At 66.7% G+C, this 57,671-nt stretch carries 42 protein-coding genes (2 of these 42 only partly in view); 20 read left to right on the forward strand and 22 right to left on the reverse strand.

Going from position 1 to position 57,671, the window contains the following annotated elements:
* The 4 genes from AC6LJW_RS10015 to AC6LJW_RS10030 all read right to left on the reverse strand — a co-directional run.
* A protein-coding gene (locus AC6LJW_RS10015) for an aconitase family protein (protein WP_056559241.1) crosses the window boundary here: on the reverse strand, nt 1-1,653 show its 5' portion. The gene continues 339 nt to the left of window position 1, outside the view; only the first 1,653 of its 1,992 coding nucleotides appear in the window; its start codon is at nt 1,651-1,653; its stop codon lies beyond the left edge, outside the window.
* A 10-nt stretch (nt 1,654-1,663) separates the two neighbouring features.
* Nucleotides 1,664-2,638, reverse strand: a complete 975-nt coding sequence (locus AC6LJW_RS10020) for a tripartite tricarboxylate transporter substrate binding protein (protein ID WP_056559243.1) — start codon at nt 2,636-2,638, stop codon at nt 1,664-1,666.
* Nucleotides 2,639-2,803: 165 nt separating this feature from the next.
* On the reverse strand, nt 2,804-3,706 hold the full coding sequence (locus AC6LJW_RS10025) for a LysR substrate-binding domain-containing protein (RefSeq protein WP_427984921.1): 903 nt from the start codon (nt 3,704-3,706) through the stop codon (nt 2,804-2,806).
* Nucleotides 3,707-3,775: 69 nt separating this feature from the next.
* Nucleotides 3,776-7,315 carry an indolepyruvate ferredoxin oxidoreductase family protein gene (locus AC6LJW_RS10030; protein WP_498087174.1) on the reverse strand — a complete coding sequence of 1,180 codons (3,540 nt, stop codon included), beginning with the start codon at nt 7,313-7,315 and terminating at the stop codon, nt 3,776-3,778.
* A gap of 113 nt (nt 7,316-7,428) precedes the next feature.
* On the opposite strand from AC6LJW_RS10030, the gene AC6LJW_RS10035 reads away from it, so the two are divergent.
* A complete protein-coding gene (locus tag AC6LJW_RS10035) occupies nt 7,429-8,334 on the forward strand; it encodes a LysR family transcriptional regulator (protein WP_056559252.1) in 906 nt (301 codons plus the stop codon).
* A 33-nt stretch (nt 8,335-8,367) separates the two neighbouring features.
* Here AC6LJW_RS10035 and AC6LJW_RS10040 read toward each other — a convergent pair whose 3' ends face one another.
* Nucleotides 8,368-9,276: a LysR family transcriptional regulator gene (locus AC6LJW_RS10040; RefSeq protein WP_056559255.1), complete on the reverse strand. Its 909-nt coding sequence runs from the start codon at nt 9,274-9,276 to the stop codon at nt 8,368-8,370.
* A gap of 124 nt (nt 9,277-9,400) precedes the next feature.
* Between AC6LJW_RS10040 and AC6LJW_RS10045 the strand changes: the two genes are divergently transcribed.
* The 7 genes from AC6LJW_RS10045 to prpF all read left to right on the forward strand — a co-directional run bounded on the left by AC6LJW_RS10045 (nt 9,401) and on the right by prpF (nt 17,439).
* Entirely contained in the window at nt 9,401-10,003 is a 603-nt protein-coding gene (locus tag AC6LJW_RS10045) for an amino acid synthesis family protein (RefSeq protein ID WP_427984917.1), read from the forward strand.
* Entirely contained in the window at nt 10,000-10,809 is an 810-nt protein-coding gene (locus tag AC6LJW_RS10050) for an alpha/beta fold hydrolase (protein ID WP_498087175.1), read from the forward strand. Before AC6LJW_RS10045 ends, AC6LJW_RS10050 begins: the two co-directional genes overlap by 4 nt.
* Before the next feature lie 104 nt (nt 10,810-10,913).
* A complete protein-coding gene (locus AC6LJW_RS10055; RefSeq protein WP_427984914.1) occupies nt 10,914-11,885 on the forward strand; it encodes a Bug family tripartite tricarboxylate transporter substrate binding protein in 972 nt (323 codons plus the stop codon).
* A 40-nt stretch (nt 11,886-11,925) separates the two neighbouring features.
* Entirely contained in the window at nt 11,926-12,414 is a 489-nt protein-coding gene (locus AC6LJW_RS10060) for a PA3715 family protein (protein ID WP_498087176.1), read from the forward strand.
* A 407-nt stretch (nt 12,415-12,821) separates the two neighbouring features.
* The gene (locus AC6LJW_RS10065; protein WP_056559270.1) at nt 12,822-13,556 is read left to right on the forward strand and encodes a GntR family transcriptional regulator; all 735 of its coding nucleotides are present in this window, start codon (nt 12,822-12,824) and stop codon (nt 13,554-13,556) included.
* Complete coding sequence (gene acnD / locus AC6LJW_RS10070; protein WP_056559273.1) at nt 13,556-16,171, forward strand: Fe/S-dependent 2-methylisocitrate dehydratase AcnD; 2,616 nt, start codon at nt 13,556-13,558, stop codon at nt 16,169-16,171. The genes AC6LJW_RS10065 and acnD overlap by 1 nt, the downstream gene beginning before the upstream one ends.
* A gap of 83 nt (nt 16,172-16,254) precedes the next feature.
* Complete coding sequence (gene prpF / locus AC6LJW_RS10075; protein WP_427984909.1) at nt 16,255-17,439, forward strand: 2-methylaconitate cis-trans isomerase PrpF; 1,185 nt, start codon at nt 16,255-16,257, stop codon at nt 17,437-17,439.
* A gap of 54 nt (nt 17,440-17,493) precedes the next feature.
* Here prpF and AC6LJW_RS10080 read toward each other — a convergent pair whose 3' ends face one another.
* Together AC6LJW_RS10080 and AC6LJW_RS10085 are read right to left on the reverse strand one after the other, a co-directional pair.
* A complete protein-coding gene (locus AC6LJW_RS10080; RefSeq protein ID WP_498087177.1) occupies nt 17,494-19,158 on the reverse strand; it encodes a type VI lipase adapter Tla3 domain-containing protein in 1,665 nt (554 codons plus the stop codon).
* Nucleotides 19,155-21,461 (reverse strand): T6SS effector phospholipase Tle3 domain-containing protein, encoded by a 2,307-nt coding sequence (locus AC6LJW_RS10085; protein WP_498087178.1) that lies wholly within the window; start codon nt 21,459-21,461, stop codon nt 19,155-19,157. The genes AC6LJW_RS10080 and AC6LJW_RS10085 overlap by 4 nt, the downstream gene beginning before the upstream one ends.
* Nucleotides 21,462-21,815: 354 nt before the next feature.
* Between AC6LJW_RS10085 and AC6LJW_RS10090 the strand changes: the two genes are divergently transcribed.
* A complete protein-coding gene (locus AC6LJW_RS10090) occupies nt 21,816-23,663 on the forward strand; it encodes a methyl-accepting chemotaxis protein (protein ID WP_498087179.1) in 1,848 nt (615 codons plus the stop codon).
* 21 nt (nt 23,664-23,684) lie between these two features.
* Here AC6LJW_RS10090 and AC6LJW_RS10095 read toward each other — a convergent pair whose 3' ends face one another.
* Both AC6LJW_RS10095 and AC6LJW_RS10100 read right to left on the reverse strand, forming a co-directional pair.
* Nucleotides 23,685-24,116, reverse strand: a complete 432-nt coding sequence (locus AC6LJW_RS10095; protein WP_056559285.1) for a PaaI family thioesterase — start codon at nt 24,114-24,116, stop codon at nt 23,685-23,687.
* A 4-nt stretch (nt 24,117-24,120) separates the two neighbouring features.
* On the reverse strand, nt 24,121-24,918 hold the full coding sequence (locus AC6LJW_RS10100) for an IclR family transcriptional regulator (RefSeq protein ID WP_082578751.1): 798 nt from the start codon (nt 24,916-24,918) through the stop codon (nt 24,121-24,123).
* Nucleotides 24,919-25,086: 168 nt separating this feature from the next.
* Between AC6LJW_RS10100 and AC6LJW_RS10105 the strand changes: the two genes are divergently transcribed.
* The 4 genes from AC6LJW_RS10105 to AC6LJW_RS10120 are packed head-to-tail and all read left to right on the forward strand — an operon-like array spanning nt 25,087 to nt 30,132.
* Entirely contained in the window at nt 25,087-26,664 is a 1,578-nt protein-coding gene (locus tag AC6LJW_RS10105; RefSeq protein ID WP_498087180.1) for an acetate--CoA ligase, read from the forward strand.
* A gap of 41 nt (nt 26,665-26,705) precedes the next feature.
* Nucleotides 26,706-27,851: an FAS1-like dehydratase domain-containing protein gene (locus AC6LJW_RS10110; RefSeq protein WP_056559293.1), complete on the forward strand. Its 1,146-nt coding sequence runs from the start codon at nt 26,706-26,708 to the stop codon at nt 27,849-27,851.
* Nucleotides 27,852-27,880: 29 nt separating this feature from the next.
* The gene (locus AC6LJW_RS10115; protein ID WP_056559296.1) at nt 27,881-29,125 is read left to right on the forward strand and encodes a CaiB/BaiF CoA transferase family protein; all 1,245 of its coding nucleotides are present in this window, start codon (nt 27,881-27,883) and stop codon (nt 29,123-29,125) included.
* Between the two features lie 41 nt (nt 29,126-29,166).
* Entirely contained in the window at nt 29,167-30,132 is a 966-nt protein-coding gene (locus AC6LJW_RS10120; RefSeq protein ID WP_498087181.1) for a Bug family tripartite tricarboxylate transporter substrate binding protein, read from the forward strand.
* An 84-nt stretch (nt 30,133-30,216) separates the two neighbouring features.
* Here AC6LJW_RS10120 and AC6LJW_RS10125 read toward each other — a convergent pair whose 3' ends face one another.
* Nucleotides 30,217-31,635, reverse strand: coding sequence for an MFS transporter (locus AC6LJW_RS10125; RefSeq protein WP_498087182.1), 1,419 nt, complete (start codon nt 31,633-31,635; stop codon nt 30,217-30,219).
* A 143-nt stretch (nt 31,636-31,778) separates the two neighbouring features.
* On the opposite strand from AC6LJW_RS10125, the gene AC6LJW_RS10130 reads away from it, so the two are divergent.
* Nucleotides 31,779-32,681, forward strand: coding sequence for a LysR family transcriptional regulator (locus tag AC6LJW_RS10130; protein WP_498087183.1), 903 nt, complete (start codon nt 31,779-31,781; stop codon nt 32,679-32,681).
* Between the two features lie 16 nt (nt 32,682-32,697).
* Here the strand turns inward: AC6LJW_RS10130 and AC6LJW_RS10135 are convergent, their stop codons facing one another.
* From AC6LJW_RS10135 to AC6LJW_RS10150, 4 genes are all read right to left on the reverse strand, one after another.
* Nucleotides 32,698-34,212: an argininosuccinate lyase gene (locus AC6LJW_RS10135; RefSeq protein WP_498087184.1), complete on the reverse strand. Its 1,515-nt coding sequence runs from the start codon at nt 34,210-34,212 to the stop codon at nt 32,698-32,700.
* A 470-nt stretch (nt 34,213-34,682) separates the two neighbouring features.
* Nucleotides 34,683-37,322, reverse strand: coding sequence for an autotransporter family protein (locus tag AC6LJW_RS10140; RefSeq protein ID WP_498087185.1), 2,640 nt, complete (start codon nt 37,320-37,322; stop codon nt 34,683-34,685).
* Between the two features lie 80 nt (nt 37,323-37,402).
* Nucleotides 37,403-39,781 carry an autotransporter family protein gene (locus tag AC6LJW_RS10145; protein WP_498087186.1) on the reverse strand — a complete coding sequence of 793 codons (2,379 nt, stop codon included), beginning with the start codon at nt 39,779-39,781 and terminating at the stop codon, nt 37,403-37,405.
* Between the two features lie 343 nt (nt 39,782-40,124).
* Nucleotides 40,125-42,164: a sensor histidine kinase gene (locus tag AC6LJW_RS10150; RefSeq protein ID WP_498087187.1), complete on the reverse strand. Its 2,040-nt coding sequence runs from the start codon at nt 42,162-42,164 to the stop codon at nt 40,125-40,127.
* Nucleotides 42,165-42,242: 78 nt separating this feature from the next.
* Between AC6LJW_RS10150 and AC6LJW_RS10155 the strand changes: the two genes are divergently transcribed.
* Complete coding sequence (locus AC6LJW_RS10155; RefSeq protein ID WP_498087188.1) at nt 42,243-42,941, forward strand: response regulator transcription factor; 699 nt, start codon at nt 42,243-42,245, stop codon at nt 42,939-42,941.
* A 75-nt stretch (nt 42,942-43,016) separates the two neighbouring features.
* Here AC6LJW_RS10155 and AC6LJW_RS10160 read toward each other — a convergent pair whose 3' ends face one another.
* From AC6LJW_RS10160 to AC6LJW_RS10170, 3 genes are all read right to left on the reverse strand, one after another.
* On the reverse strand, nt 43,017-45,485 hold the full coding sequence (locus tag AC6LJW_RS10160; protein ID WP_427985156.1) for a TonB-dependent siderophore receptor: 2,469 nt from the start codon (nt 45,483-45,485) through the stop codon (nt 43,017-43,019).
* A gap of 141 nt (nt 45,486-45,626) precedes the next feature.
* Nucleotides 45,627-46,619, reverse strand: coding sequence for a FecR family protein (locus AC6LJW_RS10165; RefSeq protein ID WP_056559323.1), 993 nt, complete (start codon nt 46,617-46,619; stop codon nt 45,627-45,629).
* Nucleotides 46,616-47,179 carry a sigma-70 family RNA polymerase sigma factor gene (locus AC6LJW_RS10170; RefSeq protein ID WP_427985154.1) on the reverse strand — a complete coding sequence of 188 codons (564 nt, stop codon included), beginning with the start codon at nt 47,177-47,179 and terminating at the stop codon, nt 46,616-46,618. The genes AC6LJW_RS10165 and AC6LJW_RS10170 overlap by 4 nt, the downstream gene beginning before the upstream one ends.
* 165 nt (nt 47,180-47,344) lie before the next feature.
* Here AC6LJW_RS10170 and AC6LJW_RS10175 point away from each other — a divergent pair, with 165 nt between their 5' ends.
* Nucleotides 47,345-48,220, forward strand: a complete 876-nt coding sequence (locus tag AC6LJW_RS10175) for a LysR family transcriptional regulator (RefSeq protein ID WP_498087189.1) — start codon at nt 47,345-47,347, stop codon at nt 48,218-48,220.
* Nucleotides 48,221-48,444: 224 nt separating this feature from the next.
* Nucleotides 48,445-49,689 (forward strand): YbfB/YjiJ family MFS transporter, encoded by a 1,245-nt coding sequence (locus AC6LJW_RS10180; protein WP_498087190.1) that lies wholly within the window; start codon nt 48,445-48,447, stop codon nt 49,687-49,689.
* Here the strand turns inward: AC6LJW_RS10180 and AC6LJW_RS10185 are convergent.
* The 3 genes from AC6LJW_RS10185 to AC6LJW_RS10195 all read right to left on the reverse strand — a co-directional run bounded on the left by AC6LJW_RS10185 (nt 49,640) and on the right by AC6LJW_RS10195 (nt 52,621).
* A complete protein-coding gene (locus AC6LJW_RS10185; RefSeq protein WP_498087191.1) occupies nt 49,640-50,416 on the reverse strand; it encodes an SDR family oxidoreductase in 777 nt (258 codons plus the stop codon). The two genes, AC6LJW_RS10180 and AC6LJW_RS10185, sit on opposite strands and share 50 nt — an antisense overlap.
* Before the next feature lie 63 nt (nt 50,417-50,479).
* The gene (locus AC6LJW_RS10190; RefSeq protein WP_056559337.1) at nt 50,480-51,394 is read right to left on the reverse strand and encodes a beta-keto acid cleavage family enzyme; all 915 of its coding nucleotides are present in this window, start codon (nt 51,392-51,394) and stop codon (nt 50,480-50,482) included.
* A 9-nt stretch (nt 51,395-51,403) separates the two neighbouring features.
* Nucleotides 51,404-52,621 carry an ABC transporter substrate-binding protein gene (locus tag AC6LJW_RS10195; RefSeq protein ID WP_498087199.1) on the reverse strand — a complete coding sequence of 406 codons (1,218 nt, stop codon included), beginning with the start codon at nt 52,619-52,621 and terminating at the stop codon, nt 51,404-51,406.
* A 147-nt stretch (nt 52,622-52,768) separates the two neighbouring features.
* On the opposite strand from AC6LJW_RS10195, the gene AC6LJW_RS10200 reads away from it, so the two are divergent.
* Complete coding sequence (locus AC6LJW_RS10200; protein WP_427985147.1) at nt 52,769-53,542, forward strand: Crp/Fnr family transcriptional regulator; 774 nt, start codon at nt 52,769-52,771, stop codon at nt 53,540-53,542.
* 13 nt (nt 53,543-53,555) lie between these two features.
* Here the strand turns inward: AC6LJW_RS10200 and AC6LJW_RS10205 are convergent, their stop codons facing one another.
* Both AC6LJW_RS10205 and AC6LJW_RS10210 read right to left on the reverse strand, forming a co-directional pair.
* Nucleotides 53,556-54,965 (reverse strand): amidase family protein, encoded by a 1,410-nt coding sequence (locus AC6LJW_RS10205; RefSeq protein WP_498087192.1) that lies wholly within the window; start codon nt 54,963-54,965, stop codon nt 53,556-53,558.
* 56 nt (nt 54,966-55,021) lie between these two features.
* A complete protein-coding gene (locus AC6LJW_RS10210; protein WP_498087193.1) occupies nt 55,022-55,999 on the reverse strand; it encodes a Bug family tripartite tricarboxylate transporter substrate binding protein in 978 nt (325 codons plus the stop codon).
* A 145-nt stretch (nt 56,000-56,144) separates the two neighbouring features.
* On the opposite strand from AC6LJW_RS10210, the gene AC6LJW_RS10215 reads away from it, so the two are divergent.
* Together AC6LJW_RS10215 and AC6LJW_RS10220 are read left to right on the forward strand one after the other, a co-directional pair.
* A complete protein-coding gene (locus AC6LJW_RS10215) occupies nt 56,145-57,044 on the forward strand; it encodes a LysR substrate-binding domain-containing protein (protein ID WP_056559348.1) in 900 nt (299 codons plus the stop codon).
* Between the two features lie 119 nt (nt 57,045-57,163).
* On the forward strand, nt 57,164-57,671 hold the 5' portion of the coding sequence (locus AC6LJW_RS10220; protein ID WP_235512006.1) for a GntR family transcriptional regulator. Its footprint extends 125 nt past the window's final position; the window shows 508 of its 633 coding nt (coding positions 1-508); its start codon is at nt 57,164-57,166; its stop codon lies beyond the right edge, outside the window.

The following is a 57,671-nucleotide window of genomic DNA, read 5'->3' on the forward strand; positions in this document are numbered from 1 at the left end:
CAGCACCTGGTGGTAGTAGTCGAAATCCTCGCGCTTGCCGGCGGTACAGGAGCCGCCATACGCAATGTCGATGCGCGGCCGCGCGGTCAGGCTGGACAACGGCACGCCGTTGCCGGGGTCTCCGGGCGATGCCACCAGCGGCGACAGCGTGGCGCAGTCCACGCGCAGGACGGCGGCGTAGCCGGCGTCCGGATCGCTGCGCATCCACGGTTCAATGCCGGCGTCCACCCCGCGGCGTTCACGCAGGAAGCGGGCGGTCTCGGCGTCTGGCGCGACGATGCCTGTCAGTCCGCCCAGTTCGGCGGTCATGTTGGTCAGCGTGGCGCGCTCGTCGATGGACAGACTGGCGATGGCCTCGCCCGCAAACTCGAACACCTTGCCCACGCCGGCGCCCGCGCGGATTTCGGGCAACGCCAGCAGGTGCAGCACGATGTCCTTGGCCGTCACCCCTTGCGCCGGCGCACCGTCCAGTTCGATGCGCAGCGAGGCCGGCAGCGTCAGCCGCACCGCGCCCGTGACGAACGCGTTCGCCATATCGGTGGTGCCCACGCCAAAGGCCACGCAACCCAGCGCTCCGCTGTGCGGGGTGTGCGAGTCGGTGCCGACCACGACCTGTCCCGGCAGCGCGTAGTGTTCGGCCATCATGGCGTGCGAGATGCCAGCCACGTTGGCGCCGGTGTCGCGCGCCGCCTCGGCCTCAGTCAGCGTGCGATGTTGGCGCAGCCCGTAAGCGTCGGCGAAGTCGCGCTGCGCCTGGCACATGGCGCGCACATTGGGCACGATGCCCGCGCGCACGTGGTTGGGGCTTTCCTCGACGTAGGAGGTGTGGTCCTCGAACACCACGATGCGATCCGGGTCCGCCAATCGCAGGGGCCGGCCGAACCGCGCATGCAGCATATGGGCGGCCATGCCGGAGTAGTACTCATGGATGAAGCGCCAGTCCGCGCGCAGGAAGACGCCGTCGCCTTGCTGCGGGTCCGCCGCGGTCGCGGGCGTTTGCAGGAGATGCCGCCGGACGATTTTTTCGAAGAGCGTGCGCGGCGGCGCGCCAGCCATGTCGGAAGATTCAGCGGCGGATTCGGCGGCGGGCGTCACATCGCGCAACTGCGCCTGCCCAAACGCCAGCAGACCGCCCGCCTTGACGATCGCCGCCGCCAACGCGTCGCGCCCAGCCACGATCTCATCAACCGTGATGCGCTCGCCCCCTTGCAGCCGCGCCACCAGTCCCATGTCGGTGCTGGTGTACAGCCCGATGTTGTCGGCGTTCTGGCGGTAGATGCGCTCGAAGCTTTCGGCGATCACCAGCCGCACGCCGGCGGACTTCTCGGCCATCGGGCTGTGCTCGCGCGACGAGCCCTTGCCGTACCGCTTGCCCGCGACGACGACGTTGATGCCCGACTGCCGGATGGCGTCGATGCCGATGGGCTGGGTGTCGCCCGCCCGAAAGCCCGTGTACGGATACCGGCCCAGTTTCTCGTCGAAGTGAGTCAGGATCGGCACCGGCGTGATCTCGTCGGTGGAGATGTCGTCGCGCAGTGGCGCGGCGTCAAGCAGAGTCAGCGCCGCGCCGCCCAGTTGCGCGGCCACGCGGGCCGGGTCCTGCGCCAGAAACAGCAGGCGGGCCGGGGCGTCGAGTAAAGATGCGGAAGTCATGGCAATCCGGTCATTCGATGGTGACGCCCGCCGCCTTGACGAGCGTCTGGCTCTTGGTGATCTCGGCGGCCAGCGTCTGCGCCGCCTGTTCCGCCGTGGTGCCCTGCGCCACAAAGCCCTGAGGCGACAGCGCCTTGAGCACCGCCGGCTCCTGCATGGTCTTGCGCGTGGCGGCCTGCAGCTTCTGCACGACATCGGCGGGCAGCCCGGCCGGCCCGATCAGCGAGATCCAGGCGTCGTACGAATAGCCCTTCACCCCGGCCTCGTCCAGCGTGGGCACGTTGGGCAGGATGGGCAGGCGCTCGGGCGTGCTGACGGCAAGCGCGCGCAGCTTGCCCGCCTGCACTTGCGCCAGCACGGACGGGGAGGCCAGGAAGGCGACCTGGATCTGTCCCGACATCACGTCGGTGATCAGCGCGTTGCCGCCCTTGTACGGGATGTGCATCATGTCCACGCCCGCCTTGGACTTGAGCAGCTCGCCGGCCAGGTGCAGCACGCTGCCCGTCCCGGACGAGCCGTAGTTGATCTTGCCCGGCTGCGCGCGGGCGGCCTTCAGCAGGTCGTCCATCGTCCTGTACGGCGAGTTCTCCGCCACCACGACCACGAGCGGCGTCGTGCCGATGACGGAAATCGGCGTGATGTCCTTGACCGTGTCGTAGGGCAAGCTCTTGTACAGGCTGGGATTGATGGCATGGTTGGACGACACGATGGCCAGCGTATAGCCGTCGGGCTTGGCGGACACCAGTTGGCGCGTGCCCGGAATGCCCGCCGCGCCGGCCAGGTTTTCCACGATCATGGGCTGGGCCAGCGTCTTGCCCAGGTTCTCGGCCACGACGCGCGCGACCACGTCGGCGGTCGAGCCGGGCGAGGTCGGCACGATCAGGCGGATGGGGCGGTCCGGGTAGCCTGCGGCCGACGCGGCGGCAGCCGCACACACGGCGCCAAGCGCGAGAGCACAGCTCGCGAGCAATCTGGTGGGGGTCATGATGTCTCCGTATAGGACGCAGCGGGGTCTGGATGCCCCGTACCGGCGATGAACGCGCTTTGACTATACGAAGACGGCCGTCAATGGCGAAGTGTCATATCGGCAGCCCCGCCATCGCGAATGGCGACGACGGGTTGCGACGGCGGGTCCCGACGGAGCCGGCCGTCAGCCCTGCTGCGCCAAAAACCGGACCAGCTTGCTAGCGGTCGCCGACAACTGCGCCTGGTTCGGAAACACGATGCAAAGCTGGCGCCGGGCCCACTCATCGGAAAGGGGACGCACCACTACGTCCAGCGCCTGCAGATACAGCTCGGCGACCTGCTGCGGCATCACGGCGATGCCCAGGCCGGCGTGCGTCATGCGGCACAGCGCGTCCAGGCTGGCCACACGGATCTTCACGGACAGCGTCTTGCCGAGCGCCGCGGCCCGCGCCGCCAGCAGCTGCGTCAACGCGCTGTTCTCGCGCAGGCCCACGAATGTTTCGTCGGCGATGTCCTGCAGGCTGAGCTGGCGCGCCGAGGCCTTGGGGTGCGTGGAGGGCAGCATGACCGCCAGCCGGTCGCGGCGGTAGGGCAATTGTTCCAGCTCGTCGGCGCCCGCGATCTGGTTGCAGATGCCGAAGTCTGCCGCCCGCTCGCGCACCAGGCGCAGGACGTCGGGACTGTGCTGCTCTTCCAGGTCGATATCCACGTCGGGAAACAGGCGCTGAAACGCCGCCACGTCCTCGGGCAGGAACTGCACGATGGCCGACAGGTTGGCCACCACCCGCACGTGCCCTTTCACGCCCTCATAGAAGCGCGACAGCTCCGCCCCCATCGCCTCGACGTCGCCGATGATCTGGCGCGCGTGGCGCAGGACGGTCTGCCCGGCGGGCGTCACCGAGACGCCGCGGGTGTGCCGGGCGATCAGCGGCAGGCCGATCAGCGCTTCCATGTCGGCGATGCGCCGGCTGACGGCGGAGGGCGCGATGAACTCGCGCTCCGCCGCCCGCGCGATGCTGTTCTCCTGACAGACCGCCACAAAGAGGCGCAGCGAGGTCAGGTCGAGTTTGCGGAGGATGCTTTCCATGGCGGATCCAACGGGCGGCGGGGACCGGCCCCCGCATTGACGGGGGATCGTACACCACGCCTCCCGCGATCAGGCCGCCAGCCGCGCCGCGTTACCGCTGCGATACCGCTCCCACAGCGCCGCCTGTTTGCCGCGCGCCTGTTCCACGCTCTTTTCTTTTACATGCCCATAGCCGCGGATCGCATCCGGCACGTTGGCCAACTCCAGCGCCGCGTCGCGGTTGCCGGCGTCCAGCGAGCGGGCGAACTCCTCGGCCAGCGCCAGATAATCGGCCGCAAGCTGGCGTTCCATGCGGCGCTCGGCCGTCCTGCCGAATACGTCCAGCCAGGAGCCGCGCACGCGCTTCATCGGCGCGAGCAGCCGGAACGCCGATTCCATCCACGCCCCGTACGCACGCTTTTGCGGCCGGCCCCGCGCGTCGCGGCGCGCAAACGCCGGCGGCGCCAGGTAATAGCGCAGCGCGTAGTCGCGGCCCGGCTCGCCCTCGAATTGCGCGCGCAGCCGGTCCTTGAACGCCGGGTCGGCATGCAGCCGCGCCACCTCGTACTCGTCCTTGTAGGTCATGAGCTTGGCCAGATTGCGGGCCACGGCGCGCGTGACGTCGTGACGCTTGTCGCCCAGCGCGGCCTCACGCGAGCGCACCGCCGCCACGGCCGCCAGATAGCGCTGCGCGTACGCGTCGTCCTGGTAATCGCGCACGTGCGCCGCCAGCCGGTTGACGAGCGCGTCCAGGGTTTCCGGTAAAGCCACCACGCGCTCGGCCGCCGCCGGGCGCAGCGCGTCGGCGCCGCGGTGCGCGGCCTGGCGGCCCAGTTCGAAGGCGGCCAGGTTCTTGTCCACCGACACGCCGTTGATCTCGATCGCGCGGCGCAGGCTGTCCAGCGACAGCGGCAGGCCGCCCTTTTGCCACGCATAGCCCAACAGCAGGGGATTGGCGTAGATGCTGTCGCCCAGCAGCGCCTCGGCAAGCGGTCCGGCCTCCAGGAAATCGCAATGGCCGCCGGTGCTCTGCGTCAGCGCGGCCTGCGCCTGCGCCCCCGGAAAGCGCCAGGCCGGCTGCGACAGGAACGCGGCGGTCGGCGCGGCGCTGCTGTTGACGACCGCGCGGCCATGGTCGGGCCGCAGGCGCGACAGCACCTCGGGCGACGCCGACACCAGCGCGTCGCAGCCGATGACCAGATCCGCCTCGCCCAGCGCGACGCGCGTGGCGTGCAGGTCCTCGGGCCGGTTGGCCAGCTGCACGTGGCTGAGCACCGCGCCGCCCTTTTGCGCCAGCCCGGCCATGTCCAGCACGGTCACGCCCTTGCCCTCGATGTGCGCGGCCGCGCCGATCAGCGCGCCGACCGTCACCACACCCGTGCCGCCCACGCCGGCCACCACCACGCGATACGCGGCGCCCGGCGCGATATCGGCGGGCTCGGGCAGCGGAGCCTCGGGCAGCGCGGGCGCGCCGCCCTGCTTGCCGGGCTTGCGTGGCACCGCGCCTTCGGCCGTCACGAAGCTGGGGCAGAAACCCTCAACGCAGGAAAAGTCCTTGTTGCAAGACGACTGGTTGATGCGCCGCTTCGTGCCCAGCGGCGTATCCAGCGGTTCCACCGACAGGCAGTTCGACTGCACCGAGCAATCGCCGCAGCCTTCGCAGACCGCTTCGTTGATGAAAGCGCGCTTGGCCGGGTCGGGATACTCGCCGCGCTTGCGGCGGCGGCGCTTCTCGGTGGCGCAGGTCTGGTCGTAGATCAGCACGGTAGCGCCGTCGATGTCGCGCAGCGCGCGCTGCACGTCGTCCAGCGCCTTGCGGTGGTGGACCTCCACGCCCGCCGGCAACGTCTGCGCGCCCGTGTACTTGTCGGGTTCGTCAGTCACGACCACGGTCTTGACGATGCCTTCAGCCAGCATCTGTGCCGCGATCTGCGGCACGGTCAGCACGCCGTCCACGGGCTGCCCGCCCGTCATGGCGACGGCGTCGTTATAGAGGATCTTGTAGGTGATGCGGGCGCGCGCCGCGATGGCCGCGCGGATGGCAAGCAGGCCCGAATGAAAATAAGTGCCGTCGCCCAGGTTCGCGAAGATGTGGCGCTCGGACGTGAAGTCTTTCTGGCCCAGCCACGCCACGCCCTCCCCGCCCATCTGGCTGAAGGTGTCGGTATTGCGGTCCATCCACATCGCCATATAGTGGCAGCCGATGCCGGCGACCGCGCGCGACCCCTCCGGCACGCGTGTCGACGTATTGTGCGGACAGCCGGAACAGAACCAGGGCTTGCGCTCTTCGACCAGCGTGGGTCGGCTGGCCTCGCGTTCTTTGGCGTCGATCACGGCCAGGCGCGCCGCGATGCGGGCACGCAGTGCGTCGGACAGGTGCGCCTTCTCCAGCCGCGCGGCAATGGCGCGGGCGATCAGCGCGGGCGACAGCTCATAGCGCGCCGGCAGCAGCCACCCGCCGCGCGGCGTGGACCATTCGCCGCCGCCGTTCTCGCGTTCGTCGAACTTGCCGTACACGCGCGGCCGCACGTCGTCGCGCCAGTTGTAGAGTTCTTCCTTGAGCGCGTACTCCAGGATCTGGCGCTTTTCCTCGACGACCAGAATTTCCTTGAGCCCGGTGGCGAACTCACGCGCGTCCTGCGCATCCAGCGGCCAGATGCAGCCCACCTTCAGCACGCGGATGCCGGCCTGCGCACAGGCCGCCTCGTCCAGCCCCAGGTCGTTCAGCGCCTGTCGCACGTCCAGATAGGCCTTGCCGGCCGTCATGATGCCGAAGTGTGCGTTGGGCGAATCCAGCACCACGCGGTTCAGCTTGTTGGCGCGCACGTAAGCCAGAGCCGCGTACCATTTGTGGTCCAGCAGCCGCGCCTCCTGCGCCAGCGGAGAATCCGGCCAGCGGATGTTCAGGCCCCCCTGCGGCATGCCGTCTTCGGGCAGCACAATTTGCACGCGCGACGGGTCGACGTCGACCGACGCGCTGGACTCCACCACATCCGTCACGCATTTCATCGCCACCCACAGGCCCGTGTGACGGCTCATGGCCCACCCGTGCAGGCCGTAGTCCAGGTATTCCTGCACGTTGGACGGGTACAGCACCGGAATGCCGCTGGCGATCAGCACGTGTTCCGACTGGTGCGCCACCGACGAAGACTTGGCGGCGTGGTCGTCGCCCGCCAGCATCAGCACCCCTCCGTGCGCGGACGTGCCAGCCGAATTGGCGTGCTTGAGCACGTCCACCGACCTGTCCACACCCGGCCCCTTGCCGTACCACATGCCAAAGACGCCATCGCGCTGCGCGCCGGGGAACAGATTGAGCTGCTGCGAGCCCCAGACGGCGGTTGCCGCCAGATCCTCGTTCAGGCCGGGCTGGAACACCACATCGTTCGCTTTCAAGTGGCGCTTGGCCTTCCACAGCGCCTGATCCAGCCCGCCCAGCGGAGAACCCCGATAGCCGGACACATAGCCCGCGGTGTTCAGGCCGGCCTGCGCGTCGCGCTGCTTCTGCATGAGGGGCAGGCGCACCAGCGCCTGCGTGCCGCTGAGGTACACGCGGCCGGTGGGCTGCGCATATTTGTCGTCGAGCGACAGGCCATGGGTGTCGGCCACGCCGGTGGGTAGAGGGGCGTTCATGGGGGTTGTCTCCTGCAATCTGCGGTGCGGGCATTTACGTGTTTTCCGCAGTGTAGGAAGGCGCGAAGCCATCGTATATTCATATATTCGACTAGCTGGTATGTGAAAAACACATGGCTAATGAAGTCACGCTCCGGCAACTCCGGTACTTCGCCGCGGCCGCCCGCACCGGGCGGTTTTCCATGGCGGCAGCCGACGAACACGTGTCGCAATCGGCCGTCACCAATGCCGTCCTGGCGCTGGAAGCGCAACTGGGCGTGCGCCTGTTCGACCGCCACGCGCACGGGGTGACGCTGACGCCCGAGGGACACAACTTCCACCAGCGCGCGCGCGACGTCCTCGATTCGCTGGATGACGCGCTGCGCGAGCCGGGGTTTCAGCGCTATGCGCTGCGCGGGTCGGTGCGGATCGCGGCGTCGTATACGGTGCTGGGGTACTTCCTGCCCGATCTGCTGGCGCGCTTTCGGCGGCGCTATCCGGACGTCGTGCTGGACCTCGTCGACCTGGACCGCCCCGAGATCGAACAGGCGGTGGCCAGCGGCGACGTGGAGCTGGGCGTGGCCCTGCTGTCCAACGTGGACAAACGCGAGCGCTTCGGCCATCACGTGCTGGTGCGCTCGCGGCGCCAGTTGTGGACAGCCGCCGGGCATCCGTTGACGCAGGCGGCCGCGCCGTCGCTGGCCGACATTGCGCGCTATCCGTACATCCTGCTGGAAATGGATGAGGGCGAACGGTCCACCCTGGGCTACTGGCGCAGCCACGGCCTGCAGCCGGACATTGCCTTCAGGACGCGGTCGATGGAGGCGCTGCGGGGACTGGTCGCGCACGGGTTTGGCGTCACGATGCTGTCGGACATGGTCTACCGGCCGTGGTCGCTCGAAGGCCGCAAGATCGAAGCCGTGCCCATCACCGATGCCGTGCCGCCCATGGAAGCGGGCCTGCTGTGGCATCCGCGCGCGGCCATGGCCAAGCCGGCCGAAGCCTTCCGGCAATTCATGATCTACGCGTGCGGAGGGTGAGGCCGCACTACAACCAGGCTGACCGCTTTCCGCCTACACCAGCACCGCGCCCTTGCGGCGCGTGAACTGCGTCAGCGACCGCAGCGCCAGCGCGTGCATGGCGGCCACCGACGGCAGCAGGGTCTCTTCCTTGCGCGTCAGCACGCCGACGATGCGTTCGACCACCGGTTCGACCAGCGGCACAAAGACAAGACCACTGCCCGCCGCGGGCCGCGCCAGCACCGGCAGCACCGTCACGCCCAGGCCGCCCATTACGCTGGCCAATAGCGACGCGCGGTTGGACACCACGATCGCCGGATCGTCGATGGCGCTGCCCAGTTGGCGGTTCTTCAGCGTTTCGAAGGTGGCGTTGCCGATCAGGCGTTCATCCGCCAGCGCCGCCCAGGTCACCGGCCCGCGCCGCCGCGCAAGCGGATGACTCTTCTTGCAGACCAGACCAAAGGCGTCGCGCGCCACCGGGGTGAAGGCCACCTCGGCCGTGCGCGGGGATTGTCCAGCCACGCCCACCTGCACGTCGCCCGCCAGCACCAGCCGATGCACCTCGGGCGACGTTTCGTCCAGCGCGCGGATGCGGATGTCCGGATGGCTGCGCGCATAACGTTCCAGCAGACGGGGCAGCCATTCGTCCGCCAGCGATGGCATGACGGCCAGCGCCACCGGTCCCTGGCTGCCCATGCCGTACTGCCGCGCCGCATCCAGCACACGGTCATGCGTGGCCAGCAGCTCGCGAAACAGCGGCGCCACCGCCTGGCCCAGCGCGGTCAACTGGGCGCGCTTGCCGGGTTCGAAGAGCGGCGCGCCTAGCTGCTGCTCCAGATCCTGCATGGCGGCGGATACGGCCGCCTGCGACCGGAACGTGCCCTGCGCGGCGACGCGAAAGCTGCCGTGGTCGGCGGCCATCAGGAACTGGCGCAGGTGCTGGATTTTCAAGGGCGTGGGCATGACAGGCGCCAGATCAAATTTGGATTTACTGAAATTAGCTCACGTTAATTTGGATTGTCAAAAACGCGCGGGGCGTCGAACAATGGACTCGTCCTTTCATCCCCCAGCTTTCGGAGCAGCGCGTATGTCACTGCAAGTGCGCAAGGTAGTCAGTTATGTCGAGAAAACCCTTATCGAAGGCGGCCGCGCGGCCGATCGCCCGCTGGTGATGATCGTGGCCGCCGCCGTGATCCGCAATCCGTGGGCCGGCCTGCCGTTTCAGGAAGACCTGCGGCCCGGCATTCTGGAAGCCGCGCCCCCGTTGGGCGAACTGTTGGTCGGCGAAATCCTGCGCCAAGCCGGATCCGCGGACAACATCGAGGCCTACGGCAAGGCCGCCGTGGTGGGCACCGCCGGCGAGGTCGAACACGCGTCCGCGCTGATCCACACGCTGCGCTTCGGCAACTTCTACCGCAACGCAGTGGGCGGCACCAGCTATCTCAGCTTCACCAACATGCGCGGCGGTCCCGGCTGCGTGATCTCGGTGCCGCTGATGCACAAGCTGGACGAGGGCCTGCGCTCGCATTACCTGACGGTGCAGACCACCATCAACGACGCGCCGGCGCCGGACGAGATCGTGATCGCGCTGGGCGCGGCCACGTCGGGCCGTCCGCATCACCGCATCGGCAACCGTTATTCGGACCTGAAGGAACTGGAACAGGAAGCGCAGGAGGCGCGCGCCAAATGACCACGCAACGGCGGCGCGCCGGCCGCGGCGAACCTCTGGTCCTCTTGCACGGCGTCGGCCTGGACCACACGCTGTGGGATGACCTGATTCCTTTGCTGGAACCGGACTTCGACGTGCTGCGCTATGACCTGCTGGGCCACGGCGCCGCTCCCGCGTTGCGCGGTACCGCGGACATCCAGGACTTCATCACGCAGCTGGACGCGGAGCTGGACGCCGCGGGCTGGCAGCAGGCGACTGTGCTGGGTTATTCCATGGGCGGCCTGATCGCGGGCGCCTATGCCGCGGCCCGGCCCGAACGCGTGGGCCGGCTGGTGCTGCTGAGCACCGTGTTTCGCCGCACGGAAGAAGAAGCCGCCGCGGTGCGCGCCCGGCTGGCGGCGGCCGCCACGCAGGATCCGCGGGAAGCCGCCAAGGTGTCCTTGACGCGCTGGTTCACGCCGGCGTTTCAAGCCGCGCGGCCCGCGCGCGTGGCACAGATCGAACAGCGCCTGCTCGACAACGACCGCGAGAGCTTTCTGTCCGCGTACGCGCTCTTCGCGCTGGGCGACCCGCTGCTGGCGCAGGCCGCACCGGAGATCGCATGCCCCGTGCTGGTCATGACGGGCGAACACGATGTCGGCTCGAACCCGCGCATGACGCGGGAACTGGCGCGGGCGCTGCCCCGCGCCTGCGCTCGCGTGGTGCCTGAACAGCGTCATATGCTGCCGGTGGAGGAACCCGGCACGGTGGCGGCTGCGCTGCGCAGCTTTGTGTCGGCGCATCCGGCGCAGGCGCAATCAATGCAGGCGCAATCCGCAAAAGCCTAGCCGACGACATCGCATCAACCGCATTCCCCCGAACCCGAAATCGTCCGCCCTGACAGAGACGATGCGCGACACCCCGCCACGAGGCGGGGACGGAGACAAGACACATGGACCGCAGAACCCTCATCAAGACGCTGGCGGCAATGTCGCTGGGCCCGCTGGGCGCCACCGCCACCCGCCTGGCCGCCGCGCGCGAAACGCCCCTGCGCGTGATCGTGCCGTTCCCGCCGGGCGGCGGCACCGACGTGCTGGGCCGCGTCATCGCCGCGTCGCTGGAAGGCGCGCTGGAGCGCTCGGTCATCGTCGAGAACAAGCCCGGCGCCAGCGGCATGTTGGGCGCGGACTACACGGCCAATGGCGCGAAGGACGGCAGCATGCTGCTGTTCGCAGGGCTCGTCCCGTCTGTGCGCTACTACGCCCGGCCGCCCGAAGACGTGCTCAAGCAACTGGCGCCGGTCTGCCCCATCGCGCGGTCGCCGTACATGGTGGCGGTCAACAGCGACCTGCCGGCCAAGACGATCGCCGAACTGGTGGCACAGGCGCGGCGCGAACCCAAGGGGCTGACCTTCGGCACCCCGGGCAACGCCACGCCGCAGCACCTGGCCACCGAGCTGCTGCAGGCCGCGTGCGGGATGGAGATGCTGCACGTGCCGTATCGCGGCACCGGCCCGATGATGACCGACCTGCTGGGCGGCCAGATCCAGGTGGTGGTGGCCACCGTCGCCGCCGTCGAGCCCTACCTGAAGAGCGGCCGCCTGCGCGTGCTGGCCGTGACCAGCCCGCAGCGTCTGCCAAAGTATCCGGAGATCCCCACCGTTGCCGAAAGTGGCTTTGCGGGATTCTCGGCGCAGATCCAGTTCGGCACCTACTGCGCGGCAGGCACGCCCGAAGCGACGATCGCCGCGCTGAACCAAGGCATCAACCGCGCCCTGAAGACCGAGTCCGTGCACGCGAAGCTGGCCGAGCAGGGTTTCGAACCCACCGGCGGCACGCCCGCGCAGTTGCAGGACGCGCTGCTGGCGGAGATCCGGGATGTCGCGGGGCTGGTGCAGGCCGGCAAGGTACGGGTGGACTTGTAAGCAAGCATACGACATCGAGATCGAGATCTCCGACTCCCCATTGCGCGGACCGTTCGCGGTGATCTGTAAAATCTGGCCCGCCAATCCTGACCTGCTGCTGGCAGCGATTCCGCTGATGCGGGATGGTCCCAGCCGGGACTTCGGCCACGATGGCGACCTTCGGATACTGGTGCTGGATCGCGCCACGCTGAAGGTGTTTGAGCACCTGCAGCTTGACGGACTGATGTCGGACGACGCCATGCGGATCAGCGACGTGTCCTTCGACACAGCCCGGTATGACGTCGCACCTGGCCGCCGCGCATTCGGATTGCGGATATCCCGCACGGGCTCTTCGCGCGCCAATCCGTTTTCCGAGACCAGCCTGCGGCTGTTCGACATCGGCCCCAAAGGGTCTGAACATGGTGCTGGACGGCCTGATCGCCGACAGTTCCGGCGGCGAGTGGGACACCAACTGCGCCGGCGAGTTCTCGAAGAGCAGCGTCAGCCTCGCCATCGGCGGCCGCGTCGCCAATGGATTCAGGGACCTTAAGCGACCGAATCCTACGAGACCAGCCGTTCGGCGCTACAGGAAGGCGATTGCGTGGAGAAGCTGCAAGACAGGGGCAGGACGGCGCACACGTTAACGTTTGACGTCCGGCGCTACCGGATCCCGGAAACCCTGCGTTCGATGGACGGAGAGTCTGCTGGATAAGCCAGCATTTGCCGCCGCGTCCGCGCCTGTGCACGCAACCGCGTGATCCGCCGTAGATTGAGCATGCACTCCCCGGAGACGGCACGCCCGATCAGCATCCCCCGCACGCTGCGCGCTCCGGGCTTTTCATGCGATCAGGCCGCTTGCACCCGCGCCCTTGCCGGGAGTAAATTGTTGACAATTCAGCACGCCAATCGCGCTTTATTCCGAAAACACCCCCTTTGACGGAACGAATTGTCAACACCATGAGCAAAGTGCTCACCTTGCCAGGCGGGCAGGCGGCCGATGGCGCCCCCGTTGGCGAACCCCTCGGCGAAACCCTCTCGGACCACATCTTTCGCAAGATCCAGTCCGCCATCGTCAAGGGCGAGATCGCCCCGGGCAGCAAGATCTCCGAACCCGAGCTGGCGCGCATCCACGGCGTCAGCCGCGGTCCGCTGCGCGAGGCCCTGCACCGGCTGGAGGGCCAGAAGCTGCTGGTCCGCGTGCCGCACGCCGGCGCGCGCGTCGTTTCCCTGACGATCCAGGAACTGGTCGAACTCTACGAAATCCGCGAATCGCTGGAAGGCACCGCCTGCCGCCTGGCCGCCGACCGCATGCCGCCGTCGGAAATCGACGAACTGCGCGGCGTGCTGGAAGCGCACGAGCGCGACGAAGCCTTCCAGGCCGGCCTGGGCTACTACCAGCAGGAAGGGGATTACGATTTCCACTACCGCATCGTCAAGGGCAGCGGCAACCAGATGCTGTTCCGCATGCTCTGCGACGAGCTCTATCAGTTGGCGCGCATGTACCGCATCCAGTTTTCGACGACGCCCAACCGCCCGCGGCAGGCCTATGCCGAGCACCACCGGATTCTGGACGCCATCGCCGACGGCGACGGCGAGTTGGCTGAACTTCTGATGCGCCGGCACATCCGCGCATCCCGCATCAACATCGAACAACAGATCGCGCAAAGCACCCAACAGCGCACGGAGGCATGATGAACAAGTCGTACCGCAAGAACCTGCCCGGCACCCGCCTGGACTACTTCGATGCCCGCGCGGCCGTGGAGGCCATCGCGCCCGGCGCGTATGACGGCCTGCCCTACACGTCCCGCGTCCTGGCCGAAAACCTGGTGCGCCGGTGCGAGCCGGCACTGTTGACCGACGCGCTCAAGCAGTTGATCGAACGCCGCCGTGACCTGGACTTTCCGTGGTTTCCCGCGCGCGTGGTCTGTCATGACATCCTGGGCCAGACCGCGCTGGTGGACCTGGCGGGTCTGCGCGACGCCATCGCCGACAAAGGCGGCGACCCGGCCAAGGTCAACCCGGTGGTGCCGGTGCAGTTGATCGTGGACCACTCGCTGGCGGTGGAATACGATGGCAACGACCCGGACGCCTTCGCCAAAAACCGCGCGGTCGAAGACCGCCGCAACGAAGACCGCTTCCATTTCATCGACTGGACCAAGCAGGCCTTCGAGAACATCGAGGTCGTGCCGCCGGGCAACGGCATCATGCACCAGATCAACCTGGAGCGGATGTCGCCCGTCATTTACACGCAAAACGGCGTGGCCTTCCCCGACACGCTGGTCGGCACCGACAGCCACACCCCGCACGTGGACGCGCTGGGCGTCATCGCCATCGGCGTGGGCGGGCTGGAAGCCGAAAACGTCATGCTGGGCCGTGCGTCGTGGATGCGCCTGCCCGACATCGTCGGCGTCGAACTGTCCGGCCGCGCGCAACCCGGCATCACCGCCACCGACATCGTGCTGACGCTGACCGAATTCCTGCGCAAGGAAAAGGTGGTGGGCGCGTACCTGGAGTTCTACGGCGAAGGCGCGTCCAGCCTGACGCTGGGCGACCGCGCCACCATCTCGAACATGGCGCCCGAGTACGGCGCCACCGCGGCGATGTTCTCCATCGACCAGCAAACCATCGACTACCTGCGCCTGACCGGCCGCGAGGACGAGCAGATCGCCCTGGTGGAAAACTACGCCAAGACCGCCGGCCTGTGGTCCGACAGCCTGAAGACCGCCCAGTACGAGCGCGTGCTGCGCTTTGACCTGTCGACCGTCGTGCGCACGCTGGCCGGCCCGTCCAACCCGCATCGCCGCCTGCCGGTATCGGACCTGGCCGAGCGCGGCATCGCCGGCGTGGTCGAGAACCAGCCCGGCCTGATGCCCGACGGCGCCGTCATCATCGCCGCCATCACCAGCTGCACCAACACCAGCAACCCGCGCAACGTGATCGCCGCGGGCCTGTTGGCGCGCAACGCCAACCGCGCGGGCCTCGCGCGCAAGCCGTGGGTCAAGAGCTCGCTCGCGCCGGGATCCAAGGCCGTGCAGCTGTACCTGGAAGAAGCCGGCCTCACGCAGGATCTGGAACAGCTGGGTTTTGGCGTCGTGGCGTTTGCCTGTACCACGTGCAACGGCATGTCCGGCGCCCTGGACCCGAAGATCCAGCAGGAAATCATCGACCGCGATCTGTACGCGACCGCCGTGCTGTCCGGCAACCGCAACTTCGACGGCCGCATCCACCCGTACGCCAAGCAGGCCTTCCTGGCCTCGCCGCCGCTGGTCGTGGCGTACGCCATCGCCGGCACGATCCGCTTCGACATCGAGCGCGACGTGCTGGGCGTGGGCGCCGATGGCCGCGAGATCCGCCTGAAAGACATCTGGCCCAGCGACGAAGAGATCGACGCAATGGTCAAGTCGGCGGTCAAGCCCGAGCAGTTCCGCAAGGTCTACGCCCCCATGTTCGGCATCAAGGACGACCGCCAGGCCGCCGTCAGCCCGCTGTACGACTGGCGCCCGCAAAGCACGTACATCCGCCGTCCGCCGTACTGGGAAGGCGCGCTGGCCGGCGAGCGCACGCTGCGCGGCATGCTGCCCCTGGCCGTGCTGGGCGACAACATCACCACCGACCACCTGTCGCCGTCCAACGCCATCCTGATGGACAGCGCCGCGGGCGAATACCTGCACAAGATGGGCCTGCCGGAAGAAGACTTCAACTCGTACGCCACGCACCGCGGCGACCACCTGACCGCGCAGCGCGCCACGTTTGCCAATCCCAAGCTCTTTAACGAGATGGTCAAGAACGCCGACGGCGCGGTGCAGCAAGGCTCACTGGCGCGCGTGGAACCGGAAGGCCAGGTCATGCGCATGTGGGAAGCCATCGAGACCTACATGGACCGCAAGCAGCCGCTCATCATCGTGGCCGGCGCCGATTACGGCCAAGGCTCGTCGCGCGACTGGGCCGCCAAGGGCGTGCGCCTGGCCGGCGTGGAAGCCATCGTGGCCGAAGGCTTCGAGCGCATCCACCGCACCAACCTGATCGGCATGGGCGTGCTGCCGCTGGAGTTCAAGTCGGGCGTGAACCGCAAGACGCTGGCCCTGGACGGCACCGAAAGCTACGACGTCATCGGCGAGCGCAAGCCGCGCGCGGACATGACGCTTGTGATTCACCGCCGCAACGGCAGCACGGAGCAGGTGCCGGTGACGTGCCGCCTGGACACCGCCGAAGAAGTGTCCATCTACGAAGCCGGCGGCGTGCTGCAGCGCTTTGCGCAGGACTTCCTGGAAGCCGCCTCCGCGACGGACGCCGGCAAGCTGGCCTGACCGGCCGTTGTGCAGACCGGCGGGTGTGTGCAGCGCCCGCCGCCCTACTCCGATATTTCTGGACCGATATTTCAGGACGAAACATGGCACATGCACCCCAAACCAAGATCGCCGCCACCTACATGCGCGGCGGCACCAGCAAAGGCGTGTTCTTCAAGCTGGACGACCTGCCGGAATCGGCCCGCGTGCCGGGCGCCGCGCGCGACGCGCTGCTGCTTCGCGTGATCGGCAGCCCCGATCCCTACGGCAAGCAGATCGACGGCATGGGCGCCGCTACGTCCAGCACCAGCAAGACCGTCATCGTCGCCAAAAGCACGCGCCCGGATCATGACGTGGACTACCTGTTCGGCCAGGTCTCCATCGACCAGCCGTTCGTGGACTGGAGCGGCAACTGCGGCAACCTGTCCGCCGCGGTCGGCCCCTTTGCCATCACCAATGGCTTGGTCGACCCGGCCCGCATTCCCCAGGACGGCATCGCAGTGGTGCGGATCTGGCAGGCCAACATCCAGAAGACCATCGTCGCGCACGTGCCCATCACCGGCGGCGCGGTGCAGGAAACCGGCGACTTCGAACTGGACGGCGTGACCTTCCCCGCCGCGGAACTGCGTCTGGAATTCATGGACCCCGCCGAAGAAGGCGACGGCGGTTCCATGTTCCCCACCGGCAATCTGGTCGACAACCTGGAAGTGCCCGGCGTCGGCACGTTCAAGGCCACGATGATCAACTCCGGCATTCCCACGATCTTCCTGGAAGCCGACGCGCTGGGCTACAGCGGCACGGAACTGCAGGATGCCATCAACGGCGACGCCGCCGCCCTGTCGCGCTTCGAGACCATCCGCGCCCACGGCGCGCTGCGCATGGGCCTCATCAAGGACCTTGCCGAGGCCGCCAGCCGCCAGCACACGCCCAAGATCGCCTTCGTCGCCCCAGCCAAGGAGTACATTTCCTCCAGCGGCAAGAAGGTCGGCACGGGCGACATCGACGTGCTGGTGCGTGCGCTGTCCATGGGCAAGCTGCATCACGCCATGATGGGAACGGCGTCCGTCGCCATTGCCACTGCAGCAGCCGTGCCCGGCACGCTGGTGAACCTGGCGGCCGGCGGCGGCGAGCGCGACAACGTCTGCTTTGGTCATCCGTCGGGCACGTTGCGTGTCGGCGCGCAGGCGCAGCTGGTGGATGGTGACTGGAAGGTGACCAAGGCCATCATGAGCCGCAGTGCACGCGTGCTGATGGAAGGCCGGGTGCACGTGCCGCGCGAGGGGTTCTGATCAGAGGGGTTGGATAGACCTCTGCAATGCGATCCAGCGGCGGCAAGGCGCGCATCACTGCTTGTCCACGTCGGGTAGATCCGCACTGGGCGCTGAAGCAATGAACGCATCAAGCAACCGCTGTTCATACGCCACTTTGGCCGGATCGATATAGGGCTCGGGTGCCGGCTTGTTGCGCTGGCTTTCGTGCACCAGGCTGGCAAACTGCTCCTTGAATTCAGGCGACGGCGCTTCGCTGTACTTCGAGTGCTGCGGCCGCAGCTTGACGTCGAAGGGATCGCTTTCCGGCTTCTGGCCGGGCGTTGTCGAGGTGATCGCAATCACCGTGGCCTTGCCGCGCTGGCGCAGCGGCATCACCACGCTGGTGTCGGCGTTCAGATAGCTTCCCATCGTCGCCAGCGCAATGCCCACAAAAGGCGAGGAGGCGCCGGTGTCGCCCAATCGCTGCGTGAGGTCATAGCTCTGCATAGAGTCCAAGGGATCCAACGTGCTTTGCGCGGCGGCCAGCGCTGGCGCCAGGTCGGCCAGCCCGCCCGTCGGGCTGCCGGTGTCGTAGAACACGCGGGCGGGCGCATCGATGATTCCCATGGTGGCCCGCTGCCAAGCGCTGGCCAGCGCCGCCTGGCGAGCCTGGTCTTTCAAGGGCTTGCCGGTCCGGTCGTCCTCCATTAGAGAAACCTCCACCGGCCGATGCAGTTGCGCAAGCACTTGCAGCCGGTCCCACTGCTTGAAGCCCTGCTCCGTGATGGGTTCGGGAAACGAGGGCGTTGGCCTGAACGCCTTGGGCGGCTGGCGCTTCCAGCCGGTGAAGGCCGGATCGATGTCGTTTCGGGCATTGGGTTTGGTGTACGGCGCATAGGCGCGCAACCAGTTCAATCGTTCGGGGCGCGCCACGATCATCGCGACCACCGCGTCGGTCAGTTCGCCAGGCTGGCGCGGTCCCGTGCCTACGCCGATCGGAGGTTTGTGACGCTGGCTCAAGACGCGGGCGATGTTGTAGCCTTCTACCGAGTACACGAGCAGCGCGGGCATGTCCGGATTAGCCTCGAACAGTCGGAACAGATGTTCCACTACGAACTCCGGCGTAGTGTTGCAGACCCCCGCCGGATCCAATTGCCGGATTTTGTGCCAATGCATGCCGGCCGGGGCTCTTTGATTGTTCGCCATATTTTTCAGCATTCGAGAGACGCGATCTGGGGGAACCCGAAGGTCGTCCGCATTCGGGTCATAGTCTCGAACAACCGTCAGCGTCGGTATTGGCCAGCGTTCAGGAAAGCCCTGCAGCCCAAGTTCCAACGCGTGCGACATTCGCATCTCCCAAGCCATATCCTTGAGATCCGCCAGAACCGGATAACGCTCGGGGTCCATCGGCAAGATAGTTCCCACGTGCAAGGCCTGAGGCTGTGCATTGTTCTGCGCCTGCAGATGTGCCCACGCCTGGCCCTGGCGGTACACGTCAAGGCTAAGCCCAACGCGGACAATATCGAGTGTGGCCAGGCGTGCGCTTGGCAGAGGGGCTTGCGTGGTGGTCATGATGGATCCCTGCGTGGATGTTGGAGCCTGTTGATCGAGGAGGTGGTAATCATTCGGCACGGGCGGCAACGGACACGCGATGTCGGCAAGTGGCCAAGCCTGCAGCGGCGGCGCGCCAACCACGGGTGTGCCGGACAGTGCGGCGAGCAACAAGGGAATGACGGTGACAGGTTTGAAATGCTTCATGCCGCGTTCTCTTTGCAGGACTGGGATTGGCGGCCGAAGAGGACATCGCCCACCGTCTGACTTATCACTGCAGTCGGGCGTTGCGCGCTAGCGGCAACCGTCGGCAAAAGACCCGTCTTCCGATATTCGTCCGTGTCGTTTATCAAAGCCCTTCGATCGGTAGGCTCTTCGTTGTAGAAGCGAAGCGACACGGCATCTGGCGGCTGCTCGTCGGACATTTCTTGATTGCGCTGACCGCCAAACTCCTCCCACCCCAACCGCCAATCCGCCACCCGACACAAATACGTATAAAACTCCTCATCATCGATGCTGCGCGCCTGACCCAATGCCAGGTCATAGGCCAGCGCGCGCCGGCTGTGCTCCTTGTTCATCGGGATGGCGGAATGAAACGAGTACGCGTTTTGCTCGGCCCTGTTGGCATTCATGCGACGCCGGCGCGCCTCGTTCGGGCTCTCCTGGTAGTTCACCCAAAAGCGCCGGCCGCCCTTATAGGACGCGAAGGTGATTCGGTGCCAGTCGGCGGCCCATTCGTTGTTGTCCGGCGCCTTATAAGGATTACGCGCGGGATCGTTCAAGCCGGTCAGTTGCGCCTCCAATTCCGGGGCTAACGCCATGGCCCGCGCCTGATTTCGATGCGCCGCCGTCAGGGGCCCAGCGCTTTCCGGCAGGTCGACCAAACGCGATCCCAGATGGTTGATGCCTCCATTGGTCACGGCAATCGAGGCGTCGATCGGATCATCCGGTGCGTAGACAGGCGCGATTCCGCCTGACGCCTGACTGGAATCGCGCGCCCCGTGTGCGCCAAAGTCTGCGTCGAAAGCACGTGGTAGCGCAGGCGCGTTGATTTGGATCGCCTGCCCGGTCGCGAAACTTGCCTGGGCCATCTTCTGAACGCCTCCCAGCGCCGTGCCTTCCCACGTCGACTCACCGTTCGCGAGCAATTCATAGGTATAAGCCGGCGGCATTCCCACCCGGTGCCGACCAGCCTCGCGTTCGCGGATGGTGAAGACCCGCTGGAAGAATCTGGACCCGAGTGCCGCGAGCGCCGGCACGGTTCTTTCAAGGGCACGCCTTTTCTCGGGGAGGATCTGGCGCGACGTCTCGGCCGTGCAAGTGAGCTGGGAGCGCTCTGGCACAAGCTCCATAATCGACACCATGTTCGCAACACCCTGCCAACCGATTCCTTGCACACTGCTCATGCCCACGGTTTGATCTTCGGGCGAGAAGTACAAGTAGACATTGCCGCGGTTGTCCCGCTCGGTAAAACTCACCGCCAGGCCATCCAACGTGGTCCCGCATTGGTCGCCCGTCCAGCGCAGCCCCCCAATGCACGCGGACTTGACCGGGTCCGCCATGTCCGCCATGGCGGGCATCGTGTTGGGCCGGCTGCCCAAGAATTGCGTAATGTTGGCGAGCGTCTGCAGACGGGCGAGCGTGGTCTGCTGGTTGTGGTACACGAGTGTGTTTTCAAGAAAGGTCTCGACGAGGCTGTAGGGCGAACTCATCATCACCAGTGCATCGATCGGCCGCTCGCCCTCATCCTTGAGAAACGCATTGGCCAGCAACGTGATCAAGGTTCCCTGGCTGTGGCCCACGACATTGATGGAGTCGTTCAAGCCGTCGCTCCCGCTCTGACCCTTGTAGCCGCGAATGGTCTTCACCAGCGCCGTAAGTCGCAACGCGGCCAGCACCATGTATCGGCGGGCTGGCGCGGGCATCAGCGGGTGGCCGGGTGATCCGAAAACCGGATTGACCGGCATGGCCCCGAGTAGCCTTCCCGAGAATCCGGGCCCAAACATGTCAGGAATATTTGTCGTGGCATTGGCGAACATCCCGCCTTGCTTGATGCCGTCCTTGTCCAGCCGGTTGCCGAAGCGGTCCAGCCATTCGCCATGCGTCGTTCTCTTGTTGATGGCTCGCTCTTCCTCGCGGAAACCCCAGTAAAAAGGAATGACCACGCTGCGCGAGCGACCACCCAGCTTGCCTGCCAACGGCAGGCGGCGGTAGTACGCCACGTCGGGTAAATCGGCTGCGCCATTGTCATCCTTCGGCGATGTGTAGATCGCCGGATTCAGCGCCGCCATGTTGCGTCCGCCCCGCGCCGTGGTCAGATGATCCAGCCGTTCGTTCAGCCCCTCGCATATTCCCTCCTCCTGGTCGGCATACGAGCCCGCCAGATCGTTGACGCCATGGATCAGGATGACAATGCAGGGCTTGGGTTGCTGTATCTGCGCATAGGCCGGGCCGGCGTCGGGGGCCACCAACGCTTTGGTTTGCCCCGTCAGGGGAATGTGGTGGGTCATCGATCTGCTTTCCTCGAGTGGCGATAGCGAGTTGAGTAGAGAGACGGCCACGCGCCTGCTCGTCGACTCTTCTGTAAGGGCGGGTAGACGGCTTTGGTTGGCCGCGTCGAGTTCAGGAGGCCGTGGGGCGAATTCCAGCCGGCAACAGAAAAGTTTCCGTTAAACGGGGTCTGTTGAACCTAAGGAATTTTCGAAAGTGCGGTGTTCGTCGTTGATTGCGACGGGTCGGATCAAAGTTCTTGATCCCATCCCTAAAGTCGCCGCTTCCGCCTGCCGTTAGCGGATTGCGGCCGGGGATTTCCAGGCCGACTAGCAACCCGCTGGCCCTCCGGCCCGCGTATCCAGTAAACGAGCATGAAGATAACGTCGCTGCGCAACCGCATTTTGCTTATTACCTGCTTTACGGTGGTGGGAGCGCTTACGCTCTCGGGCCTCATCACCTACCAGATCGTGCGCGACAACATGATGTCAACCATCGCCGCGACCCTGAACGCCGTGGCCTCCGGCAACGCCAGCGCCATCGAGCGCTGGTCGGCGGACAAGGCGCAGGCCGTCGACGCCACGGCGAAGGTGGTCGAAAAAGGCGATCCCCGGGGCCTGACCAAGCTCATGGGCGAGACCAACGGCTTTCCCATCACCACCGTCGGCTGGTCCGACAAGACCTTCTTTTCCACCACCAAGACCGCGGCGGATTACGACCCGACCGCGCGGCCCTGGTACAAAAGCGCCGTGTCCGCCGGCAAGCTGACGATCACCAAGCCCTACGGGGACTCCAGCACCGGCGTGCTGTACGTGGCGTTCACCGCCCCGATGATCCGCGACGGCCAGACGACTGGCGTGCTGAGCGGCGCCGTGCCGCTGGATGGCGTGAAGGACATCATCAAGGCCATCCACCCCACTCCGTCCAGCAGCGCGTTTGTGCTGGGCACGGACGGCCATGTGATTTCGCACCTGAACGACAAGCTGGCCCTGAAGGCGTCGACCGACATCGCCCCGGGCCTGACCACCGACGCGATCGCGGCAATGGCCCGCGACGGCGCCGCGCCTGTCGAGATCGTGCTGGACGGCGCGCAGAAACTGCTGAAGGCGCGCCGCATTCCCGGCACGGACTGGTATCTGGTCGTGGCGCTGGACAAGACCGAAGCCACCGTCGGCCTGACGCAGGTGCTGCACGCGACGCTGATCTCGCTGGTGGTCCTGACGCTGGTGGCCGTGGCCATCGCCAGCGTGATCACGTCGCGCGCCTTCAAGCGCCTGTCCGCCGTGCGCGACGCCATGGACACGATCGGCTCGGGCGACGGTGACATGACGCACCGCCTGGCCGTGGTCGGCCACGACGAAGTCGCGCAGATTTCGGCCTCGTTCAACGCCTTCGTGGAGAAGATCACCCACGTCATGCGCGAAGTGCGCAGCGGCGTGCATTCGATGAGCGCCGCCACGCGCGAGATCGACATGGGCAACCGCGACCTGTCGCAGCGCACGGAAACATCGGCCGCATCCCTGGAAGAGACATCCTCTGCGCTGACCGAGCTGGCCTCCAGCGTGCGCCAGACCGAGGAAACCGCCGAGCACGCGACGCGACTGGCCGACGAGGCCAGCGCGGTTGCCGCCCGCGGCGGCCAGGTGGTGAAGGACGCCGTCACCACCATGGACGAGATCTCGCAATCGTCGCAGCGCATCACCGAGATCATTCGCGTGATCGACGGCATCGCGTTCCAGACCAACATCCTGGCGCTGAACGCGGCTGTCGAGGCCGCGCGTGCCGGCGAACAGGGCCGCGGCTTTGCGGTCGTGGCGGGCGAAGTGCGCACGCTGGCGCAACGCAGCGCGTCGTCCGCGCAAGAGATCAAGACGCTGATCGAGGCGTCGGTGCAGAACGTGAAGAGCGGCACGCAACGCGTGCAGGCCGCCGGTTCGACCATGACCGAGATCGTTGACGGCATCAACCGCGTGCAGCGGATGGTGAGCGAGATCCACGGCGCCATGGCCGAGCAAAGCACGGGGCTGGGGCAGATCGACCGCTCGGTCGCCGACATGGACCAGGCCACGCAGCAGAATGCCGCGCTGGTCGAGCAATCGACGGCGGCTTCCGGCATGTTGAGCGATCAGGCGCGTGTGTTGGCCGATGCGGTTGCGCGATTCAAGCTGCGCGAGGAAGAGACGGCCAGCGTAGGCCGCCTGATCGCGCTGCCGCAGGGTTGATCCGAATAGTCCGGCGCGGGGTTACCCCGCCGCCGGACCGATCTGCTTGAGGACGGCCACAGCAGTCGCAATGACCTGCCCGTCCGTGCTCAAGTCCCCCTGCATGAACACCAGCGACGACGTGGCCCGCACCACGCGGCCGCGCACTTCCAGAAACTGTCCTTCGCGCGCCGCCGCCAGAAAATGCGTGTCCAGCTGCACGGTCACGCAGGCGCGGCGGCCCAGCGCTTCCCACGCGATGGCGCTGACGCCGTGGTCCAACAGCGCGGTCAGCAATCCGCCATGCACCACGCCGGCGGGATTCAGATGGTCCGCGGTGGTCTGAAGGCCATAGGCCCAACCGTCTTCCTCCTTGCGCACCCACAACGGGCCGATCAAGCCCGCAAATCCCGGCAGCGTGCGCTTGCGCCACCCGGGCGGGACGGCGGAATCGTCAGCGGAAGGCGTGTTCATGCGATCAGCTCCGGGCAGCCATCAGTTGCGACAACGCGCGCGCCTCGCCCTGCAGTTCCGCCGCCAGCGATTCCACGCGCGCGGCATCGAGCTGTTCGGCCAAACCCGCGGCAACCAAGGCATGCGTCAGGCGCGGATGGCTGTCGAACACCGGCACCGCGATCACGACGACGCCGTTGATGTAGTTGTTGCGGTCGACGCTGTAGCCCTGCCGGCGCACGGCATCCACGTCGGCTTTCCAGACCGCGAACTCGGGCGCCTGATCCCAGCGCAAGGCCTTGAAGCGACGCTCCAGTTCCTTGTCCGATAGATCCGAAAACGCGGCAACCAACCGGCCCGTCGCGCTGATCAGCGCCGGAAAGCGGCTGCCCACGTCCACATGCAGCCGGAACGGCGCATTGGATCGCGACAGCGCCAGCACCACCATGTGATCGCTGCCGGCTACCTCGACGCCGATCGCGGTGACGCTGGCCGCGTTGGCAATGCGATCCAGCACCGGCTGCGCCAGCGCGGGAAACGGGTTGCTTTCGATCACGCTGCGCGCCAGCGTCAGCATGCCCACGCCCAGGCTGTAGCGCTTGGCGCCGGGATCGACCTTCACCAGGCCTTCTTCCACCAGGACGCGAAGAATGTGCAGGCAGGTGCTGGTCACCATGCCCAGTTCCTGCGAGATGGCCTTCAACGTCATGGGCTCGCCGCCCCGGCCCAAGAGGCGCAGGATCGCGATCGATCGCGTCACGGCCGGCACCGGCCGCACGCGCGGACCGGCGGCGGCAAGTTCCGGGCTACTGGTTTCACTCATCGGTTTCTCCGTTTTTATTGCGGCAAGCATACCGTGCGGCGCGGCCGATGCGGGCGCTCCCCACTGCCCTTTAATTGTCTATGTACAATTTATAAACGTCATTGACAATTTAATTTGCGGCGCGCATAGTGGATTCCACAGGATGCCGATCCACACAGGTACGACGAAATGACGAAGCTGACCGATACCCTTTCTTACGCGGACGCCCAGGCGCTTTGCGCCTCGGACAAGCTCTGGGAGCTGTTCGATGGCAACCGCGAAACCATGAACATCGCGCACGAGTGCATCGACCGGCACGCGGACAAGGCCGAGCCGGCGATCATCCTGGTGCGCGCCGCAGGCGGGGACGAGACCTACTCATTCCGCCAGATCGCCGAGGAATCCTCGCGCTTCGCCCACTACCTGGTTGAGCAGGGCATCCGCGCCGGCGACCGCGTCGCCGTCATGCTGGAACCGTCGCTGCCGTTCTACGTGGCCATGTTCGGCGCCATGAAGATGGGCGCCATCGCCGTGCCGCTCTTCACGCTGTTCGGCCCCGACGGCATCCGGCTGCGCGTGCAGGACTGCCGGCCGCGCATGCTGGTGACCAACGCCGAAAAGGCCCCGCTTGCCGCCGGCGGCGAAGACATGCGCGTGGTCATTGCCGACGACGCCTTCCTCGGCTCGCTGGCCGGATACCCGTCCCATTACGAATGCCGCACGCGCGCCGACGATCTGGCTATCTTCCAGTACACGTCGGGCACCACGCGCGAGCTGCCCGACGCCGTCAAGCACACGCACCGCGCCCTCGTCACGCTGATGCTGGCCGCGCTGTACGGCACCGGCATCCGTCCCGGCGACCGCTACATGTGCCCGTCGTCGCCCGCGTGGGGCCACGGTCTGTGGCACGGCACGCTGGCGCCGCTGGCCCTGGGCGTCACCATTGGCGCGTATGCCGGCAAGTTCAACGCCGAACGCCTGCTGCAGGCCTTGCAGGACCATCGTTTCACCAACATCTCCGCCGCCGCCACCCACTACCGGATGATGCGCAACAGCGGCGCGGCCGGACGCTATCGCTATCACCTGGACAAGGTGTCCTTCACCGGCGAGCCCATCGACAGCGAGACCGCCGCCTTCGTCGAAGCGACCTTCGGCCGGCCCGTCTGCAGCATGTACGGCACGACGGAAATCGGGGTGTGCCTCGTCAACTATCCCGGCGCGCCGGACTTCACCGTCAAGGCCGGCTCGCTGGGCAAGCCCGTGCCCGGACTGCGCGTGGAAGTGCAGGACCCCAACGGCCAGCCCTGCGCGCCCGGCGAAACCGGCGAACTCAAGCTGTGGCGCCGCGACGCCTGGGTCGCCACCAAGGACCTGGGGCGCGTCGACGAAGACGGCTACTTCTGGCACGGCGGCCGCGCCGACGACGTCATCATCTCGGCCGGCTGGACCATGAGCGCCGTCGAAATCGAAGACGCCATCCTCAAGCACCGCGACGTGGCGGAGGCCGCAGCGATCGGCGTGCCCGACCCGCTACGCGGCCAGGTCGTCAAGGCCTTCGTGGTGTCGGCACGCCCCGGCGACGACGCCTTCGTGCAGGAAATCCAGGACGCCGTGCGCAGCCGCCTGGCGCAGCACGAGTACCCGCGCCAGGTGGTGTTCGTGGCTGAACTGCCCAAGACGCCCGCGGGAAAGATCCATCGCAGGAAATTGCGGGAGCAAGAGCTTGCCACCGCTGACACCACGCCCGCCGGCGCCGCCCACGCCTAGGGCTACCCGGCACAGGCCACCTCTCAAACCCAGGAGACATCATGCTGACCCAGACCAAGACCGAACGCAGCTTTCCCAAGATCACCGAACGCGGGCTGGACGAGCTGCGCGAACGCATTGGCGTGAAGATCGGCGCCACCGCCGAGCCGTGGTGCTACGAGGCCACGCGCGACAACATCCGCCACTACGCCCACGGCATCGGCGACGACAATCCGCTGTGGTCGGACCCGGAATACGCGGCCAAGACCCAGCACGGCGGAATCATCGCGCTGCCCAGCTTCCTGTTTGCGACCAGCCGCATCGTGTCCGGCTACGTGGGCGGGCTGCCCGGCGTGCACGCCATGTGGTCGGGTGCGGACTGGACCTGGCACAAGACGGTCAAGCGCAACGACACCATTTCCACCGAAGCGCACCTGAAGAACCTGATCGAACACCAGACCCGCTTTGCGGGCCGTGCCGTGCAGCAGATCTATCACGTGGACTTCTTCAACCAGGACGGCGACAAGGTTGCCGAGGCCGACAGCTGGTGCTTTCGCACCGAACGCGACCACGCGCGTGAACAGGGCAGCAAGTACGCGGAAGTCCGCGCCCGCGAGCCGCGCCGCTACAGCCCCGAGGAAATCAAGGAAGCCTACAAGCTCTACGCGCAGGAAGAAGTGCGCGGCGCCACGCCCCGCTACTGGGAAGACGTGAAGGAAGGCGAGGAACTGCCCGTGATGTTCAAGGGCCCGATGACGGTCACCGGCTTCATCGCCTTCGCGCAGGGCTGGGGCGGCCTGTATATCCGCGCCAACAAGCTGGCGTGGCAGCTCATCGACGCGCATCCGGGCGTGGGCATCACCAACCGCTTCGGCATTCCCGACGTGCCCGAGCGCGTCCACTGGGAAGAAGACTTCGCGCTGGAAGTCGGCGCGCCCGGCGCCTACGACTACGGTCCCGAGCGCAACTCGTGGCTGACCCATCACCTCACCAACTGGATGGGCGACGCCGGATTCCTGCGCAAGTCCACGTGCAAGATCCGCCGCCATAACCCCGAGGGCGACATGCTGTTCTTCAAGGGCAAGGTGGTCCGCAAGTACGTGGAGGACGGCCGTCACCTGGTCGAGATCGAACAGGAAGCGCGCAACCAGGACGACGAGCTTTCCGTGCTGGGGTCCGGTGTGGTCGAATTGCCTACCCGCGCCTGACCGGCGGCAACCCCAAGACGAGGTGGGCGATGTCTGATTCATCGGAACATGCTGCACCCTGCCCCGAGGCCCGTCCGCGGGGCGCGCTGGACGGCCTGCGCGTCATCGACCTGTCGCGCGTCCTGGCCGGCCCGCTGTGCACGCAGATGCTGGCGGACCAGGGCGCGGACGTCATCAAGGTCGAGCCGCCCGGCGGCGACGAGACGCGCACGCTGGGCCCGCCGGTCAACGAGGACGGCGACGCCGCCTACTTCACCGCCGTCAACCGCGGCAAGCGCGCCATCGGGCTGGACCTGTCCAAACCCGCCGGCCGCGACGTACTGCTGGCGTTGCTGGCCGACGCCGACGTGCTGATCGAGAACTTCATCCCGGGCACGATGGCCAGGTGGGGCCTGGACTACGAGGCGGACTTGAAACCCCGCTTTCCCCAACTCATCCACTGCGCCATCACGGGCTTTGGCGATGACGGGCCGCTGGGCGGCATGCCCGGCTACGACGCCGTGCTGCAGGCCATGTGCGGCTTGATGAGCATCAACGGCGATCCGGCCGGCGGACCCACCCGCATCGGCGTGCCCATCGTCGACCACCTGACGGGCTACACCGCGCAGTCCGGCATCCTGCTGGCGCTGTATCACCGGGCGCGCACCGGTCTTGGCCAGCGGGTCGAGGTCACCTTGTTCGACACCGCGCTCAGCCTGCTGGTGCCGCATGCCGCGAACTGGATGCACACCGACCAGACGCCGGGCCTCTTGGGCAGCGCGCATCCCAACATCGCGCCATATGACCGCTATGCCTGCCGCGACGGCGAGGTCTTTCTGGGCGTCGTCAACGACCGCCAGTTTCGCCGCTTTTGCGATTACGCGGGCCTGGCGTCATTGCCGGACGATCCGCGCTTTGCCACCAACCGCGCGCGGCTGACAAATCGCGACGCGTTGCGGGACGCAATCGAAAGCGCCCTGGCGTCGCGTCCGCGCGACGCGTTGTGTGCGGAACTGATGAAGCTTGGCGTACCCGCCGGCCCGGTCAATAGCGTGCCAGAAGCCTTTGCGCAGGCGCACACCGCGCACCGCGGCATGCGCGTCGATCGCGCCGGCTATCACGGCATCGGTTCCGCAGTGCGGCTGTCGCAAGCGCCCGCGCGCGTGGACAGGCTGCCGCCCGCCTATGCGCAGCACACCGTCGAAGTCCTCCGGGAGGCCGGCTTCGGCGACTCACAGATCGCGGCGTTGCAGGAACAGGGCATCCTGCCGCGATGGCCGCCTCCCAAGCCCTAGCCGCACCCCATGCAGCCATATATAAAAACGAGGAGACCACCATGAAGACCTTACGCCTGATCGCCGCGCTCGCGGCGCCGCTGCTGTTTGCGCAGCCCGCCGCGGCCGCCGACAGTTATCCCTCCAAACCCGTCAAGATCATCGTCCCCTACCAGGCCGGCCAAGGCACCGACGTCGCCGCCCGCTACCTGGCCGAGTACCTGGCCCGCGACCTGGGCCAACCCTTCATCGTGGAGAACCGCCCGGGTGCGGGCGGCAACATCGGCGCATCCGAAGCCGCGCGCGCCGCGCCGGACGGCTACACGCTGCTGATGGGCACCAACGGCACGCACGTGCTGAACCAGTACATGTACGCGTCCACCAACTTCGATCCGGAGAAGGACTTCGCGCCGGTCATGCTGGTCAGCTCGTTTCCCATGGTGCTGCTGACGACGCCGTCCTCGCCCTACGCCAGCCTGGCCGACCTGCGCAATGCGTCCAATGCCAAGCCCGACAGCGTCAACGTCGGCATGCCCAGCACCACCGCGCGCCTCGTGTACGAACTGCTCAAGCAGCAAGGCGTCAACAGCGTCCGCGGCATTCCCTACAAGGGCTCGGCCACCGCCACCACGGACCTGTTGGGCGGCCAGGTGCAGGTCGGCATCGACACGGTCAGCGCCGCGCGCTCGTTCATCACCAGCGGCAAGCTGCGTCCGCTGGCGGTGACCTCGTTGAAGGAGTCAGCCCTGTTGCCTGGCGTACCGTCGGTGGCGGGACAGGGGCTGGATGGGTTTCAGGTGATCGCATGGAACGGCCTGTATGCGCCGAAGGGCACGCCGCCGGCGGCGATCAAGCGGCTCAATGATGACCTGTCCAAGATCCTGGCGCGTCCGGAAGTGAGGCAGAAGCTGCTGGATCTGGGCCATGAACCGGGCGGCGGTACGCCCGAGGAACTGGCCGCGTTTGCACGCAGCGAACGGCAGAAGTGGCAACCGCTGATCGAGCAGGCAGGGCTGAAGGCGGAGTAAGTTCGGCATGTCCTCCAACTATTAGCCATGCCACGCGGCGCAGGCCGATCCGCTGCGCCGCGACTGCGACTGAAACCCGCTGCCCTACGACCGGAGTGCAGCAAGCCTCAACCCGCCAACCGCCACCGCGGCCATCGCCAGCGCGCACAACACGGCGGCCGTCACAAACGTCGCGTGCAACCCGGCCGACAGCTCAGCGGGCGCGGCATGAGCCAGCGCAGTTGCCCCGGCGCCCTCGGCAAACACCGCGCCCATCGCCGACGCACCTGTAATCAACCCCAAGTTGCGAGACAGGTTCAACATGCCAGACACGGCGCCGCGTTCGTTGCCGGCCGCCCCGGCCATGACCGCGGTGTTGTTGGCCGCCTGAAACAGCGCATACCCAGCCGTCAGCACGCCCAACGCGACCACATATCCCGTCACGCCGAACGCTTCCGACGCAACGGGAAGCATCGCCGATGCACCCGCCATTGCCATCAGCGCGGCGAGCGTCATCGGCCGGGCGCCAAACCGGTCCACGCAGCGCCCCGCCGGCACACCTGCCAGAGCAGCGATGAGCGGACCGCAAGACATTGCCATCCCGACGCACATTGCGTCCAACCCCAACGCCCCGGCCAGATAGAACGGCCCAACCACCAGGGTGGCCATCATCACCGTCGCGACCAGCGCGTTGGCCGCGAAGCCGCCCGCCAGCACGGGATCGGCCATCATCGCCGGACGCACCAGCGGATGTGCCGTCCGCGACTGCACCCACGCAAACAGACCGGCGCAGCCCGCCGCCGCCGCAAGCAGGACAACGTTGGTCGTGCTGAAGCCGCCGCGTCCGAGCGTCATGGACAGCGCGTAGACCGCCAACGTCAGCGCCAGCAGCGCACTGCCCAGCCAATCAAAACGAAGCGTCTGCGGCGCGACGCGTTGCGGATCGCGGGGCAGATGCCGCCACGCCAGCCAGAACGCCAGCAGACCCAGCGGCAGGTTGATGAGGAAGATCGCCCGCCATCCCGGACCGGTGATCAGCGCGCCGCCCAGTGTCGGACCGAGCGCAGTGCCGGCTGCCGACATCGTGCCCAGCAGGCCCATCGCGCTGCCCGCCCTTCCCTTCTGCGTTGCCTCACCGGCAAAGGCCATGGCCAGCGTCATCAGCACAGCCGCGCCCAACCCCTGCGCGGTGCGCGCAGCCACCAGCATCCACAGTCCGGGCGCGGCTGCGCACAGCACGGAAGCGACCGTGAACCAAACCATTGCCGCCAGCATCAGGCGCCGCCGGCCGATCAGGTCGCCCAGCCGTCCGGCGCTGACCACGGCGGTCGTGATGGCCAGCAGATACGCCAGCACCACCCACTGCACCGACTGAAACGAGGCGCCGAATGCCTGTACGAAGTCGGGCAGGCCTACGTTGGCGATGCTGGTGCCCAGGGACGCCAGCAGCATCGACAAGGACAGGCAGGCCAACAGCGGGAGACGGGACGGGGATGGCGTTAGGGGCCAAGTGGAGAGCGACATGATGGCGACGTGCAAAGGGAAACGGAACTCCAGCGTATGCCTCTCCCAGGCGTGGCGGAAGACGCAGCATTTGCAGTGAATACCTGCATACGACGCCATGCCAAATTCCCGCGCGTTTTTTGCCGGCATGCTACGTTTGCCAGATGTCCGCGCCCGACCTCAACCTGCTCATCACCCTGGACGCGCTGCTCTCCGAAGGCAGCGTGGCCGGCGCCGCCAGGCGGCTTCGCCTGAGTCCTTCCGCCATGAGCCGTGCCTTGGCGCGGCTGCGTGACACCACGGGCGATCCCCTGCTGGTGCGGGCCGGGCGCGGCCTGGTTCCCACGCCCCGGGCGCTGGCGCTGCGCGAGCAGGTGGGCGGGCTGGTCAGGGATGCACAAGCCGTGCTGCGCCCCGCGGAAGGCCTGGATCCCGCAGCGCTCTCGCGCACGTTCACCCTGCGCATTACCGACGGCTTCGTTGAAAACTTCGGAGCCCGTCTGCTCACCCTGATCGAAGACCAGGCGCCGGGCGTTCGATTGCGCTTCATGCAGAAGCTGGACAAGGACAGCGCACCGCTGCGCGAAGGCGCGGTGGACCTGGAAACAGGCGTGGTGGGCCAGTCGGCCAGCCCGGAGCTGCGCACTCGCGCGCTGTTTCAGGACCGGTACGTCGGCGTCATGCGCGCGGCCCATCCGCTGGCGCCCGGCAACGTCACGCTGACGCGGTACCTGGCAGCCCGCCACGTCCTCGTGTCGCGCCGCGGACGGGAGTCCGGACCTATGGACGACGCGCTGGCGCAATCCGGCCGCACGCGCCACATCGCCACCGTTGCCGGCGGCTTTTCGACGGCGCTGGCATTGGTCCGCGAAACCGATTTGATCGCCACCGTGCCCGAACGGCACACCGGCACGCTCCGCGAGGGCATGCGCAGCTTTGCGCTGCCGTTTGCGATGGCGCCATTTACGGTGTCAATGCTATGGCATCCCCGGATGGACGGCGATGCCGCGCATCGCTGGCTGCGCGGCATCGTGCTTCAGGCTTGCGGGGCAGACGCGCCCCGGTAGGGTTGCCCCACCCGCGTTATTGCTTGGGCGCGCTCGCCACCAACGCGTCGAACTGCTTGTCCAGTTCCGCCAGCGAATCGCGGATATGCGCGCGGCGCGCCTTGATCCACTTGTCCTGCGCGGCCAGTTGCTCGCGCGCTGCCTGGATCATGCGCTCCATTTCCTTGGGTTGCGGACCACCGCTGGTGGCGCGGTTCTTCACGATGGCAACCGGGTCCAGGGTCGAACGGAACTCGGCCTCGCTCATCGGCAGGTCGGCGCCGTACTTCGAGTCCTTCATTGCATCGGCGTAAATGCGGCGCGCCTGTTCATACGGAAAATCCAGCGGCTTGATGTTGTTCGCCTTGGCATAGGACACGACCTCGGAGGCAAAATGATGCCCCGCGCGGAACGGCAGCTTGTACTTGTGCATCAGCACGTCCGCCAATTCCTGCGAGGCCGTCCAGTCGCTGTTCAGCTCTTCCAGCGCGCGATCCGGGCTGATGACCATGGCCTTGAGCACGCGGTCCCAGCGCTTGAGCGCCGAAATGCCGCTGTCGACCATCGCGGAATTCTGCTTCACATCCTTGGGATCGCTCATGCCGGGCGTGATGTTGTGTGTCTGCAGGACAGGCCCCATCGCCAGCGTCACCGCCGTGGAGGCGTCGCTGCGCGTGTCGTTCAGCAGGCCCGGATTACGCTTTTGCGGCATGGCGCTGGACACGTAGGTGTTGCCGCCGCCTTCTTCCAGCAGGATCCACGGACGCGACTGCGCGTACTGGGTCATCACGTCTTCGACGAAATTTCCCGTGCGCAGCGCGATGCTGGTGACGATGGACGCGACCTCAACGGGCTGGTCCATGGACGAGATCTGCGACGCGTCGTACGCGTTGTCGACCAGCGCCTCGAAGCCCAGGTATTGCGCCATGCGCTTGCGGTCGAGCGGCCAGCTCGTGCCGTTCAGCACGGTCGTGCCCATGGGAGAGCGGTCGATGCGCACGTAGGCTTCGCGGATGCGCTGCGCATCCCGTGCCAGACCGGCAGCCTGGCCCAGCAGATAGTGCCCATAGCTGTTGGGCTGCGCGGCGACGCCGTTCGTGTAATTGGGAACGATGGTGCCCGCGTGCCTGGCCGCCAATTCCACCAGGGTGGTGGAGGTGGCGTTCAGCTGGTCCGCCAGATCCAGCAGCTTGTCGCGCAGGATGGCACTGCGGTAGGTGGCGTGCATGTCCTGGCTGGAACGGCCGGCGTGCAGCAAGGTGATGTCCTCGCCGGCGGCCTTGATCAGCAGGGGCTCAAAGGTGATGACGGTGGCCGGCCGCTTGGCGCCGGGCTGGTTGCCGTCCTGGATGACTTTCGCGACGCCGGCCGCCAGGCGCGGCGCCATGGACTTGTCCAGCAGGCCTTCGTCGGCGTTGATCACCACCGTGGCCTTGTTCATTTCTCCCAGCCAGAAAAAGGGGTCGCGGGGCGGAGATTGCTGCGCGGTGGCCGCATTGCCGGCCAGCGTTAACACCAGGGCGGCGCCCAGGGTCGGAAAAAACTGTCTCATGGCGTTCTCGTTATAGGGGTGGCCGGACAGTGTATCGAAGGTGCTTTGCCCAGGACATCCTGTATTGCACGGAGGCGGGGGTGTTGGATATGCCGTGTGGGACGGTGGCTCATACGGGTCGGTGTCAGACACCCGGGAGAGATGGCCGTCAGCTTGTGGCGGCAATTCAGCGGGTGTCAGACACCTGGCACTACGTTGGGTCGCACGGGTCGGTGTCAGACACCCTGGGGAGGTCGCCGCCAGCTTGTGGCGGCGATTCAGCGGGTGTCAGACACCTGGCAGTTCAGCGTTGTCTGACATCTTGGCCGGCATGCAATTTCAAGGTGTCTGACACCCATCAGCACAGACCGCCGTATTGATACGGTGCCTCGAGGGTGTCTGACACCTTGCCAACCGAAGACAGGTCCCACACACAAAAAAAACCGGCCCCAAAGAGGCCGGCTTTCACATCCGATCGAAGACGGATCGCCTTAGAAGCGCCAGCTCACATTGACGGTGCCGGTGTTCTGACGGTTACCGTCGCCAAACTGACCCGAGTACGCCAGGCCCAGCGTGGCGTTCTTGCTCATCGCCAGATCCACGCCCACTTCCATCACGGCCGCGTCACGCGCCAGCGGGTTGCCCGCGACGGTGAACGGCTGGCTGCCGTCGAACGACATCGTGGCTTCCGGATTGACGTCGCCGTACGCATGACGCCATCCCAGCATGCCGCGCAGGCGGCCCGCGGTGTCCTTCACATCGAAGGTGGTCTGCGCGCGCAGGCCCAGCGTGGTGGTGCCCACGTTGTTCGTGCTGCTCTTGCCGCTGAGCGCGGCGTCACCACCCGATTCCGAGAAACCGCGGGTGCGCAGATCGCTGAAGTCGGCGCCAAAGAACGGCTCGAGCGTGACGCGGTCGTTCAGCGGAATCGCGTAGCCCACGTCGGTGAAGACCTGGCCGGTGCTGGCGCTGTAGTCAGCCTTCAGCTCCTGGTACTGGCCCGCCGCGTTGATGTTGCGCTTGCTGTCGATGTCATGCCACGTGTAGGCCAGGCCAGCGGTGAAGTTGATCTTGCCCGAGCCAACTTCGAACGACTTGCCGCCGTAGAAGATCGCGCTGTAGCTGTTCACATCCGACTTGGCGGAACGGTCGTCCACGGTGATGCGGCTGTCGGTGTAGCCAAACGCGCCACCCAGACGCCAGCCGTTGCCCACGCCGTGATCGCCGCCGACAAAGATGCCGACGTCGCGTTCACGGGACTTGGCCACGTTGCCGTTGCCGTCCATCGTGCGCCAGTTGCCAAAGGCCTGCGCCCACAGCGGCTGCGCGTTCGAGCGCGGCAGCATCGAGGCGTCGCCGCGGCCGACTTGCGCCGTCGGCGGGCCCGGGACGAAGCCGGCGTTCATGTTGGCGCGCAGCTGTGCGGTGGGCAGGCTGGCGACGTTGTTGCTGACGTTCTGCATTGCCCCAACGCTGCTGCCGAACGATTCGCCGGACAGGTCGGCAAACACGCCGGCCGGGGCGCCGTTGGGCAGGTTCAAAACGCGCGAGTACAACGTGCTGTTCTTGGGCAGGGTCTGCACCGCGTTTGCGGCCGAACGCTGATTGCTGGTCACGGCCAGATCGGCGAATTCGATGGGGCGGGTTCCGCCGTTGCCGGGGTTGGTCGGCTTGGAATCGGGTTCGGTCGGCACGGTCTTCATGTCGACCGTCAGCACGACGTCGTTGCCTTGGTGGCTCAGAGTCGGCTGCAGATAGGCCAGGTTGCTGGACAGGCTGTCGAAATGGCCGTTCAGATTGCCGGCGGACAGGATGGTGTAGCTGGTCGAGGGCGCGTACGTGCCGCCCTCGCCGACGTGCACCACGGAACCCGCCAGATTCGCCGTGCCGGTGACGTTCACGCGGTCGCTCTTGCCATCGGGCGTGGCGTCGACGCGATAGGTCGAACCCGGTTTGAACGTCAGGTCGCCATTGACCGTCAGGGTGCCGATCTGCGCCCCGGTGGGGTTGACCGACATGTTCGCGCCGGGCGCCGCCATCATCATCACGTGGTTCGACGACGCAGCGGTTCCCGGCGACAGGGTTGCGCCGGATTCCAGGGTGGTCATGCCGACGTTGCCGGTACCGGCCAGCGTGCCCTTCACCGTCAAGAGGCCATTCACCTTCTTGCCGTCAATCGTCAGCGTCTTGCCCGCTGCTACGTTCACGGCGCCGACCGTGATGGTTCCAGCGGGCGTGAAGTCGGTGTTGACGTTCACCGTGCTGATGCCGCCGCCGCTGCTGGCCATGAGGCTGTGCTGATTGTCGTCGCCGGTGATGGCGCCGAAGACGCTGCCGCCATCGATGTTCAGCGTGGAGGCGCCGAGGCGCACGTCGCCAATGATGGAGCCCGTGTTCGTGATGACCATCGGCGCATGGGCGCCTGCGACATCGACCGCAACGCCGGCGGACGAGCTAGAGGAGCCCAGAGCGTTGATGTAGCCGGTGTTGACAATGCCGCCCGCCACATCAGCATTGCCGCTCACCACGACACCGCCCCAGATGTTGCCGTTGTTTTCAATCCGCCCGGTGACTGCTGCGCCGTTGGAGATTTCAATCCCGTTGCCGCTCGACTGGTAAACGGGGCTGATGCTGTTGGTGGAGATGTTGCCGTTGTTGACGATGTTGCCAGTGACCGTGCTGTTGTCGGTAATCGTCACACTGGAACCGATGTTCACGATGCCGCCAGCGCGGCCGAAAATGATCTGCCGGCTGTGGATTTCGCCGTTGTTGACGATGTCGCCGCCGACAAGGCTGCCCGACACCCGCAGTGCGTAGAGCTCGCCATTGCCTTCGTTGCGGATCGCGCCGTTCAGGGTCGAACCCGACTCGATCGTGATGGCTGCGTCGTGGTATCCGCCTTCGAGCAACGTGCGGTTGATGAAGTCGCCGTTGCGCATCGCGGCGTTCTCCATGCGCATGTAGGGATAGTGCGTCGACGACGTGTTCTCGAGATCGCCGGAGTACAAGGGGATCACCGAGCCGTCATGCATGAAGGGACCCGTCTGCGCCAAGGCGTACGGCGTAGCGAGGGGAGAAATACTGAGGCTCAGCAAAACGGCGATGCGGGTAAGCGGAAAGCGGCGAGACATTTTGTGTTGACCAGGTAAGTTTCGTGTTTGAACCGGCCTCCGAAGAGGCCGGCTTTTCCCAAGCGTCGAGGCGGATCGCCTTAGAAGCGCCAGCTCACGTTGACCGTGCCGGTGTTCTGACGGTTGCCGTCGCCGAACTGACCCGAGTACGCCAGGCCCAGCGTGGCGTTCTTGCTCATCGCCAGATCCACGCCCACTTCCATCACGGCCGCGTCACGCGCCAGCGGGTTGCCCGCGACGGTGAACGGCTGGCTGCCGTCGAACGACATCGTGGCTTCCGGGTTGACGTCGCCGTACGCATGACGCCAGCCCAGCATGCCGCGCAGGCGGCCCGCGGTGTCCTTCACATCGAAGGTGGTCTGCGCGCGCAGGCCCAGCGTGGTGGTGCCCACGTTGTTCGTGCTGCTCTTGCCGCTGAGCGCAGCGTCGCCACCCGATTCCGAGAAACCGCGGGTGCGCAGATCGCTGAAGTCGGCGCCAAAGAACGGCTCGAGCGTGACGCGGTCGTTCAGCGGAATCGCGTAGCCCACGTCGGTGAAGACCTGGCCGGTGCTGGCGCTGTAGTCAGCCTTCAGTTCCTGGTACTGGCCAGCCGCGTTGATGTTGCGCTTGCTGTTGATGTCATGCCACGTGTAGGCCAGGCCAGCGGTGAAATTGATCTTTCCCGAACCTGCTTCGAACGACTTGCCGCCGTAGAAGATCGCGCTGTAGCTGTTCACATCCGACTTGGCGGAACGGTCGTCCACGGTGATGCGGCTGTCGGTGTAGCCAAACGCGCCACCCAGACGCCAGCCGTTGCCCACGCCGTGATCGCCGCCGACAAAGATGCCGACGTCGCGTTCACGGGACTTGGCCACGTTGCCGTTGCCGTCCATCGTGCGCCAGTTGCCAAAGACCTGCGCCCACAGCGGTTGCGCGTTCGAACGCGGCAGCATCGAGGCGTCGCCGCGGCCGACTTGCGCCGTCGGCGGGCCCGGGACGAAGCCGGCGTTCATGTTGGCGCGCAGTTGTGCGGTCGGCAGGCTGGCGACGTTGTTGCTGACGTTCTGCATTGCCCCAACGCTGCTGCCGAACGATTCGCCGGACAGGTCGGCAAACACGCCGGCCGGGGCGCCGTTGGGCAGGTTCAGGACACGCGTGTACAGCGAGCTATTCTTGGGCAGGCTTTGCACGGCGTTTGCCGCCGAACGCTGGTTGCCGGTCACGGCCAGGTCGGCGAATTCGATCGGCCGGGTTCCGCTGCCGGTGTCGCCACCGCCAGTGCTGCCGTTGCCGACAGGCTTGCCCGGGTTGGGCTTGCTGTCCGGCTCGACAGGAACCTTCTTCATGTCCAACGTCAGCACGATCTGGTTGCCTTGCTGGTCCAGCGACGGCTGCAGGTAAGCCAGGTCGCTGGACAGGCTGTCGAAGTGGCCGTTGATGGTGGTGGCCGACAGGATGGTGTAGGCCGTCGAGGCGGCGTACGTGCCGCCTGAACCGACGTGCACGACGGAACCGGCCAGGTTGGCCGTGCCGTTGACGATAACGCGGTCTTTCTTGCCGTCTGCCGTCGCGTCGACGCGATAGGTGGAGCCCGGCTTGAAGGTCAGGTCGCCGTTCACCGTAATGGTGCCGATGGGCGACGGGGGAGCGACGATGACCGAATTCACATTCGGCATCATCATCATGTTGTTCATCGGCGCAGCCGCGCTGGGCGACAGCGTGGCACCCGACTCCAGCGTCGTGTCGCCCACGGTGCCGGAACCCGCGAGGGTGCCGTTGACCGTCAAATGACCACTCATGTAGCTGTTGTTCAGCGTAAGCGTCGCGGCCGGAGCGACGTTGATCTGGCCGATGTCGAACTTGGACGTGGCGCCAAAGTCGCCATTGATGTTCATGATGGCGTTGGGACCCACGACGGTGCCCGTGATGCTGCCGCCGGCGATGTCCAAGGTGGACGTGCCAAGCATCACATTGCCTTGGATGGTGCCATTGTTCACGATCGTCATAGGCGCGGTGGCGTTCTCAACGTCGATCGCGATACCGCTGGTGTTGGACGAGAGCGTGCCGTTGTTGACGATACCGCCGACCGAGCCGCCGTTGACGACGATGCTGTCCTTGAGGTTTGCGTCATTGATGATCTTTCCGACGACCGCGCTCCCGGAGAGGACTTCGATACCGACACCAAGCCCGTACGAGCCGCCAAACTCACCCTTGTTGTGGATGTCGCCGAGGACCACAGCGCCGTCCGTCAGGCTGATGCCGGCGCGATTGCTGGTCACGACCTTTCCGGCCTCGTTGACGATCGAACCGCTGATGCTCGATGCCTGCACCTTGATGCCGCCGAGCTGGCTGTATTGAGCGGGCCACAGCGTACCGTTGTTAATAACACTGCCGCCAACCATCGAGTTGTTTTCGATGGTGATGGAGGTGTAATTTCCGGTGTTTTCGATATCGCCGTTCTGAGTGCCAGCGTTCAAGTTGTAGTCGATAGGCTGCGCAAGAGCCAAAGGCGCGGAAAACGGCAGGCTCAGGCTAAGCAAAACGGCAATGCGGGTAAGCGGAAAGCGGCGAGACATTTTGTAGTGACCATGTAAATTTCGTGTCTGAAATGTACCGATCATTGCAAAACAGAATCTGAGCGAATCTGAGCGGTTTGTAAGATCCGAGACGCCCCCACCTCAAATCGCCACAATTAACCCGAAAAGTGGGCGTTTTTCCGGTTTTTGACTCTATTTATTCAGTCCACAGGCGGAAACAAATAGATGCTTTTACGCAACAATTGCCCTTTTTGCAGGGGTAACTCTTGCGCCGTCCCCACTTTCAAACCGCCCCCGACTGCGGCAACTTGAGGCAAAAACACACCGGCTTGTCACCGCCCGCCGACTCCAACATCACGGATCCGCCCAACCGTTCCGCAATCGAACTCACCAGATACAACCCCAGCCCTGCACCCGGATGACGCATTGCGTTGTGTCCCCGGTAGTATTTCTGGAACAACCGCTCCTGCTCCGCGAGCGGAATGCCGCTGCCCGGGTTCGCCACGGCGATGCGCAGCATGGCGCCGTCCTCGCGCACCGACACGCTTACCGTCCCCCCCTCGTCACAATGCCGGTCCGCGTTGGCCAGCAGGTTGCGCAGCGCGATCCGCAGCATGCCCGCGTCGCAGTCCAGGGTCTGGATTCCCGTCTCATACCTGGTTTGCACCCGCCCCGGCGGATACTCGCTCGCCAGGTCCTGCAGCAGCGCCGGCAGATCGCACCGGGTCGTGCGCAGTTCGGCGCGCGGTTCGCGCATGCGGTCATCGGTCAGGTATTCGTCCACCAGCGCCAAAAGGCGTGTGGCCGCATTGCGGATGTTGGCGCAGCGCGCCAGGCTCTTTTCCAGCGGCGCGGCAAGGTTGCGGCCCAGCTGCTGGGCCGAGGTCGTGATGATCGCCAGCGGCGTGCGGAACTCGTGCGACACCATCGCCACGAACTCGCGCTGCTCCGTGAACATCTGCCGTTCCTTTTCCAGCGACGTGCGCAGCTCGCCTTCCAGCGCCACCCGGCGTTCGATCTCGCCTTGCATTTCGGCCGTACGCAGGGCGACCTCGCGTTCCAGCCAGTGGCTGTGCTGGCGCGCCAGATCGGCCGCCAGGTTGGCCTGCTGCAGCTCGCGCACGCGGCGGCGCCGCTCGTAGCGGCCAACGATGAACAGGCTGAGCAGCAGCATGTGCAGCATCGTGCCCAGCGTGGAGACATACTCGGTAAAGGCGTTGACCGGAAACACCCCGAGGTTGCGCAGGAAGGCGATCAGCACGCCCAGGTAGAACACCCCGAACGCCAGCGCGAAAAAGCGCGCCGGCCGCCAGCCGCGCTTGAGCAGATACGCGGCCAGCGTGGAAAAGCCCACGATCACCAGCAGCGCCAGCCCCTGAATCGGCTGCATGCCGGCGCCGTAGTGGCCCGTCACGATCAGCGCGGAGCAGATTGCGGCAATGCCCCAGAACAGCCAGTCGAGCCAGCGCACGGCGCGCGGATAGAGCGCTTCCAGATTCAGTTGGCGGCAGGCGACACGCAGCGCCACCGGCAGGCTGACGGCAATGCCAACGCCCAGCAGCCGGTCGCTCCAGGCCACCGGCAGACCGGTCAACTGCTGCACCAGCCCCAGCGACAGCACCTCGTTGAAGACGCAATTGCCGATGTAGGCCAGGAAAAGTCCGCTCATCGGCGCGCGCGTGACCAGCCAGAACGCTGCGTGCGCGCAGATCAGCAGCAGATAAAAGCCGAAATACAGCCCGAACAGCAGGCCCTCGCGGCGCGACTGGTTGTCGAACGCCAGCCGCTGCCAGACCTCCAGCCGCGTCGCCATCGCGTTCTTGCTCTGCAGCCGCACCAGGATGACGTACGCGCCCGGCTGCGACGGATTGAATTGGATCACGGGGCTGCGATAGTCCACCGGCCATTTGCGCCGCGCCAGATCCTCGCCGCTGCGTCCCAGCATCGTCCAGCCGCCGCCGTGGCCCACGTAGATGCGCGCGTCGTCCAGCAGCGCGTTGGTCAGGCGCAGCATCCAGCCGCCGTGCATGATCTTGTCGACCTGCACGGGCAGGCGCAGCCAGATCGTGGCAGGCGTAAATCCCGCGCTCAGGCTGCCTGGCAGCGGCGTCCAGTCATCCGAGCTGGCGGCGTCGCCCACGTCCAGGCGGCCATCCAGATCAATAAGGCGTTCAAGATGGCCGCCGGCATCCTGCACGCGTTCGACGCCATCCAGACGCAACGGCTCGGCGCGCGCCGGTGCGGCTGCGGCCAGCAAGCCCGCGAACAGGCAGGCCAGCAGCGCCAGCCACCGCATCGCCCTGGAGTAACATTCCCGTTTCATCAATCGCAATCTACGCAGCATTTCCGTGCAACCCGGCAGATTACACCAGCCCTCCACGCTGTATTTCGCGGGCGCCTCATGCCTGAAGTGATCCTGCTCGAAGACGAACCCGTGCTGCGCCAGGAGCTCGGCGAGTTCCTCGAAGAGCTTGGATACGCCCCGACGTGCGTGTCCAGCCTGCAGGAATTCGACCAGCGCTTCGACCCCGCCCTCCACCACCTGGCCGTCATCGACATCGGCCTGCCCGACGGCTGCGGCCTGGACCTGATCCAGCGCCTGCGCAAGGACGGCCAGCAAGTGGGCATCGTGGTGTTCAGCGCGCGCCAGACCGGGCCCGACCGGATTTCTGGCCTGGGCATGGGCGCCGACCACTATCTGGGCAAGGGCTGCGATCTGGACGAGCTGGCCGCCACGCTGGCCGCGCTGGTGCGCAGGCTGGGGCTGCCTCAGCCGGGCCAGGATCTGCCGCCGTTGAGCTGGCTGCTTGAAATCGGCCCCCGCCGCCTGCACATCCCGGGCGCGGCGGCCATGCCGCTGTCGCAGCAGGACCTGACCGTGCTGCATTGCCTGATGAGCCAGCCCGGCGAAAACATCAGCCGGCGGCAGATCGTCGAAGCCCTGGGCGCCGATTACCTGGAATACGATCAACGCCGGCTCGACACGCAGATGCGCCGGCTGCGCCGCCGCGTCGAAGCCCTGAGCGGCCAGACGCTGCCCGTCAAGACGTTGCGCAGCAGCGGCTATTGCTTCTATCAGCCGGCGCAGGTCAAAGGCTGACCCCGGCCGCGCCGCGCAATGCCCGCGCGTTCAGCGCGGGCGTGGCGTACAAGTTCTGATGGCGGGCCGTCTGCCTTAGAACTCCGTGCTCACGGACAACAGCACGGTCAGCGGCGCCCCGACCGTCAGGCCTTCGCGCGCCGCGGACTGCCAGTAGTTCTTGTTCAGGACGTTCTCGACCATCGCGCGGATGACGACGGGCTTGCCGTTGGCGTTGAATGCATAGCGCGCGCCCACGTCAAAGCGCGTCCAGCCCGGAATTTCCTGCGTGTTGGCGACGTCGACGATCTGCGAGCTGGTGCGCAGCATCCGCGCGGTCAGCGTAAGACCCGGCACAAACGGCGTATCCCATTCGGCTGCGGCGTTGAACTGCAGGCGCGGCACAGCGGGCGCTCGGTTGCCGTCGTTGAGCCCGCCCTCGGTGCGCGTCAAGCGCGCATCGGTGTAGGCCACGCCGCCCAGCAGGCGCACGCCATGCGTCGGCTCGCCCTGCACCAGGAATTCCAGTCCGCGGTTGCGCTGCTTGCCATTGGACACGTAGCGCAGGCTGGCAGGATCCAGATAGCTGCTGGGACGCTCGATCTGGAACGCGCTGAGCGTCGTTTCAAACTGGCCGAAATCGTATTTGGCGCCCACTTCGAACTGCTTGGAGATTTCCGGGGCGAACACTTCGCCCGCGTTGACGGCGCCCTCGGGTGCCGTCCCGCCCTGACTCAGGCCCTCGATGTAATTGCCGTACAGCGCCAGCCGCTCCGTGGGTTTGACGGTCAATGCAAACGCCGGCGTGACGGCCGACTCGTTGTAGTTCGACGTCTGGCGGCCGGTCATCGCGTCGAAGTTGGTCGACTCCACGCGCTGGTGCCGCACGCCCGCGATGAACTGCACGCGGTCGTCGGCCATCGAGATCGTGTCGGCCAGCGCAATGCTGACCAGCCGAGAATCGCTGGCCCGCGGCAGATCCGACGGCCGCGCAATGTTCGGCTTGGGCAGATCCGCGGGGTTGTAGATGTTGGAAAACACCGTGCTGGACCGGATCCGCGCCGCCGAATAGTCGATGTCCAGCACGCTGGCGCTCAGCGCCGGCTCATGCTTGAGCGGGCCGGTCTGCAAGCGCCCCCGCACCCCGATCTCGCCCGTCTTGCTCAATAGCGACTCGTTCAGGCGGGCCGGCACCGCGCCAATGTCGCCGGCCTCGTTCAACATCAGCCAGCTCGTCTGCATGCTCTCAAAGTCGTGCTTGCGCGCGCCCACCGCGCCGTAGACGGTCCAGTCCGGCGACACGTCGTACTCGGCGCGCAACGCGCCCGACCATTCCTTGGTCTTCCAGTAGGTCCACGACGGAAAGAAGTTGCGGCGTGCGTCCGGCGCCCGGCCGATGTCCGTGCCCGAGGGCGGCGGGAACAGCAGGCCGCTGCGCGCATCGGTCGTGCGGTTCTGGTAATTGATGTCGCCTTCCACGCGCAGGCGCTCGCCCTGGTAGTCCAGGCCCAGCGCCACGGCGCCCAGATCCTCCTTCGCACCGTCCATCGGCAGATCGCCGCCGCTGCCCGCCACGTTCAGACGCACGCCCCATTCCTGGCTGTCGCCATAGCGGCGCGACAGGTCGGCGTGCGCGCCGAACTGGCTGTCACTGATGTACGACACGGTGAAGCGGTTCAGGGGATCGGCGCCCGCGCGCTTGGGCACCAGGTTGATCGAACCACCCACGGAACCGTAGGGCGCCATGCCGTTCAGCAAGGCATTGGGGCCGCGCAGCACTTCGACGCGCTCCACGCCGATCAGCGAACTCGAATTGCGCGGAGACACGCCGTACAGGCCGTTGAACGACACGTCGTAATTGAACAGCGTGAACCCGCGGATGTTGAACTCGTCCCGCCCCGCGCCGCGCGAATACGTATTGCGCACCGTGGGGTCATTGACCAGCACGTCGCCGATGTTCTGCGCCTGCTGGTCCTCGATCAGCTTGGCGGTGTACTGCGTCGCGCTGAACGGCGTGCTCATGTCGTCGCGGTCGCCCAACAGGCCCAGACGACCGCCGCGCGCCACCTGCCCGCCGGGGTAGACAGGCGGCAGGCCGCTCGCCAGCCCCGAGGCCGTCACCGTCACAGGTTCCAGCGTCGTGGTCTGCCCGGCGGGCAGGACGCTCAGGCGGTACTGGTTCGGCGCCTCGCGCGTGGCGCGCAGCCCCGTTCCGGCCAGGGCCTGCTCCAGCGCCTGGTGAGGGGTGTAGCGGCCGCGCACACCGTTGCTGTGGCGGTCGGCCACCAGCGACGGCTGCGCGGCCAAGAGGATGCCGGACTCGTTCGCCAGCCGCGTCAGTACCTGGTTCAGCGGCCCGGGGGCAACGTCGAAGGTCATCAGATCCGCCACCCCCGTCGTCGCGGGCTCGGCCTGCGCGTGGGCCGGCGGCCCCCAGACGGCGGAAACGGCCATCGCCAGGGCCAGCGGCAAGCCCCAGGACGGGAATCGCCCGCGACGGGCGGCCAAGGCGCGTGCGCGGGTCACGGGAAAGGCCGCGGCGGCGGAAGAAGGACGGTGGGACATGACGGGACCTGTGCTCTCGTGCGTAAGGTTCTGAAAGGGAGAGCGGCGCGCCAGCCATGCGGATTGCTGGGCGCGAGCGGCTCTTACTGTCCTTATTCGAACGAGCGGGCAAAACCCGGAACCGTTTCGCGGATTATTTTTTCAGGCGCGCGCTTCGAGGCTGATCCACCAGGGCATCGTCCGGCGCACCTGGACCGGCAGCACCGAGGCCAGCATGTCCAGCGCGCGGTCGGTTTCGCGGATGGGATAGCTGCCGAAGACATGCAGGCGCGCGATCTCCGGCGCCACGGCCAGGTGGCCAAAGTGATAGCGGCGCAATTCGGCCACAACGTCCGCCAGCGGCGTGTTGTCGGCCACCAGCACGCCGCGCGTCCAGGCCTCGCGGGCCGGATCCACCGGCAGGAAGCCGTCCAGCGTGTCAGCCGTGAACCGCGCCTGCCGACCCGCCGGCACGATGCCGCTGGCGCGGCTGGCGGCCGTGTCGACGCGCACGGCCCCTTCATGCACGGCCACCACCACGCCGTCTTCCTCGCCGCGCACAGTGAAGCGCGTGCCCAGCGCCTGCAGCCGGCCTTGCGCGGTGTCCACGACAAAGGGACGTACTGGATCCTTGGCGGTCTCGATCAGCAGTTCACCCGCGACCAGCTGCACGCGGCGCAGCGTGGCGCCATAGTCGACATCGAACGCGCTCAAGGCCTTCAGCCAGACCTGGGTGCCGTCCGCCAGCGAGACGTGGCGCGTTTCGCCCAGCCCCGCGCGATGGTCCGCGCCCCAGGTCGAGGCCGCAAGGGGCAACGGCGTCTGCCGCCACGCCGTCCACCCCAGGCTTGCAATGCCCAGCGCCCCCGCCATTCCCAGCAGCAGTTGCCGGCGCGCGCGCGGCCGGGCCGCCGCGGCCTGCCCGAACGCCGTCACAGCGGCGTCCCGGTCCGGACTGGATTGCAGAGCAGAAAAGCGGCGGCCGATGCGTTCGACGTAACCCCAGGCCTCGCGGTGTTCCGCCGCGCGTTCGATCCATTGCTGCCATTGCTGGCGTTCGGCGGCCGACGCGTCGCCGGACCGCAGCAGGGCGTACCATTCGGCGGCCTGCTCCATCGCGCGATGGGAGGGCTCGCGCGCCTGCGCGGCGCTCATGGGGCGGCCACCTGCGGCAGGCCAGCCGGCTCGTCCGCATATCCTGCCGCCAGGCGCGCCTCGAGCTGCATGCAGCACAGCATGGCCTGGGCGACGTACTTGCGGACCATGCGCGACGACACGCCCAGCACGTCGGCGACTTCCTGATCGGTCATCTCGCACGCCACCGCCATGACGAAGGCGTGGGCGGTCTTGGGCGGCAATCCGCGCAGCATCGCGTCGATTTCGCCCAGGGCCTGCAGCACCATGGCCTGGTCCTCGGCCGAAGACACCGTGGGTTCGGGCTGCGCCGCCAGGGCGTCCAGCCAGGCCTGCTCCAGATCCCGGCGGCGCCACAGGTCGATGCACATGCCATTGGCCATCCGGCGCAGGTAGGTCCTGGCATGGCGGGCGTTGTCGAACTTGCACGGGCGCGTCAAGAGGCGCACGAACGCGTCGTGCGCCAGGTCTGCGGCGTCCGCCGCGTTGCCCAGGCGCCAGTTCACCCACGCCAGCAGCCAGCCGTGGTGATTGCCGTATAGGCTCTCGAAGTCCTGGGATGCCCCTTCCGATCCGCTCACGATCCCGCCCGCGACACCGCTCACACCAGCATTAATGCGAACGGTTATCAATTAACAAAGCGCGATTATTGCCTGGGCTGGCGGGATTTGGCAACGGGGGTTTAGGCGATAATCCCGCTGCCCGGACGGGCCTGACGATGCCGGCACACCGCCGCAAAGGAAGCAATGAACTGGGACGATGCAAGGATCTTTCTGGCGCTGCAACGGGAGGGCACGCTGCGGCGCGCCGCGCGCGTGGCAGGCGTCGATCAGGCCACGATCGGGCGGCGCATCGCCACGCTGGAACACACCCTGGGCGCGACGTTGTTCCTGCGCAGTTCTACCGGTTACACGCTTACGCCCACCGGCGAAAGCGTGCTGCGCGCGGCCGAGCGCATGGAGCAATTTGCCCATGACCTGGTGCGGCAGGCCCAAGGCACCGACGGGCGGCTGGAAGGCGAGGTCAAGGTCGCGACGACCGACTCGCTGGCCATGGAGTTCGTCATACCGGCCATCGCGGCGCTGCACGTGCAGCACCCCGCCGTGCGCGTCCGCTTGAGCGTGTCGACCCAGATGGCCAATCTTGCGCGAAGAGAGGCGGACATCGCCATCCGTAACGTCAAGCCCGAGAACCCGGATCTCGTCGCGCGCCAACTGGCCCGCTGGCCAGTGGGCCTGTACGCCAGCGAGCAGTACCTTGAACTGCGCGGCGCGCCGTCGGAAGGCGAGGGCCTGCAAGGACATGACCTGGTGTACTACCAGCCCTACCTCGAAGGCAGCCGCGCGCCCACCATCGTCGGCGAACCGGCGCAGGCGGGCTGCATCGTGGCCACGGCCAATTCCAGCCTGATGCTGCGCGTCATGATCGCCGACGGCATTGGCATCGGCGAGCTGCCCGTGCCCATGGCCGAGCGCGGCGGTCTGGTCCGCCTGTGGCCGGCGCGCGAACGCACGGGCGGCTTTCCCGTGTGGCTGGTGACGCACCAGGACCTGCGGCACACGGCGCGCGTGCGGGCATTCATCGACGCCGTCGCAAAGCAGTTCGACCCGCCGTCGCAATAGCCGACGATTTTCAGCGTCAGCACCCAGCGATCATTGCCAGCCGTTACTGCCGCATTTTTGCATTAGAGCCATTGCAAATTGCTGCGTGATTGCAGCGCATGGGCTACCTATACTTTTTCGCACGCCGGTCGGTTTCACCCGGCATTCGAAGCGTGAGGTTTTCCATGTCGCATCCATCCGCCGTCGCATCCTCCGCGGCGCCAACTCCCGTTGCAACACCCCCCGTGGCAGGCACCGCTGCCTGGCGGTATGTCCTTGCCGGGTTCGCCGCCAGCCTGGCCAGCATCGGCCTGGCCCGTTTCGCCTACGCGCCACTGGTCCCCGCGCTGATCCAGGCACACTGGTTCTCCTCGTCCAGCGTGGTGTTCCTGAGCGCCGCCAACCTGACCGGCTACCTCATCGGCGCACTCATCGGCCAGCCCCTGGCGCGGCGCTTTTCCAGTACACAGGTCCTGCGCGCCATGATGGCGCTTGTCACCCTGGCCTTCGCGGCGTGCAGCCTTCCGCTGCCCATCGGCTGGTTCTTCGGCTGGCGCCTTGCGTCGGGCATCGCGGGCGGCGCCATCATGGTGCTGGCCGCCGCGACGATCCTGCCGCATGTGCCGAGCTCGCGGCGCGGCCTGGCGGGCGGCGCCATCTTCCTGGGCATCGGGGTCGGCATCGCAGGCTCCGGCACGGTTGTGCCGTGGCTGCTGGGCATGGGGCTGCAGGAAGCATGGCTGGGTCTTGCCGCCATATCGGCCACGCTGACGTTGCTGACCTGGCGTGCATGGCCGGCGCACGGCGCCGCGTCGCGCCGGTTGGCGGACTCGGTGCCGGGCACACCCGCCCCTACCCGCCAACCCTCCGATCATCGCGCCGGCGTGATTCTGTTGTTTGGCCAGTATGGGTTGATGGCGGTCGCGCTGGTCCCGGCGATGGTCTTTCTGGTGGACTTCGTCGAGCGTGGCCTGGGCGCGGGCGCCGCGGCCGGCGCGCGCTTCTGGATTCTCTACGGCGTCGGCGCAATGATGGGCCCTCCGCTTTATGGCTGGCTGGGCGACCGGCTCGGCCCGCGCCAGGCGCTGCGCATCGCGCTGGCCGTGCAGGCGGTCGCGATGGGCGCGCTAAGCTTCAGCAGCCACTCCTCATCGCTGAGCGCCGCCGCGCTGGTGGCGGGCACCTTCCCGCCAGGCATCGTCCCGCTGGCGCTAGCGCGCATCCACGACCTGATTCCGCACGATGCCTTTGCGCAGAACCAGGCCTGGAGCCGCGCAACGGTGAGCTTTGCCACCTTTCAGGCGCTGGCCGGATATGGCTACTCGGCCGTGTTCAGCGCAAGCGGCGGCCAGCACCGGACGATGTTCGTCATCGGCACGGCGGCGCTGATCATCGCGGTGCTGGCCGAGGCCGGCGTGGTGGAAAGGACAATCGGCCGGCTCATCCCAGATACTCCACGTTCCCGCACACCGAAATACTCTGCCCGCTGATCATCGCCCCCTGATCCGAGCATAGGAACACCACCTGATTCGCCACGTCTTCCGGACGCGTCATGCGGCGCAGCGACACTTTTTCCAAAAGCTGCTCCCGCATCTCCTCGTTGCTGACCCCGCCGGCCTCGGCGCGGGCGGCGATGATGCGCTCGACGCGGTCGCCCGACACCACGCCCGGCAGCACGGAATTGACGCGGATGTTCGACGGTCCCAACTCCATCGCCCAGGTCTGCGTCAGCCCGGCCAGCCCGAACTTGCTGGCGCTGTACGGCGAGCGCAGCGAAAATCCCAGGCGCCCTGCCACGGACGAGATATTGACGATGGCGCCGCCGCCCGCGGCCCGCAGCAGCGGCACCGCGCTGCGCGCGCACAGGAACGTGCCCGTCAGATTGACGTCCAGGGTATTGCGCCAGGCGTCCAGCGTGGTGTCCTCAAGCCGGCTGGTCGGCCCGGACACGCCCGCATTGTTGACCAGCACGTCCAATGCGCCCCACCGCGCGCCCAGCGCCTCGAACATTGCCAGCACGTGCGATTCGTCGGACACGTCCGTCAGACTGGCGCTCAGTGCGGGCAGGCGTTCTTGCGCCGCCTTCAGCGCCGCTTCGTCCACGTCGCAGATGTGCACGTCGGCGCCCAGATCCAGAAATCTGCGCGCGATCGCCAGCCCGATGCCCTGCGCGCCCGCCGTAACCAGGACGCGGGCGCCTTTCAATGATTCGGTCATGTCCTTTCCCGATGAATGGGTTGCGACGGGGCGGCTCCCGAGCCGCCCCGTCAGACGGTTACGTCACAGCGCGAACTCGGGGCGGATGCCGCTTTTCAGCGGCAGGCCCATGATCTCGCGCGCCTCGGCAGGCGTGGCCGGCTCCATGTCCATTTCGCGGATGATGCGCACGATCCGCTCGGTCAACTGAACGTTGGTGGCCAGCTCGCCATGCCGGTAGTACAGGTTGTCTTCCAACCCGACGCGCGCATGGCCGCCCAGCAGCAGCGCGCTGATGTTCGCCTCAAGCTGCGACGGCCCGATGCCGCTGACGCAAAAGACGCTGTTCTTGGGCAGCAGGTCCACCATCATCTGCAGATGCCGCGGCGAGAACGGCATGGCGTTCTGGAAGTTGCGATGCACGTTCATGACCAGGTTGATGAAGTGCGGGCCTTCGTCCAGGTCTTCGTTGATGAGCGTCGTCACGTCCTGCAGGATGTGCGTCGGGCTGAACACCTCCCACTCGGGCTTGATGCCCCGCGCCTTCATGCCGGCGGCCAGTTCGCGCCCCTTGCTGAGCGGCGTGTTCATCAAGTATTCGCGGTCGCCGAACGCCAGGTTCAGCGTGGTGGCGTCCAGCGTGCACATCTCGGCGCCCGCGTCCATGCCCTTCAGACGCTCCTCCCACAGAATCTCCCACGTGCCGGGCGAGGTCTCGGCGACCATGTCGCCATGCACGCCGCCGCCCGTGGAGTTGTTCAGCACGATGTCGCAGCGCTCGCGAATCAGCTGGTTCATTTTCCGGTAGACCGCGGCGTCGCACGTCGCCAGATCATCCGCACGCCGCGCATGCAGCGCCACCACGCTGGCGCCCGCGTTGTAGCAGCGGTAGACATCTTCCGCAATTTCCGCCGGCTGCGTCGGCAGGTGCGGATTCTGGCTTTTCAGCGCCATGCCCCCGGTCGGGGCGATGGTCACGATGACTTTGCGTTTTGCCATGCTGTTCTCCTAGGATTTCCACAGCGCGCAGCGGCTTTCGGACTGCTTCGTGAAGGCCTCGTTGCCGTCGATGGCCTGCACCACCGTGAAGTAGTCCCACGGCTCCTTTGACTGGTCCGGGCTCTTGACCTGCAGCAGATACATGTCATGCACGACGCGGCCATCGGGGCGCACCACGCCGTCCTTGATGTACATGTCGTTCAGCTTGTTTTCGCGCAAGTAAGCCAGAACCTTGTCCGCGTCGTCCGTCCCGGTTGCCTTGACCGCGCGCAGGTACTGCAACGCGGCCGAATAGTCGGCCGCCTGTAGCGAGGACGGCATGGACTGGCGGCGATCGAAGAACTTGCGGCTCCAGGCGCGCGTCTCGTCCGACGCATTCCAGTACCAGCTGTCGGTCAGATACATGCCCTGCGCGGCCGGCAGGCCCATGGCGTGAATGTCGTTGATGAACATGATCATGCCCGCCAGCTTCATCGTCTTGGTGATGCCGAACTCGTTGGCGGCCTTGATCGAATTGGTCGCGTCCGCACCCGCATTGGCCAGCGCCAGGATCTCGGCCTTGCTGCCTTGCGCCTGCAACAGGAACGACGAGAAATCGCTGGCGGCCAGCGGATGCTTCACGCTGCCCACGACCTTGCCGCCGCCGGACTCGACAACCTTGGTGGTATCGGCCTGCAGCGCGTGCCCGAAAGCGTAGTCTGCCGTCAGGAAGTACCAGCTCTTGCCGCCCGTCTTGACCACCGCCGCGCCCGTGCCGCGCGCCTGCGCCACGGTGTCGTAGGCGTAATTCAGCGTGTAGGGCGTGCACTGCTCGTTGGTCAGCGCGGGCGCCCCGGCGCCCACCACGATGATCGGCTTCTTCTTGTCCGCGGCCACCTTCGACATGGCCAGCGCCGTGCTGGAATTGGTGCCGCCGATCAGCATGTCCAGGCCGCGCTGGTCAAACCATTCGCGCGCCTTGGCCGACGCCACGTCGGCTTTGTTCTGGTGGTCCGCGGTCAATAGCTCGATCTTCTTGCCGTTGATCTGGCCGCCCATTTCCTCGATCGCCATCTTGATGGCTTCCGCGCCGCCGGGACCATCCGGCCCGGCGTAAACGCCGGACATGTCGGTGATGAATCCGATGCGGATCACGTCGTCCGACACTTGCGCCTGCGCGGCCGTGGCGGGCAGCAGCGTGGCGGAAATGGCGCCGGCAATGGCGGTGGCGGACAGCAGGCGTGGCATTGACAACATACCGGTCTCCTCTTATGGTTTTTGGCCCGTGGGCGTCAATCATTCTGCGGTCCGGCTGCCCTTGGGGACAGTCATCACGTTGACAAAGACGCCTAGGGTTTACCTGGGCCGAATTCCACCTCCAGACAGGGAACGAACATGCGCGAACCGCAAGTCCTGGCGGGCGACGACGCGTCCAACGCGAATCGCCGGCCGGCGCGCAGCGCCGTGGACAAGATGCTCGACGTGGTGCCCTGGTACAAGGGTCTGCCCGAACTCGAGCGCGATGTGGTGCGTGCCGAACTGCGAACGGTGTCGCTGGCGACAGGCGAATACCTGTTTCGCGCGGGTTCCCGCTCGCCCGGCTGGTATGGCGTGGTGGAGGGCCTGGTGAAGTGGTCGTCGCCCGGCACCGATGGCCGCACGTTGTCGCTGGCCGGATTCAGCACGGGAAGCTGGTTCGGCGAGGCCACCATGATCCGCCGCGAGCGCTTCGAATACGAAGTCGTCGCCCTGCGCCCCAGCCGCATCGTGATCCTGCCGCGCGACACCTGCGAGCGCCTCTGGAACAACAACATCGAATTCACCAAGGCGCTGATGACGCACCTGGCGCAGCGGGTGAACTGGCTGATGGGCTGCTACACCGGCAACGTACTGCTCGACGTCGACACCACCGTGGCGCGCGCCGTCGCGGCGCAACTGGACGCCGAGGTCCATTCCGGCACAAAGGGTCGGCTGCGGATCTCGCAGGAAGAGATCGCCGGCCTGTGCGGCGTCTCGCGCCAGCGCTGCAACACCGCACTGACCCGGCTGGCGCGCGAAGGCGTACTGCAAACGCACTACGGCGGACTGACGGTGCTGGACAAGGAAGCGCTCTACCGATGCGCGAGGATCAATAGGGCCGACGAAGACGTGCCCGACACCGCCCGTTAACCGCCGCGCGCGTTCAAACCCCCAGCCGGTCCAGCACCGACCAGCCGGCCCGCGCCTCGATGGCTTCCCCAGCCGCGAGGCACAGGTCTTCGCGGAACCGTCCCGCCACCAGCTGCACCCCGACCGGCACGCCGCCAGCCAGACCGACGGGCACCGACAGCCCCGGCAGTCCCAGGATCGCCGTCGAAATCAACGGGCTCTGCGCCCGCAGGATGTCCGCCATCACGTCCGCGCCCTGCTGATCCCGATCCACCGGGAAAGGCAACGCAAACGACACAGGCATCAACAAGATCGGATAGCGCTCAAAGAAGCGGCCCCATTCGCGCAGGATCGTCGTGCGCATTGCCATTGCCTGAATAAAGCCGTCCTTGTCCCTGCGGGGCGTGTGCGCCAGCATGCTCTGGTACGCGTTCTGGATGGCACGGTCGCCGGCGCGTTCGATCTCGCGCTGCATGGAACCGGCGGCTTCGTTCATCAGCACGTCCAGCCACAGCGCGGCTGCGGCATCGAACTGCGGCGGCTCGGCAACCTCGACGAGATAACCGGCGTCCTGCAGCCAGCCGGCGGCGCGTTGCAGCGCGTCGGCCACTGCGGCGTCGGCCTGGTGCTGCGCCGTGCCCGCAAACAGCGCGACGCGCCGGTTGCCATTCAACTCAGGAAACGCCAGCGGCGCCGGCACCCACCAGGGATCGCGCGCATCGCCGCCCGACATCGCCGCCAAACCCAGCCGCAGATCGGCGACAGTACGCGCCAGCGGGCCTTGCGTGGCCGCCATCTGCGAGGCCACCGGGCGCTCCGATCGCTGCGTGGCGTTGTAGCCCGGCACCCGGCCCTGCGAGGGCCGCAGCCCCGCCACACCGCACGCATACGCGGGATAGCGGATCGAGCCGCCCTGGTCGCTGCCATGGGCAAGCGGCCCGACGCCCAGCGCCGCCGCCACCGCCGCCCCGCCGCTGGAGCCGCCCGGCGTGCGCGCCACATCGAACGGATTGACGGTGCGGCCATGCAGATCGTTGTCGCTGAACCAGCGCCAGGAAAACGCCGGGACGTTCGTGCGTCCGATGACGATCGCGCCCGCGCGGAGCCAGTTGTCGACCGCCGGATTGTTCTCCTGCGCGATGAGGTCCCGGTAGGCCGTCACGCCGTTGGTCGTGGCCGTGCCCGCCAGATCCGCGTTGGCCTTGATCGTGACCGGCACGCCATGCAGCGCGCCCAATTCCTGCTTGCCGCGCACCGCCGCATCGGCCGCATCCGCGGCGCGCAGCGCCTGGTCGGCATAGGTCTCCGTCAGCGGGTTGAAGGCGGCATTGATCGCCTGGCCTCGGTCCAGGCAGCTTTGCACGGCCTCGCGGCTGGATACTTCGCCGTTGCGGATGGCGCGGGCCAGATCGAGCGCGTTCCAGCGCCAGAGTGCGTTCGTCATGATGTCTCCCTATTACTTGAAACCGGGCCTTCGTCGCCGGTCCGGCAACGGTCCGTTCAGTCTGCCGACGCGCCGGATTGCTTCACCATCGCGGCCCAGCGCGGAATCTCGGCAGCGATCAGGCTGGCAAACTGCTCGGGCGTCGACGGCGTGGCGTCGACGGAGAGGGTCTCGTTCTGTTTCTGCACCGCAGGGTCCAGCAACGCCTTGGCGACGGCGGCATTCAATTTTTCGATCACCGGCTTGGACACGCCCGCCGGCGTCACGATGCCGCCCCACGACACCACCTCGAAACCCTTCAGGCCCGACTCGTCCAGCGTCGGCACCTCCGGCAGCACCGGCACGCGCTTCAAGCTGGTGGCGCCCAGCACCTTGACCTGACCGGAGCGAATAAAAGGCAGAACGCCCGCGACGTTGTCGATCATCACGTCAAGCTGCCCGCCGGCCAGATCCACCACGGCCTGCTGGCCGCTCTTGTACGGCACGTGCAGCATGGTGGTGCCGGTCTCGCTCTTGAGCATTTCGCCCGCCAGGTGCGCGCTGGAGCCGACCCCCAGCGATCCCACGCTGACCTTGCCGGGATTCTTTTTCGCATACGCGGCCAGCTCCTGCACGTTGTTGGCCGGCAGGCCGTTGCGCGCGATCAGCACCAGCGCGTTGCTGATCGCCAGGCTGACGGGCGCCAGGCTGCGCTGCGGGTCGTAGGGCAGCTTGGCGTACATGCTCTTGTTGATCGCCAGCGTGACGATGTTGCCGAAGCCGATGGTGTAGCCATCGGGCGGCGCCGACGCCAGGGCCTGCGTGCCGACGATGCCGCCCGCCCCGCCCCGGTTTTCCACGATGACCGGCTGCCCCAGTTCGCGGCCCAGCGCGTCGGCAATCGGGCGCAGCACCACGTCGGGACCGGAGCCCGCGGCGTACGGGACGATGAGCTTGATCGGCCGTTCCGGCCAGTCGGCGCGGGCGGCGCTGGCAGCGGTGGCGGCCAGCAGGACAAGAAACAAGGAAACGGCACGGCGGGCAAAGATCGGCATGGCATTCTCCTGAAGCGCTTTTTCGGGCCAGGCCTCTCGGTCTTGCCGGGCCTGATCGACGATCAGCTTAGGGATCGCCCGCGCTGCATGTAAGGCTATATTTTTGTTAAGGTGACTACCCCAGGTTGTCAGCCGAAAAACCGTCATGAAAGACCATCAACTACGGGCGTGGCTGAAAGTGGCCGAACTGCGCAGCATCCGCGCCGCCGCCCGCAGCCTGCACCTGAGCCAGGCCGCCGTGACCAAGGCCATCAAGGAACTCGAAACCGAACTGGACGCGCCGCTCCTGACGCGCAGCCCCAAGGGCATCGCCGTCACCGAATGCGGCGAGCATCTGACGGTGCGGGCGCGCCTGGCGCAGGCGCAACTCGCACTGGCGCGCCAGGACATCCGCCAATTGCTCAGCGGCGCGCAGGCCCGGGTAGCGGTGGGCGTGACGCCCATGGTCATGCTCAGCGTGCTGCCCGACGTGCTGGCCGAATTCCGGGCCAGCATGCCGGCCGCGAACGTCAAGGTGTCGGAAGGCCTGCTGGCCTCGGTGCAGCCGGCGCTGCGCAACGGCGCGCTGGACTTTGCGCTGGCCTCGCGCATGAACGACGGCGCCGGCGGTCAGGAATTCGAATTCGAGGAACTGCGCCCGCTGGAATTCATGATCGCCTGCCGCAAGGGCCATCCGCTGGCGCGCGCGCGGCGCTGGGACGATATCCGCGGCTGCGAATGGCTGCTCAACGTCTCGGGCGGCAGCCATACCGAGGCCTTCCTGCGCGGTCTGCGCGCGCACGGCCTGCCCGAGCCCGCCCGCGTCATCGAGTGCGACACCTTTGGCGTCATGTGGAGCCTCATGACCCGCAGCGACGCGCTCATCATCTGCCCGTCCGGCATGCTCAACATCAAGCCCTACGGCGACGAGGCCCGGCGCGTCCGCGCGGACGTGCCGATGCCGGTCGCCAGCATCGGCATCATGACCCTGCAGGGCACCCCGCTATCGCTGGCGGCCGCCACCATGGCAGACCTGTTCCGGCGGCGCGTGGCGGCGATGCCGTAAAGCCAGAGGAACGCGTCGAGCAGGCCCGCCGCATGCGCGGCGTAGACCCAAATTCAGGGGCCGGATTGTCTCCCGATTTTTTGTATGCAAAAATATACAAAAAACGCGCCGAGACAATCTTGCCCATTCCGAAAAGCAATTCGCAGGCCTTTGCCGCCTACAACGAGATCAAGCGACGCATCCTGGTGGGCATGTTCACGCCCAGCCATCGACTGCGCGAAGTGGAAGTCGCCGACCAGCTCGAAATGGGCCGCACCCCCGTGCGCGAGGCGCTCAAGCGCATCCAGGACGAAGGCCTCATCACGCATGAGCCCGGCCGCGGACTGGTCGTCACCACGATGGACCAGCAAGAGGTCGGCGAGCTCTACTCCATGCGCGAAGTGCTGGAGGGCGCCGCCGCCGCCTTCGCCGCGCGCCACGCCACCGACGCCGAGATCGCCAACATGCAGGCCATCCTGGACGAAGGCGACAACGGCGACCCCGTCGCGCAGAACCTGCGCTTTCACCAGGCCATCTACAGCGCCGCGCACAACCGCTACCTGATCCGCTCGCTGCAGTCGCTGACCGAGACCACCTATCTGCTGGGACGCAGCACGCTCAGCTCGTCCGAGCGGGCCGGCCGCTCCA

Source organism: Achromobacter sp. 1012554356 (assembly GCF_059760815.1).

Coding starts and splice junctions, on each gene's coding strand:
- AC6LJW_RS10040 (WP_056559255.1), bottom strand. CDS start 9,276: ATGCCCACGCCCTTGAAAATCCAGCACCTGCGCCAGTTCCTGATGGCC.
- AC6LJW_RS10050 (WP_498087175.1), top strand. CDS start 10,000: ATGACCACGCAACGGCGGCGCGCCGGCCGCGGCGAACCTCTGGTCCTC.
- AC6LJW_RS10135 (WP_498087184.1), bottom strand. CDS start 34,212: ATGAGACAGTTTTTTCCGACCCTGGGCGCCGCCCTGGTGTTAACGCTG.
- AC6LJW_RS10105 (WP_498087180.1), top strand. CDS start 25,087: ATGACGAAGCTGACCGATACCCTTTCTTACGCGGACGCCCAGGCGCTT.
- AC6LJW_RS10095 (WP_056559285.1), bottom strand. CDS start 24,116: ATGAACACGCCTTCCGCTGACGATTCCGCCGTCCCGCCCGGGTGGCGC.
- AC6LJW_RS10080 (WP_498087177.1), bottom strand. CDS start 19,158: ATGAAGCATTTCAAACCTGTCACCGTCATTCCCTTGTTGCTCGCCGCA.
- AC6LJW_RS10190 (WP_056559337.1), bottom strand. CDS start 51,394: ATGGCAAAACGCAAAGTCATCGTGACCATCGCCCCGACCGGGGGCATG.
- AC6LJW_RS10125 (WP_498087182.1), bottom strand. CDS start 31,635: ATGTCGCTCTCCACTTGGCCCCTAACGCCATCCCCGTCCCGTCTCCCG.
- AC6LJW_RS10020 (WP_056559243.1), bottom strand. CDS start 2,638: ATGACCCCCACCAGATTGCTCGCGAGCTGTGCTCTCGCGCTTGGCGCC.
- AC6LJW_RS10185 (WP_498087191.1), bottom strand. CDS start 50,416: ATGACCGAATCATTGAAAGGCGCCCGCGTCCTGGTTACGGCGGGCGCG.
- AC6LJW_RS10155 (WP_498087188.1), top strand. CDS start 42,243: ATGCCTGAAGTGATCCTGCTCGAAGACGAACCCGTGCTGCGCCAGGAG.
- AC6LJW_RS10035 (WP_056559252.1), top strand. CDS start 7,429: ATGGCTAATGAAGTCACGCTCCGGCAACTCCGGTACTTCGCCGCGGCC.
- AC6LJW_RS10110 (WP_056559293.1), top strand. CDS start 26,706: ATGCTGACCCAGACCAAGACCGAACGCAGCTTTCCCAAGATCACCGAA.
- AC6LJW_RS10205 (WP_498087192.1), bottom strand. CDS start 54,965: ATGACGAACGCACTCTGGCGCTGGAACGCGCTCGATCTGGCCCGCGCC.
- AC6LJW_RS10175 (WP_498087189.1), top strand. CDS start 47,345: ATGAACTGGGACGATGCAAGGATCTTTCTGGCGCTGCAACGGGAGGGC.
- AC6LJW_RS10120 (WP_498087181.1), top strand. CDS start 29,167: ATGAAGACCTTACGCCTGATCGCCGCGCTCGCGGCGCCGCTGCTGTTT.
- AC6LJW_RS10150 (WP_498087187.1), bottom strand. CDS start 42,164: ATGAAACGGGAATGTTACTCCAGGGCGATGCGGTGGCTGGCGCTGCTG.
- prpF (WP_427984909.1), top strand. CDS start 16,255: ATGGCACATGCACCCCAAACCAAGATCGCCGCCACCTACATGCGCGGC.
- AC6LJW_RS10090 (WP_498087179.1), top strand. CDS start 21,816: ATGAAGATAACGTCGCTGCGCAACCGCATTTTGCTTATTACCTGCTTT.
- AC6LJW_RS10200 (WP_427985147.1), top strand. CDS start 52,769: ATGCGCGAACCGCAAGTCCTGGCGGGCGACGACGCGTCCAACGCGAAT.
- AC6LJW_RS10065 (WP_056559270.1), top strand. CDS start 12,822: ATGAGCAAAGTGCTCACCTTGCCAGGCGGGCAGGCGGCCGATGGCGCC.
- AC6LJW_RS10210 (WP_498087193.1), bottom strand. CDS start 55,999: ATGCCGATCTTTGCCCGCCGTGCCGTTTCCTTGTTTCTTGTCCTGCTG.
- AC6LJW_RS10160 (WP_427985156.1), bottom strand. CDS start 45,485: ATGTCCCACCGTCCTTCTTCCGCCGCCGCGGCCTTTCCCGTGACCCGC.
- AC6LJW_RS10030 (WP_498087174.1), bottom strand. CDS start 7,315: ATGAACGCCCCTCTACCCACCGGCGTGGCCGACACCCATGGCCTGTCG.
- AC6LJW_RS10195 (WP_498087199.1), bottom strand. CDS start 52,621: ATGCCACGCCTGCTGTCCGCCACCGCCATTGCCGGCGCCATTTCCGCC.
- AC6LJW_RS10085 (WP_498087178.1), bottom strand. CDS start 21,461: ATGACCCACCACATTCCCCTGACGGGGCAAACCAAAGCGTTGGTGGCC.
- AC6LJW_RS10045 (WP_427984917.1), top strand. CDS start 9,401: ATGTCACTGCAAGTGCGCAAGGTAGTCAGTTATGTCGAGAAAACCCTT.
- AC6LJW_RS10140 (WP_498087185.1), bottom strand. CDS start 37,322: ATGTCTCGCCGCTTTCCGCTTACCCGCATCGCCGTTTTGCTGAGCCTC.
- AC6LJW_RS10100 (WP_082578751.1), bottom strand. CDS start 24,918: ATGAGTGAAACCAGTAGCCCGGAACTTGCCGCCGCCGGTCCGCGCGTG.
- AC6LJW_RS10215 (WP_056559348.1), top strand. CDS start 56,145: ATGAAAGACCATCAACTACGGGCGTGGCTGAAAGTGGCCGAACTGCGC.
- AC6LJW_RS10130 (WP_498087183.1), top strand. CDS start 31,779: ATGTCCGCGCCCGACCTCAACCTGCTCATCACCCTGGACGCGCTGCTC.
- acnD (WP_056559273.1), top strand. CDS start 13,556: ATGAACAAGTCGTACCGCAAGAACCTGCCCGGCACCCGCCTGGACTAC.
- AC6LJW_RS10115 (WP_056559296.1), top strand. CDS start 27,881: ATGTCTGATTCATCGGAACATGCTGCACCCTGCCCCGAGGCCCGTCCG.
- AC6LJW_RS10165 (WP_056559323.1), bottom strand. CDS start 46,619: ATGAGCGCCGCGCAGGCGCGCGAGCCCTCCCATCGCGCGATGGAGCAG.
- AC6LJW_RS10025 (WP_427984921.1), bottom strand. CDS start 3,706: ATGGAAAGCATCCTCCGCAAACTCGACCTGACCTCGCTGCGCCTCTTT.
- AC6LJW_RS10055 (WP_427984914.1), top strand. CDS start 10,914: ATGGACCGCAGAACCCTCATCAAGACGCTGGCGGCAATGTCGCTGGGC.